Here is a 57,671-nt window from a genome sequence, read left to right on the forward strand (position 1 = left end):
CAAAATGACGCTTCTATGCCTCCTGTCAAGCCATGCGAGTCTTCAGCTCTCGATAGAGGGCTCGGCAGATGTAGCGTTTCAGGCATCGTCGGATCTCTCGTTTGCTCAGCCCTTCGGCTTGTCTTCTGACCACGTACTCCCGAGTGGTGGGGTCGCAGCTCATGCGGGTGCGGGTGACGACATCGATAGCGCGGTTGAGCTGACGATCACCGGATCGTGAGAGTCGATGCCTGGTGGTGTTTCCAGAAGAGGCAGGCAGTGGTGAGATGCCACCGAGTGCCGCGAAGGCAGCTTCTGAACGGATCCGCCCGTGGTGGGAGTAGGCGGCGATGAGGATCGCTCCGGTGACTGGGCCGACCCCTTGAATCTCCTGGAGTCCTGGAGCCAAATGCTCGGTAAGCCGGGCGAGCTCTTGGTGATTTTTCTCCAGTAGATGAGTCTGTCCGAGGATGGCGGAGGCCAATCGTTTCGCTTCACTTCGTAGAGGCTCCACGGCAGGGTCCCTGCTGGTTCGCCATTTGGCGATAGCAGTGATCTGTTCGTCTTTGAGCGGCCGGCGGGCATCAACGCCCAGCTCGAAGCTGCGTAGCAGGGCGGTCAGGGCGTTGCGGTTGGCTGTGCGCTGCTGGTCGATCAATGATCGGGAGGACAGAAGCACACGCAGGGTTGCTCGTTCTCCGCAAGCGCGGGGGCGTGCAAGGGAGTCGACATTGCTGCCCAGTACACATCGTGCGGCGGATTCGGCGTCGATCGCGTCCGATTTTCCGGCGTGGGCATGATCTCGTTTAGGCCCTGGACGGACTTCGGCGACTTCGATTTCGGATGCGCGGAGGGAAGCGGTGATGCCTGCACCGTAGGAAGCGGTGCCTTCGACTGCTGCCAGTATGGTGCCGTTGTTCCCGCGCCGTTGGATCCAGCTGATCGCCCGCGCGTTACCGGGCTTTGAGGTCGGAAACTGAGCACTATCGACGATCGTGCCGGTGCGAGAATGGATCAGACAATAGGTGTGGGTCCGTGCATGGGTGTCGACACCGACGACGTAGTCGAAAGCTTCAACGACTGAAACCATCATCATCCTCCAAGGACATAGAGCGGATAAGGTCAGCCCGGCTCGTGGGGTCGCTCAGAGTCCACATCTGTAATGAGTCACGACCACTGTTTCGTTGGTGGTCGGACAGGCTTCTAATCAAGGCATCTGCGCGCAGAAGCCGAGCCCAGTCCAGCGCGGACACGTCATTTTCAAGACACCCCTTGAGCAGCTCAGGAGGGTCGGAAATACCCGGGGTCACGCACTGAGACTGAACTCAGCATCTCAGCCGGCCACAGGCTGGCCACTACCCATTACAGAAGTACCCGCTCGTACGTGACCTTGCCGCTGCCGGGGTGCCGGTGGCGGTGACCTGCCGGGTTCTGGGCTTCACCAAACAGGCCTTCTACAAATGGGCAGCCGCCCCGGTTTCTCAGCGGGATTGGGAGCAGGCTCACCTGCTCAACGCCGCAATTGATGTTCATGCTGATGACCCGGAGTTCGGGCACAGGTTCATCGCTGATGAGCTCGCCGCCGCCGGTTACCAAGCCTCTGAGCGGCGGGTGTGGCGGCTGTGCTCACAGCAGCAGATCTTCTCCGCCACCCAGCGCAAGGTCCGGAAGAAGCATAAGAAGCCAGGCCCGCCAGTCTGTGATGACCTGCTGGTGAGGGACTTCAGCGCCACCGCAGCCAACCAGAAGTGGTTGGTGGACATCACCGAACACCGCACCGGTGAGGGCAAGCTGTATCTGTGTGCGATTAAGGACGTCTTCAGCAACCGGATCGTGGGCTATGCCATCGATTCCAGGATGAAATCACGGCTGGCTGTGGCGGCCCTGTATGATGCTGTTTCCCGCCGCGGAGGCCCCTCAGAAGTGGCCGGATGCATTGTCCATTCGGATAGAGGGTCGCAATTTCGTTCACGGAAATTCCAGCGGGCACTGAAGGGATACGAGCTGGCCGGATCGATGGGCCGAGTCGGGGCTGCTGGAGACAACGCCGCGATGGAGAGCTTCTTCTCAACGCTGCAGAAAAACGTGCTCAACAGGCAGTCCTGGGCCACCCGCGCTCAGCTGCGAGCCCGGATCATCCACTGGATCGAAGCGACCTACCATCGTCGCCGCAGACAACGGAGGCTGGGTAAGCTGACTCCGGTCGAATACGAGACCGTTCACAAGGATGCCGTCGCCCTGGCGGCATAAACCCCACGGTCAACCAGACCTTCAGCAGACCCCGAGACAGACCGCACCCCGCCGGGCTACCGGTTCCGTGACTGGAACTGCAACGGCATCATCTACACCGAGCCCGAGCCGGTGATCACCTTGGGTGAGAACCAGAGTCTGACCTGCACAGTGACCAATGTGGCCGTGCAGTCCAGCCTCACCCTGGTCAAAGACGTTCAGGGAGGATCAGCCGACCCGTCCCTGTGGACCCTGCGCGCCATGGACGGCCCCACTCAGTTCCAGGGGCCGGCCAACTCTCCGGCGGTGACCAATATCCCGGTGCGCTCGGGCACCTATCGACTGGCGGAGCAGGGCGGCCCGGGGGCCTACGAGGAAGGCGACTGGCAGTGCCGCTACCAGGACCATCAGGGCAATACCGGCACCCTGCCGGTGAATGCTAATGATCAGATCAGCATCACACTGGATCAGCAGGTCACCTGCACGATCACCAACACCGCCGAAGCATCCTCCACCCAGCTCACACTGGTGAAAGAGGTCGACGACGACGTCGCCGGTCCGGTCCACGCCGCCGAGGACTTCACGCTGACTGCCTCCTCAGCGGGGCACACCATCAGCGGCGCCACCGGAGACCTGGAGGTCACCCACGCCGAGGTGGAGCCCGGCGCTGCCTATGAGCTCTCCGAATCCGGGCCCGCCGGCTATGCCGCTGATGGGTGGGACTGCACGGCCGATCAGGGAACGTTCGAGCTGCAGGACGGCGCAGTGACCCTCAGCTCCGGGGCTGATGTGACCTGCACAGTGACCAATGAATACACCGGCGGCTGGCTCACGCTGGTCAAAGAGGTGGAGGACAGCACTCGCCCGCCCGGCGACTGGGTGCTCTCCGCGGCCGGGGAAGGCGTGACCCTGGAGGGGAGCAGCGGCTCACCGGAGGTCACCCAGGTGCGAGTATCGGCTGGGGACTATGACCTGGCTGAGTCCGGCCCCACCGGCGGGGCAGACGCTGCCGACTATCTGACCTCCGGCTTCGTCTGCGACGGCGGTGCGCCCGGCTACAGCGTGAGCGTGGAGCCCGGTGAGGACGTCACCTGTGTGATCACCAATGTGCGTGACGCCTCACTGAGCCAGCTGACGCTGGCCAAAGAGGTGGACAACACCGGAGGCCGGCCGCTGGGCCCGCGCGCCTGGGGCCTGTCCGCCACCAGCGAGGACGGGCCCCGCATCGCGGGTCTGACCGGCTCCAGCACCGGCACCTACCGAATCGTCTCCCCGGGAACATACACCTTGGAGGAGAGCCCGGCGGGAGCCACCGACCCTGAGGTCGCAGCCCGCTATGAGACCGGCGAGTGGCAGTGCACCACAGCGTCCGGGGAGCAGCTGCCGGTCACCGATGACCTGCAGGTGGAGATCCCCGAGGGCGAGCAGGTGCGGTGCGCGGTGGAGAACACCTGGACCGGTTCCATCCTGACCGTCACCAAGAGCATCAGCGGCGACTACGGTTCCACTGACCCGGAGGATTGGGACTTGGCCGTCGACGACGCCGAGGGCGAGCTGGTGGCCGAGGGCAGCGGCGGAGGCGACCCGGATGGCGGCATCGTGGATATCCCTGTCGCTGCAGGCGACTACCAGCTGCGGGAGGTCTCCGGACCCGAGGGCTATGTGCTCGACGGGTTCACCTGTACCGGCGCCGAGGTCACCGAAGCGGGCGTGGTGAGCATCCCGCCCTCCTCCGAGGTGCAGGGCTCGGTGGTGAACACTGCCGTCATGCCGACCCTCACGCTGGTGAAGGACGTCGACAGCACCGGCGGCGGCAGCGCGGCCGCGGAGGACTTCGTCCTCATGGCCCGCGGCCCTGAGGACGCCGCCATCGCCGGGGCCAGCGGAGATCCCGAGGTCACCGAGGTGCCCCTGCCGCCGGGCGAGTACGTCTTCCGCGAGGAGGGCCCAGAAGGGTATGAGGAGTCCTGGTCCTGCAGCGGCGGGCAGTCGTGGGATCCGGATACCGGTACGGCGGTGATGGACTTCGGTGATGAGATGGTCTGCACCGCCACCAACACCTGGGCGGCAGGACCCACCGACCCGCCGAGCGAGCCGGAGCCCACGGACACTGAGACCGCGCCCAGCCCGACGGCGCCGACCCCCACGCCGTCTCCGACGGTGACTCCCACCGAGGAGCCTGAGCCCACGCCGAGCCCCACGGTGCCGACTCCCACCATCACCCATACTCCGACTCCCTCGGCGCCGGAGACCGCTCCGGAGCCGACCGTACCCACGCCGACGCCGACAGTGACTCCGACCGAAGAGCCTGAGCCGACCCCTGAGCCGACCGAACCCACCCCTGCGGTGCCCGGGGCTCCGGAACCCATCGGCACCATCGCGGTCACCAAAGCCGTCCAGGACCCCGACGGCGCGGTGCCGGCCGATGCCGTGTTCAGCTACAGCTGGCAGTGCACCCTGCCCGACGGAAGCGAGACCCCCGAGGAGGGAGAAGGCCACTTCGTCCTGACGCAGGGCGAGGTATGGAACTCCCCGGCACTTCCGGCCGGCACCACCTGCCTGGTGGAGGAGATCGATCCAGACCCGCTGCAGCATTACGGCTGGTTCACCTACAACGCTGTCGACGGCGGCTCCCCGAACCTCTCTGCCGCAGCAGAGCTCACAGTGGCCGCCGGGCAGCTGAGCTCTGCGGCCCACACGAATATCGCCGAGCCCACCGGCAATGACGAGGGTGCCCTGGCGATCACCAAGACCATCCAGGATCCCGACGGCGTCGTCGCAGAGGAGACCGAGTTCCTCTTCGACTGGCGGTGCCAGCTCCCGGACGGGACCATGCTGCCGGCTGAAGGGCGCGGCACCGTCGCACTGACCGCCGGACAGGTGTGGGTCTCTGAGCAGATTCCCCATGGGGCGCAGTGTGAGGTGGAGGAGGCCGAGCCGGCGCCGATCGAAGGGCACGACTGGTTCGTCTGGAACGCCGTGGACGGCGGTGACCCAGCCCTGGAGACCGACGCGTCCCTGGAGATCGTCGGCGGCGAGCTGACCTCGGCTGCCTACATCAATATCGCTGAGCCGGTCGCCCGGGCCGAGGGGCTTCTCACAGTCTCCAAGACCGTCCAGGACCCCGACGGCGTCGTGGATGAGGATGCGACCTTTGACTACGTCAGGGAATGCACCCAGCAGGCGCTGCCCGGGCCGAGCTCGGGAACCTTCTCCCTCAGCGATGGCCAGACGTGGCAGTCCGAGCTGCTGCCTGCCCACGCGGCCTGCACTGTGGAGGAGATCGCTCCGGCGAAGATCGAGGGCTATGACTGGTTCGTCTGGCGCGCCGCCGGCGAGGGCGAGCCGAGCCTGGACCCGACTGTGCAGATGGTGGTGCCGGAGGCGGACGTGGCTTCTGCGGCCTATACGAATATCGCCGCTGAGGTGCACTCGACGGCCCCGCCTCCGGAGCCTGAGCCCACCGAGACCACGCCTACAGTGCCGTCGCCGACCGAGACCACACCCACTGTTCCGGAGCCCACTGTGCCCACGGCCACTGTTCCGGAGCCTACTGAGGCCACACCCACCGTGCCGGGGACGATTGAGCCGACCGCTTCGCCTCCGGGGCAGACCGTGCCGCCGGAGGAGGAGACACCGGACTCACCGGCGGACTCGCCGACCGAGTCTGCAGGTGCTGTCCCGGGTGACGGCGGCGCGGCACCGGGAGACCCTGCGCCCGGAGACCCGGATGCCTCGCCGGGTGCTCCGGGGGCCACGGGTGCCACCGGTGGGGACGGCCTGGCGGTCACCGGCAGCTCGGCGGGTGCGGCGGCAGCTGCCGCACTGCTGGTGCTCGTCGCCGGCGGATTGGCCCTGTGGTCGGTGCGCAGCGCGCGGCCGCGCGGCTGATCGGCTACAGGCCGGCTGCCGACCGGATTCCCATCGCCAGGGAGATCAGCGCACCGGCGAAGGCCAGTGCGATCACGATGCGCCGAGCTGCGGTGTCGCTGACCCAGCGCCGCACGACTGTGCCGCCCCACAGCCCGACCAGGATGGCAAGCGCACAGCCGGCCCAGAACCACAGCGGAAAGGACGGCACCTCGTTGCCGCTGAAGATCAGCTTGGTCAGGAACCCGCCGGCGGACATCACCAGCCACAGCGGCTGAAGTGTGGCGGCGAATCCCCGGACTTCCCAGCGGGAGACCACCGCGTAGACCGTCATCGCCGGCCCTCCCACGCCGGCCAGAACGGTCCCGCCTCCGGTGCCCACCCCAGTGAGCACCCGGGTCCAGGGCCCGTCGACGGCCGCAGAGATTCTGCTGATGATCAGGGAGATGCTCAGCCCCAGCAGCACCAGGGAGGCCACCGCAATATAGAGGGGGCCCTGGGGGGAGGCGGCGGCCATCCAGCCGAACAGCGGCATCACTGCCAGGGAGACCGGCACGATGATCGCCAGCCTGCGCCATTGGATGTCCCTCCACACCATCGGCAGCATGAGGATCGGCGCGACGAGGCTGAGCACATTGGTCAGCATCACTCCGCCGTGGGGACCGATCATCACCACCAGGAAGGGTGCCATCATCATGGCGAAGCCCATGCCGGTCAGCCGCTGGAGGCCCGCTGCCAGGATGACCAGACCAATGATCGTGATCGCCATCAGCAGCTCACCGGACATGCCCACCTCACCATCTGTCAGACTCGGCGGGCGCCCTCGGCTCCGCCCGCAGGAGACCACACTACTCCTGGTCAGCGCCTTCTGCGCGGCGGCCAGCTAGAGCAGCCGGGCGCCGGGTGCCGGTCCGCTGACCGGGATGGCCCAGACGTCGGTGCGCTCCTGCAGGCCCGTGGCCAGCTGGGCGGCCGCGGCGGCGTCGCGGGCCAGGAACATGACGGTGGGTCCGGAGCCGGAGACCATCCCCTGCATCGCGCCTTCTGCCAGGCCGGAGTCCATCATGTCCTCCAGCGCCGGGACCAGCCGCACCGCCGGGGCCTGCAGGTCGTTGACCATCAGCGAGGCGATCGACTCGGCGTCGCCGGCGCTGACGGCGCGCACCAGATCGGGATCCAGCTCCGGCTGCTCGGCGGTCACCTGCAGCTCAGTGCGCATGTGGTCCAAGGTCCGGTAGACCTCCGGGGTGGCGAGCCCTGCGGAGGAGGGCACGATCACCAGGTGCAGCTCTCCGCGGCTGAGCAGCGGCGAGAGGTCTTCGCCGCGGCCCTGCCCCACAGCGGCGCCTCCCAGGATGCTGAACGGCACGTCTGCGCCCAGCTGGGCACCCAGCTCGGCCAGCTGCTCTTTGGTCAGCCCGGCCTCCCACAGGGCCGAGCAGGCCAGCAGCGCGGCCGCGGCGTCGGCCGAACCTCCGCCCATGCCTCCGGCGATGGGCACGTTCTTGGTGATGGTCAGGTCCACCCCGTAGCTGGGCCGCGGTCCGGCGTGCGGGAAGCTCAGTGTGGCGGCGTCGCGGGCCTGCAGGGTGCTGCGCAGCAGGTCTGCGGCCTGGTAGGCCAGATTCCGCTCATCCAGGGGGATCTCGGCGGTCACCCGGCGGCCCGTCTCGGCGTCGGTGTGCTCCACACTGGTGAACGCGGAGCGGTCGGACAGGCTGACGGTGATCGCGCCGTCCTCCCGGGGGGCGGCGGTGATCTCCTCAAACAGCGAGACGGCGAAGTAGAGGGTCGCCACATCGTGGTATCCGTCTGCGCGCAGCGGCCCCACACGCAGGCTCAGATTCACCTTCCCCGGGGCCAGGGCGGTGACGTGGCCGAAGAACTCACTGTCCCGCATAGCAGTCCACGGTAGCCCAGGTGACGGACATGGGGCTCCTCACACGCGGCGGTCTGCGGCCAGCGCGGCCGCGATCCGGGCGAAGGCGGTGACATCCAGGGTTTCCCCACGCGCCGAGGGGTCCACTCCGGCGGCCTCCAGAGCCTGCTGGGCCCGGCCCGGGGAGCCGGCCAAGGACGCCAGGGAGGCCCGCAGGGTCTTCCGTCGCTGCGCGAAGGCGGCGTCCACCACGGCGAACACCTCCTGGCGGGAGACGTTCGAGGCCGCAGGCTCGCGCCGGTGGAAGCGCACCAGACCAGAGGAGATGCGCGGCTCGGGCCAGAACACCTTCCTGCTCACCGTGCCGACCTTCTGCGCATCGGTGTCCCAGGCCAGCTTCACACTGGGCACTCCGTAGATCTTCGAGCCCGGCCGGGCGGCGAGCCGGTCGGCGACCTCCTCCTGGACCATCACCACCCCCCAGCTGAGGCTGGGCAGCGTCTGCAGCAGGTGCAGCACCACCGGCACCGCCACGTTATAGGGCAGGTTGGCCACCAGCACCTGGGCTCCCGGGGCCTGGTCGCCGGTCAGCTTCAGCGCATCCTGCTGCAGCACCTGCAGCGGGGCTGCCTGCGGCGGGCGCATCAGCGCCACCGTGTGCGGCAGCTGCTGCGCCAGGGCAGGGTCGATCTCCACGGCGGTGACCTGACCGGCCTCGTCCAGCAGCCCCAGGGTCAGGGACCCCAGCCCCGGCCCCACCTCCAGCACATGCTCCTCGCCGGTGAGTCCGGCTAGGGAGACGATCCGTCGGATGGTGTTGGGGTCGATCACAAAGTTCTGGCCCCACTGCTTGGTGGGGCGGATGCCCAACCCCTCAGCCAGGTTCCGGATGTGGGCGGCAGAGAGCAGCGGCCTATCCTGGCCGCCGGCGCCGCTGCGGGCTGAGGTGCCGGAGCCGGTCACAGCCACTGCCCGTAGGCCTGGTGCGTGTTGAGCATGACCTGCTGGCACAGCTGCTCCAGCCGGTCCTGCCGCACCTCGGCCATCACCCGCATGGTCTGCGGAATCATATAGGGAGCATTGGGCTGCCCCCGGTAAGGGTGGGGGGTCAAAAACGGCGAGTCGGTCTCCACCAGGATCAGCTGCGGGTCCGCGATGGCCAGCGCCTCCCTCAGCTGGTGGGAGTTCTTGAAGGTCACCGTGCCGGCGAAGCTCATGTACCAACCGTTCTCATTGCAGATCCTGGCCAGGTCCGCGTCTCCGGAGAAGCAGTGGAAGACCACGCTGTCGGGACGCTGCGGCGCGTCGGTGAGCACCTCCACCACATCGGCGTGGGCGTCACGGTCATGGATCTGCAGGGCGGTGCCGGCCTGGACTGCCAGCGCGATGTGGTCGTAGAAGCTGCGGCGCTGGTGGTCCCGGCCCCACTCGCCGGTGCGGAAATAGTCCAGTCCGGTCTCCCCGACGGCGACCACCTGGTCATCGCGGCTCAGCTCTGCGATGCGCGCCAGCGCCTGGTCGTAGCCGCCCTCGGCCAGCAGTCCTGGGGCGTCATTGGGGTGCAGTGCGACTGCGGCTTTGGCCCGGGCATCCTCCCCGGCTGCGCCCACGCAGAATTCGCTGCTGGGCACGTCGTATCCCACCAGCACCGCTCCGGCTACTCCGAGGGCCTCGGCGGCGTCGAGGTGGTCGGCTGTGCTGACCGCCACCAGGCCGTCCCGGAAGTCCAGGTGCGCGTGGTTGTCGATCACCGGGACCGGCAGCGGCTCCGGCGCCGGGGGGTACTGGAGACGGCGCGGCCGGCCGGAGGCCTCCTCGGCCGGGTCGCGGCGCGGTCCGGCAGGCTGCTCGGAGCTGCTGGGCCAACTGGGCAGATAGGCCGGTGGGGTGTGTCCGGGGGTGGCGGCGGCGTCGTTCACAACTGTGCAGTGTAGTGCGGGCCGGTGCTAGGGGGCATAGATTCGCTCCGCGGCGTCTGCGAAGTCCTCCAGCACTGCGTGCCGGATCAGCTTCATCGACGGCGTCAGGTGCCCGGAGCTTTCGGTGAGTTCGGCATCGAGCACTTCGAACGCCCGGATGGACTCGGCGCGGGAGACCTCCGTGTTGGCGGCGTCGACGGCGGCCTGCAGCTCGGCGCGCAGGGCGCGGGCGGCCTCGCGGTCCTGCAGGAGCTCGGTGAGGCTGAGCCGGCCCAGGCCTCTCTCCTGCGCCCAGCCCGCCAGCTGCTCGGCGTCGGGAAAGATCAGCGCGGAGACGAAGGGCCGGTTGTCCCCAAGCACCACCACCTGGCTCACCAGCCGGTGGGAGCGCACTGCCTCCTCCAGCGGCGCGGGTGAGACGTTCTTGCCTCCGGCGGTGACGATCAGCTCCTTCTTCCGGCCGGTGATGCGCAGGAATCCGTCCTCGTCCAGGGATCCGAGGTCGCCTGAGCGGAAGAACCCTTCGGCGTCGAAGACGTCCTGGCTGGCGTCGTCGTTGTGGTGGTATCCGGCGAAGACCACAGGTCCTTTGAGCAGGATCTCGCCGTCGGAGGCGATCCGCACAGTGCAGCCGGGCACCGGGAGTCCCACCGACCCGATGCGGGTGGCGCCGGGGATGTTCAGCGTGATCGGCGCGGTGGTCTCGGTCAGGCCGTATCCCTCTTGAATGGGCAGTCCGGCGCCGGTGAAGAAGTGGCCCAGCTCCGGGTTCAGCGGGGAGGCTCCGGAGACGATGTGGCTGACCTGGCCGCCGAGCTTCTCCCGCAGCGTGGAGTAGACGACGCGGGAGAAGGCGGCGTGCCGGGCGCGCAGCAGCGCCGATGGTCCGCTCCCGGTGCCGGACTGGGCGGCTTCGACGGCCTGTGAGTACTGCACCGCGGTGCGGCGGGCAGCCTCGAAGATCCGCCCGGCGCCCTTGGCCTCCGCGGCGGAGGCGGCCGCTTGATAGACCTTCTCCATCACGCGCGGGACTGCCAGCAGCCAGGTGGGCCGGAAGCTGGCGAGGTCCTGCAGCAGGGTGGAGGTGTCGCTGCTGTGCGCCACCTGGATCCCGCGCTGCAGGCACATCAGCTGTACAGCGCGGGCCAGCACATGCGCCAGCGGAAGGAACAGCAGCGTCCTGGATTCGCCGTCGCCGAGGATGTCCTCTGCGAAGGAGAGAATATTCGCCCCGCCTTCGGCGAGGTTGCGGTGGGTGATCTGCGCGCCCTTGGGCCGTCCGGTCGTGCCGGAGGTGTAGACCAGGGTGGCGACGTCGTCGGCGGCGGCGCTGGTGCGCGCCTGCTCCAGCTGATGGTCGGTGACCTCGGCGCCGCGGGCCGCGAGGCTCTCACGCTCTGCGGCGGATCCGATGGGCAGGATCTGCACGCTGGAGTCTCTGCCGAAGCTCATATTGGCGCCCGCCATGGCCCGGGAGGCCAGCTGCTCATCGCCGGCGAGCACCACCTGCGCGCCCGAGTCGGCCAGCAGATGAGCCACCTGGTGGGAGGAGGAGGTCTCATAGATCGGCACCGAGACCCCGCCGGCGAACCAGATCGCCTGGTCCACCGCCGCCCAGCCGTAGCTGGTCCGCGCCATGACCGCCACCCGATCACCCGGTTCGACTCCCAGGCCGATGAGACCTTTGGCCACAGCCCGGACCTCGGCCAGGAACTGGGTGACGGTGACGTCCACCCAGCCTCCGGCACCGTTGCGCACGGCGTAGACCCGGCAGCTGGGATCCCGCTCGGCCAGGGCGAGCACCCCGTCGGTGATGGTGGCGGAATCCTGGAGGCCGATCAGCTGCTCAGTGTGGCTTTCACGGATATCAGCGGTGGCAGAAGAGGTAGTCACCGGCTCAGTCTACCGGCGGTGACTGGCGGGCGCGGCGGCGCTCCACGGCGGCGTCGAACAGCTCGCTGGCGCTGACGCCGTGGGCGGCCCCGACTGCTTTGGCGGCCGCCTTGAGCCGCTCCCCCGCCTCTGCGCGGTCCACCACCTGCACGGCGAGCTCCTCGACGCTGGGGCCTTCTCCGTGGCCCGGTTCGGCATCGGCTCCTGCCAGCACCAGCACGTACTCTCCCCGGGCGGCAGTGCCGGCCAGCTCCTCGGCCAGTTCGCTGAGGCTGCCGCGGAGGACCTCCTCGTAGCGCTTGGTCAGCTCCCGGGCCACTGCGGCCTGCCGGCGGCCGCCGAGCTGCTGGGCCAGCTCAGCCACAGTGGCGGCGATGCGGTGCGGGGACTCGAACAGCACAATGGTCCACTCCTCACCGCGCAGCCGTTCAATCAGACGCGCGCGCAGGGCGGCTTTGCGGGGGAAGAATCCGGCGAAGGTGAACGCGTCGGTGGGCAGCCCGGACAGCGCCAATGCAGTGGTCACCGCGGAGGCTCCAGGCGCCACGGTGACGCCGACCCCGGCGGAGACCGCTGCGCTGATCAGCCGGTACCCCGGGTCGGAGACGGCGGGCATGCCCGCGTCAGAGACCACCAGCACCCGGGTGCCGGCCGCAGCCGCCTGAACCAGCTCGGCCGCCCGCGAGGCCTCATTGTGCTCATGCAGACTGACCAGCCGGCCGGTGGCTGTGATCTGCAGAGCCTGCAGCAGATGGCGGGTGCGCCGGGTGTCCTCGCAGGCGATGATCTCGGCGGTCTCCAGCAGCCGGCGGAGCCGGTCAGTGGTGTCCCCCAGGTTGCCGATCGGAGTGGCGGCCAGCACGATCGGCGCCTCCCACAGCGGGTCAGGCGCATCATCGGTGGTCATCTCAGTAGGATACCCAGGGTGAGTGCCGCTGCGACCGACACCGGGAACGCCGCAGGCCAGGCTGCGCCCTCGCCTGAGGCGATGCGGCGTCGCGAGCGGCTTCTGGACCGGCTGGGAGCCCGCCCGTACTCCCCAGGGCTGTGGGGCTGGCTGGTTCCGGCGCTGATGGCGGCTCTGGCCGCTGCGCTGCGGTTCACCGGGATCGGCAATCCCCATCAGCTGATCTTCGATGAGACCTACTACGCCAAGGACGCCTACGCGCTGCTGCAGGCCGGCTACGAGCTGGTCTGGCCGGAGGAGGCGGACGAGGACTTCCTGGCCGGCAATCCTCAGCCCAGCCAGGAGGGGGCCTATGTGGTGCATCCGCCGCTGGGCAAGTGGCTGATCGCTGTGGGGATCAGGCTCTTCGGCACGGAGACCGCCCTGGGGTGGCGGTTCTCCTCCGCGGTGGCGGGGACTCTGGGTGTGCTGCTGGTGGCGCTGATCGCCCAGCGCATGTTCCGGTCCGTGTTCCTCGGCGGGGTCGCCGGTGTGCTCACTGCCGTGGAGGGCCACCATCTGGTGATGTCGCGGGTCGCTCTGCTGGACATCTTCCTGATGCTGTGCGTGCTGGGGGCCTTCGGGGCGCTGATGGCAGACAGGTACCAGGGACGACGGCGGCTGGCGGCGTGGGCCGCCGAACAGGACCCGAATCGGGACGCCATGGGGCCGGTGCCGTGGTGGCGGCCTTGGCGCCTGACGGCCGGGGTGCTGCTGGGCTGCGCGGTGGCAGTCAAGCTCTCCGGTCTCGCCTTCCTGGCGGTCTTCGGACTGATGGTCCTGCTCTGGGACGCCCAGGCCCGCCGGCTGGTGGGGGTGCGCCGGTGGGTGAGGGCCGCGCTGGTCCGCGACGCCGTGCCGAGCGCGGTGACTGTGCTGCCGCTGGCGGCTGCTGCCTATGCGGCGTCCTGGAGCGGCTGGTTCGCCGGCTCCGGGGGGTGGGGGCGGACCTGGCATCTGGAGAACCCGGCGCAGGGACTGGCGCAGCTGGTGCCGGGTCCGCTGCGCTCGCTGTGGAACTATCACACCTCAGCTGCAGATTTTCACACCGGCTTGGACGCCGGCCACGAATACGCCTCCCACCCGTGGACCTGGGTGTTCATGGGACGTCCGGTATCCATGCACTACCAGGGCCTCAGCTTCGGTGAGGACTATGAGCACACCGGCGAGGTCTGTCAGGCCGAGTCCTGCTCCTCGGCGATCCTTGATGTGGCCAACCCGGTGATCTGGTGGGCCGGGGTGATCGCCCTGGTGATGGTGCTGCTGCTGTGGTGCGGCCGCAGGGACTGGCGATGGGGAGCGATCCTGACCGGCTTCGCCGCAGGGTGGGCCGTATGGCTGGCCTTCCCCGAACGCACCACGTTCTTCTTCTATACGATCAGCTTCCATCCTTTTGTGATGCTGGCCGTCACGGCTGCGGCCGCGATGGTGCTGCGCGCCGGCACCGCGCCTGCCGATGCGGCAGGGCGGATCCGCAGCGCTGCCGAGATCATCTCGGCCCGACAGCGCAATACAGTGTTGGTGCTGTGCTTCGTACTGCTGTCCGTGGCCGCCTCCGTGTTCTTCTGGCCGCTATGGACCGCAGAGCTGATTCCCTATGACCAGTGGCGACTGAGGATGTGGATGCAATCATGGATCTGAGCAGCACCGGGCCGACGCACTCCAAGGCTGAGCAGCGGCGGTGCGTTCGCCGGACCCGGGCAGCGCTGAGCGAGTACGTTCAGGCCGAGCGGGGCGCCGCCCTGGCCGAGGTTCTCACCGGTGAGATCTCTCCCGACTCGCTGGTGGCCGCCTATTTCCCCATGAGCGGGGAGCCTGATGTGATGCCGTTCCTGCTGGCCCATATCCGCCGCGGCGGCCGGGTCTGGCTGCCGGTGGTGGCCGACGTGGCAGCCCGGCGCCTGCAGTGGGCCGCCTGGGACCCGCAGACCCCGATGACCCGCCGGACCGCGATGCCGCTGCAGGAGCCCGCCGGCCCTCGGAAAGAGACCGCGGAGCTGCTCGACCATGCGCCCCTGGCGCTGCTGATCCCCGCCCTCGCGGTGGACACTGCCGGGGCCCGGCTAGGTCAGGGCGGTGGGTTCTACGACACCATGTTCGCCCAGCACCGGCAGCTGCAGCAGGTGCAGCGCCTGGCCGTGGTGCACCCCGAGGAGATCCTGCCGGCAGGCAGCTTTCCGGTGGAGGACCACGATCTGCGCACCCCGGCGGCGGCCACCTGGGAAGGGATCGTGCCGCTGGACGGAAGCAGGTGCGAGGCATCCGCGAGAGATTCGGTATAGAATTAGCACTCGATTCCGCCGAGTGCTAATCACCTCAGAGGAGCCAGATGCCTACTTACGCCTATGCCTGCAAAGACTGCGGCCACGCTTTCGACATTGTGCAGTCTTTTCACGAGGCTTCACTCACGCAGTGCCCGCAGTGCGAAGGCCGGCTGCGCAAGAAGTTCGGCAATGTGGGGGTGACCTTCAAAGGCTCGGGGTTCTACCGCACCGACTCGCGCAGCAGCTCCAGCGCCTCGGAGAGCAGCAGCTCCTCCAGCTCCTCCAGCTCGGAGACCTCGGCTGCCGCACCTGCCGCCGGCAGCTCCAGCTGATCCACCTGCTCACCGGGAGTCCTCACCCACCAGGCTCAGGTGCAGGCGCCCCTGGTGTCCTGCCTGGGCGATCTGCTCGGCCGTGCTGCTGTCCACTGCGAGTATCACCACATCCCGGGCTGCCGATGCGCCGCCGATCCAGTTCTCCGATTCGTCCTGCGGAATCCACAGGACCGGGGCGGCAGAAGCGATGCGCACCGGTGAGGCGTCAGCCTCGGGCGCCTCGGACGCAGCGGTGACATCCACCCGCTGACCGGGGCTGAGCAGCCCGATCATAGAGGCGTCGGCGGGACGGACCGGCACTGCCACCGTTCCAGGGTCATAACCCTCCAGCAGCCCGGGCCCCACCAGGTGAGAGGTATGCACCACGGCTCCAGCCGGCAGGGCTGCAGCTGCAGTGCGCCCCAGGAAGTCCTCCATACTGCCGGTGTGCTCATCGGGCACAGCCTCAGTATCCACCTGCACCTCCTCCAGCACGGCGGCGGTGAGCTGCTCCCCCACAGCCACCGGCTGGGTGACCCGCACCGCCGGGACCAGCTGGGCCTGACGGGATTCGGCGGCCAACAGAGCCGCCGCAGCTGCGCAGATCCCCAGCAGCAGCGCCACCGGGATGCGGAACCGACGCACCCAGCGGGAGAGGCCGCCAGGCTTGAGGCGTCGTCTGACCCGCGGCGGCCGGGACTGCGGCGGCCCGCCCCGCTCCGCGCCGGGCCCCCGACCGGTCGGCCCCCGCAGGGACTTCTGCCTGCGACGTCGCCGCTGGGTGCCCCCGGGTGCCTCTCCGGGCGATCGGGGCCGTCCGCGCCGCGTGGGCCGGCGGGGCACGAAGGGCACAGACGCGCTGCGGTCAGCCCGGCTGAGGCCCCCGCGCAGGTCCCGGCGCGAGCTGACAGGTGAGAGGATCTGGCTGCTCACCGCTGGCTCCCTTCAGCATCGATGGCTTCAGAGCGATTGAAGCCGCCGATGGCCACCAGGCACTGAGCATGCGCCCGGGCTGAAGACAATCGGGCGCGCCTCGGCTCGTCCGGGACCGTTGGGGAAAACTCGCCGTGGGAGAAAGACTGACGCTCACCAGTGCGGGGGGCGCTGGGACTTCAGCCAGTCGGCGTAGGCGTCCTGCTCGGCCTCAGGCTCCCGGGTCTCGTCCTGGTCCGCGGCAAGCGGATCGTAGACCTCTGCCTCCTGCTCCTCGGGCTGGCCGGAGGTTCCCGGCACGGTCACCCGGCGGTGGCGACGGCGGGCCATCGGCTACTCACTCTTCCACCGGCGCTGCTGCGGCGCCGGCCACTGCTTGTTCCTGCGGTGGGCATCCTCGTCGGCGGCGTCAGCGGCTCCGCCGAAGCGGACCGGCCCGGTGCTGCCGCTGAGCTGACCGCGCCCGCCCTGGGCGAACTCCGGGCCCTCTCCCAGGCCGACCAGCTCTGCGACCCGTTCAGTGGTGCCCCGCGGATCGGTGAACACTTCGATGGTCCACAGCACCAGGAACTGCCAACCCAGCTGAGTGAACCTCTCCGGGCGCAGCCGCGAGCGCTCCCGCACCGACAGCTCGGCGTAGCGGGACGTGCCGTCGGAGACCATGGCCACCGGCTTCACCTGGGACTCTGCGGCAGCTCGGCGCGGACAGGCGGCCAGGTCCAATGTGCCGCGGAAGCCGTCCTCCACGCGACCGCCGCGGGCACGGATCCGGTCCACCAGGTCCAGCACCAGCGGGTCGGTGACCTCGGGCGAGGCGCTGGGATTCGACGACTCCCCCGCCGCCAGGCGCAGCAGATCGCGGACCAGCAGCGCCCCGGACTGCAGCCGTGCCGGGTCCAGGTCCGCGGCCTGCACTGAGCTGACCAGCGTCAGACGGCCGCGAGCCCGGGTCACCGCCTGAGCGAAGTACTCCGTGCCGCGCGGCCCGGAGAGTTCGCCCATCTCATGGGCAGCCTCGCCTTTAACCGAGGTTCCGAAGCCCAAGGAGAAGATGACGTCGTCGCGCACCACCCCATGGGCACGCTCCACCGGGGCGACAACGAACCGCTCCCCGGTGCCGACACCGGCGGCACCGGCGCCGGATCCTCCCGGCACTCCGGCTGCCCCGTGCTCGAAGAACGGAACCGCCCAGGGATGATTGGCCAGGTGGACCCGGATGGCATCGGCCACCCGCTTGGCGTGCCATTCGGAGCCGGTGATCACCGCCAGCGACCGGTTCCGGTGGGACCGGACGTGCTCAAAGACCAGATCCACCACGCGGTTGACCTCAGCGGTCGGGGACTCCACGGGCTCCCGGCCGGAGCCTTCTGTGACGGCCTGCAGACTGAGCCTGCGCCCCTGACCGGTCAGCTGAGCGGCATCCGGCAGGCGCAGCAGCTGACCCTCATAGAGCGCCTCGGAGATCAGCTCGGTCAGCTCCTGGTCCACCCCGCGGTGGATATGACGCAGCCGGTACTCCGGAAGGATGCGCGCCAGCTGGCTGTACACCGATTCGGGGACCTGCGCCTCGGCCTCGCGGGCGATCGGATCGGCAGAGACCGTCATAAGCTTCGGCGCTCCGGAGACCGGATCCCCGAATGCCACCACCTGCTCGGCGCGGGAGACCGCGCCCAGGGCGGCCGGGACGGCCAGGGTCTCGGCGTCGAGCAGCAGCACCGTGTCGAAGCTGGGCGGGGTCTGCGGGCCGGACGGGAACTGGGCCGCCAGACCCAGCGGTGAGGTGGTCCAGATCGGCACCAGCGGCTGGGTGATCTCCCGGGCCACCGACTCCAGCGCCTGCACTGTGGGTGCGGCGTCGCGCAGCAGGCTGCGCAGGTGTGCGGCGGCCTCGGGGTGCTCCTCAATCGCTGATTTCCACCGAACTGCCAGAGTGTGGCTGAGCCGCTGGGCGCCGGATTCAATATGCGCTGCATCCGCGGACCGGAAGGTCTCCTCAATGCTTCGCAGGTTCTCCCCGGTGGTCATCGCCAGATACTCATCACCGGAGATCATCGCCTCCAGTGCCGACTGCCACCAGGCCAGCTCCAGCTCGTCGGCCACCTGCGCGGCCGGGACCTGGCGCCGGGCGAAGTCGTCGAGCAGCTCCCCGAAGCCCTGCTCGCGCAGCTGCTCAGCCAGCAGCGTGCGCTCGGGCAGCGTGTGCAGCGAGCGCTCATCCTCGGCGAGGGTCTCCACCACCTGCATCAGTTCTTCCACCGGCAGGTCATAGAGGGTCCGTCCGTCCTGGAGCGGGCGCAGGACGGCGACCAGTTTGTCCAGGCGGGACTGGACCTCACCGATGTGGTTGACCAGTCGGTCCAGGTTCCGCGGCACCTTCGGCAGCGAGTTCTGGGACTCGCTGGTCCACTTCATCCACTCCTCACGCTCAGACTGGACGTCCAGCAGCGAGGCGTGCAGGTCATTGATGGAGACCCCGGGGCGGATGTATTCCTTGGCCACCCTCCGCAGCCGCGACCGCGCCATGGAGCTCATCTCCACATTGTTCTGGCGCCTCCACCATCCCGGTGCGGTGGCGGCGATCAGGTCGTCGACGTCGCGGGCGTAGACGTCGTGGCTGAACCGTCCCAGCGACTCCTGGACCCGCTGGAACAGCAGCATCTGAGCGTGCCAGTCGGCGAAGGAGCTTCCGGGGGTGACCTCCACCTGCTCGCAGGCGGTGCGGATCTTCTCCCAGCAGTCCGGAAGCTCCTCGCGCAGCCGCTTCACCAGCGCGTGGGCGTCGTTGGTCTCCTGGCGGTTGGACAGCTGCGCTCCGAACCAGGGGCTGCGCCGAGTGGTCTCCGAGAACTCCCCCAGCTCTGCGATCCGCTTCAGCTTCACCGAGACCTGGCTGCGGTCCACAGTGTTGTCCAGCACGGAGCGCTTCAGCCGCACGCTGGTGCCCGGGGCGGGATTCAGGGAGGTCAGGGCTGCCAGGGCCTGCATCGCCTGGTAGGGAGAGCACTTCCACCGCTGCCGGACCTTGTGGAGGCTGGCGACGTGGTCGCGCAGCTGGTGGCGGGCTTCGGTCAGTCGCTTGTGCACGGATCCCAGGCGGGGCGGCTCAGCCCGTTCAGCGCGTTTGATCGCGCGGATGACTTGGCTGCGCAGCTGCTCCGGCGCTGCCTGGGCCGGCACGTGGACGGCCAGCGTGCCGACCTTGGCTGCCGAGAGGCGTGCGCTGAACTCGGCGAGCGTGTCAGCCCGTTCGGCGATGACCAGCACGCGCTTGCCCTGCCAGGCCAGGCCGGCGGCGGCATTGACTGCTGTCTGGGTCTGTCCGGAGCCCGGCGGGGTGGAGACCACGGCGGAGACGCCCGAGAGGATGGCGTCCAGGGCCGCCTGCTGGTCGGTGTCGGCGTCGGTGACCAGCCGCTCCTGCCCCGGTGCCCGCTCGTCCAGCGGCTCCAGCTGGGCGCAGGTGCTCAGCGCCTCGGTCTGGTCCAGCGGCTCGGAGGAGGCCAGGTGCTTCAGTACGGGGTGCTCGGTGTTCAGCGCCTGCGGATTTCCCAGGTCCGCCAGGTCGGCGAAGGTGGAGACGTAGAGCTGCTTCCACACCTGCAGGGAGGCCAGCGGCGAGTCAGCGTCCACCTCGGCCACGCCGGCGGCGATGCGGGTCATCAGCTCCGCAGTGCGTGCCGCGTCGAACCGGGCGGTGGCGTAGCCGGCCTGATGGAACTCCAACGAATCCAGGGTGACGCCGTGATGGGTGCTCAGGTGCCGCTGCAGTGCGGGGTTCAGCCCGGCGGCCGCAGTGAACTGCAGCTCATAGTCGTAAGTGTCGGACCGGGTGCGCAGCGAGATCGGAATGAGCATCAGCGGCGCGGTGTACACCGAGCTGCCGGCGTCGGAGGTCTCGGTCCAGGAGGCGATGCCGGCGGCCAGGTAGCCGACCTCGATGCCGCGCTCCTCGCGCATCTCACGCACTTTGGCTCGGATATTGGCCGCCGCCCGTGCGCCGGCCTCGAATGCTCCGGGCTCGTTGAGCAGGGTGGAGAGCCGGGTGCGGCGTCCGCCCAGCAGCTGCATCAGTCCCGAGGCGTTGGCCTCGGTGAGGTCGATCGCGTTGTGCTGGCTGGGGGTGAAGCGCAGCATGGTGTCGTTCTCAGTCCCGGTGCCCAGCGACTCCACCCAGGAGAGCACCGGAGCGGTGGTGTGCTGCGAGTCCTGCACATCCGCGGTATCCGGATTCTCAGCGGAGTCGGCGGCCGGGGCTGCCGCCGGGCTGGCGGCTGAGCCCGGACTGGATGGGCTGTCGGCCGAGTCTGGGCTGGACGGAGACGGGCTGGAGGCCGATTCGCCGCTGGCCGGCGTTCCTGGACTCGCGGCGGAGTCCGCGCCGGCCCGCGCGGACTCGCTGCGGTCCTGCTCGGCGGGCTCGAAATCCTCGTGCACAGGGCTCTCTGCCGACGCTGCGGACGTTCTGTCAGTCACCGAATCCCTCCACGACACTTACCAGGTCTGAGGGAAGATTACCGTCACTCCCACTCGATCGTCCCGGGGGGTTTCGAGGTCACGTCGAGGGTTACCCGGTTGACCTCCTCCACCTCATTGGTGATGCGGGTGGAGATGGTGGCCAGCAGGTCATAAGGCAGCCGGGACCAGTCGGCCGTCATAGCGTCCTCTGAGGAGACCGGACGCAGCACCACAGGGTGGCCGTAGGTGCGGCCGTCGCCCTGCACCCCTACTGAGCGGACATCTGCCAGCAGCACCACCGGCATCTGCCAGACCTCAGCATCCAGCCCCGAGCGGGTCAGCTCTTCCCGGGCGATGGCGTCGGCCCGGCGCAGAATCTCCAGCCGCTGCTCGGTGATGTCTCCGATGATCCGGATGGCCAGGCCCGGCCCGGGGAAGGGATGGCGCTGCACGATCTCCGGCGGCAGCCCCAGCTCAGCGCCGACGGCGCGCACCTCGTCCTTGAACAGGGCGCGCAGCGGTTCGATGAGTTTGAACTGCATATCCTCAGGCAGCCCGCCCACATTGTGGTGAGATTTGATGTTGGCAGCGCCCTCTCCCCCGCCGGATTCGACGACGTCTGGGTAGAGAGTCCCCTGCACCAGGTACTCCACGCGAGCGCCCTCGGCGGCGGCTTCGGCCAGCACAGCCTGTTCGGCGTCCTCGAAGGCGCGGATGAACTCGCGGCCGATGATCTTCCGCTTCTGCTCCGGGTCGGAGACTCCGGCGAGCGCCTCGAGGAACCTCTCCGCCTCCCGCGCGACGTGCAGCTTCGCTCCGGTGGCGGCCACGAAGTCGCGCTCCACCTGTTCGGCCTCTCCCTCGCGCAGCAGTCCGTGATCGACGAACACGCAGGTCAGCTGGTCACCGATGGCCTTCTGGACCAGGGCCGCGGCGACGGCGGAGTCCACCCCGCCGGAGAGGCCGCAGATCACCCGGGCGTCGCCGACCTGCTCGCGGATGGCGGCAACCTGCTCATCGACGATATTGCCGGTGGTCCATTCCGGCTTCAGGCCCGCCCCTTCGTAGAGGAAGTTCTCAATCAGCCGCTGCCCCTGCGGGGAGTGCTTGACCTCTGGGTGCCACTGCACGCCGTAGAGGCGCCGGGTCTCATCGGCGAAGCAGGCCACCGGCGCGGCGTCGGAGGCGGCGAGCACCTCGAAGCCTTCCGGCGCCGCGGTGACGGCATCCCCATGGCTCATCCACGTGGTCTGGACCGAATCGGTGCCGCCGAGCAGCCCGTGGGGGGCGGTGGTGGCGCGCACCTGGGTCTTGCCGTATTCGCGCTCTCCGGTGCGGGCCACCTCGCCGCCGAGGGCGTAGGCCATCGCCTGGAAGCCGTAGCAGATGCCCAGCACGGGGACTCCGGCTTCGAAGAGCTCAGCATCGACTCGCGGGGCGCCCTCGGCGTAGACGCTGGAGGGGCCGCCGGAGAGAATCACCGCGGCCGGCTTCCGGGCGAGGATCTGCTCAGCGGTGAGAGTGTGCGGCACCACCTCGGAGTACACGCGGGCCTCGCGGACCCGGCGGGCGATCAGCTGGGCGTACTGGGCGCCGTAATCGACCACCAGCACCGTCTGGGCGCTGTGGTCGGGCCGTTCGGCGGCCGGGCTGTGGGAGACGGCGTCGTCTGCTGCGGCAGGCTGAGAAGTCACTGCTCCATCCTAATGGACGCACCTGGTGCAGCAGGGGCGGAGGTTCACCCCGGCAACGCCTCCCAGGCGTCAGCGATGATCTCATCCAGCCCCCGGACCGGGCGCCAGCCCAGCTGCTGGACGGCTTTCTGGCCGGAGGCGACCAGCACGGCGGGGTCGCCCGGGCGGCGGGGCTCCTCACGGACCTTGAGGCTGAGGCCGGTGACCCGCTCGACGGCGGCGATCACCTCCCGGACGCTGGAGCCCACCGAGGTGCCCAGGTTGTAAATCTCGTGCCGTCCGGCCTGGGCGGTCTCCATCGCCAGCAGATGGGCCTGGGCCAGGTCCACCACGTGGATGTAGTCCCGGACCGCAGTGCCGTCGTCGGTGGGATAGTCGGTGCCGAAGAGGCTGGCCTGGCCTCCGCTGCGTGCGGCCTGCAGCAGATTCGGGATCAGGTGGGTCTCCGGATCATGACGCTCCCGCAGACCTCCGCTGGCGCCGCCGACGTTGAAGTAGCGCAGGCTGACTGCGGCCAGGCCGTGGGCGGCCGCCTCGGCGGCGAGCATATGGTCGATCGCCAGTTTGGAGGCCCCGTACGGGTTGATCGGTGCTGTGGGGTGGTCCTCACTGATCAGCGTGGTGACCGGGTTGCCGTAGACCGCCGCGGTGGAGGAGAACACCATCCGCGGCACTCCGGCGGCGCGGACAGCGTCGATGAGTTTCAGCGAGGCCACGATATTCCCATGCCAGTACCGCTCTGGGTGCTGCACTGATTCGCCCACCAGGGATTTGGCGGCCAGATGGATCACGACGTCGAAGCTGGAGTCCAGGATCTCCGCGGCCTCGGCGATATCCCCCTGGTGCCAGTCCGCGCCGTCGAGCACGGCGTCGGCGTGGCCGGTGGCCAGGGAGTCCAGCACCACCGCCTGGTGGCCCTGCTCCAGCAGCTGCTGGGTGATCACCGACCCGATGTATCCGGCGCCGCCGGTCACCAATGCCTTCATGCTTCAGCTCCTCCTGATCCGCGCAGTGTGCACCGATCAGCCTACGCTGACATCCACCTCCAGCACTGCCCAGCTCAGCGGAGGCAGCGTGGCGTGGAGGACCCCGTCCTCTATACCGGCCTGCTGAAGGGGCACCAGGGTCACCGCCTCGGGGTTCTGCTCGGTGTTGGCCGTGTGCCGGTCTCCGCCCTCCGGGACACGCAGCAGCTCTGCGCTGCGCAGTCCGGCGGCGTTCAGTCCGTGCAGCTCCACAGCGAGCTCGGTGGACTCCTGCAGGCCCCGGTTGGCTGCGAACAGCGCCAGCCGTCCGGTCTGCTCGTCCCAGGTGGCCGCTGCGTCCACTGCGTCGACGTCGCCGAACTTCGCGGTGGGCACCTGAGGCGAGTCCACTGCCAGCTGCAGGATCTCGCCGCGGGCCAGCTGGGACATCCGGGCGAAGGGCCAGAAGCTGGCTTGGCGCCACGCCGGGCCGCCCTCCTCGGAGCGGATGGGTGCGATGACGTTGACCAGCTGTGCCTGGTTGGCGATCTTCACCCGGTCGCCGTGCCGCAGCAGGGAGTGCATCAGTGTGCCGACGACCACCGCATCGGTGACCGAGTAGGTGTCCTCGATCAGCCGCGGATGGGTGGTCCATTCCTTGGTGGCCACCTGGTGGGGCTGGTCTTCGGTGTCCAGGCCGCGCTGGTACCAGACGTTCCACTCGTCGAAGGAGATGTCCACCTGCTTGGTGTGCTTGCCGGCGGCCTTGACGGCGTCGATGGTGGCGATCACCCCGTCGATGAAGGCGTCCATATCCACCGCCTCGGCCAGGAAGCTGGCCGCGTCGCCGTCGTGCTCCTGGTAGTAGGCGTGCATGGAGACGTAATCGACTTCCTCGTAGGCGTGGGTGAGCACCGTGTGCTCCCAGCTGCCGAAGGTGGGCATCTGCCGGTTGGAGGAGCCCACGGCGACCAGTTCGATGCTGGGGTCCACCAGTTTCATGGCTTTGGCGGACTCCTGTGCGAGCCGTCCGTACTCCTCAGCGGTTTTGTGTCCGATCTGCCAGGGGCCGTCCAGCTCATTGCCCAGGCACCACAGTTTGATGCCGAAGGGCTCTTCGGCTCCGTGGCTGCGCCGCAGATCCGACCAGTAGGTGCCGCGGGGGTGGTTGGCGTACTCCACCAGCGATCGGGCCGCCTCCACTCCGCGGGTGCCGAGGTTGATCGCCTCCATGACTTCCACATCGGCCAGCCGGGCCCAGTCGATGAACTCGTGGAGGCCGAATTCGTTGGTCTCGACGGTGTGCCACGCCCCGTCCAGGCGGGCGGGCCGGTCCTCCACCGGCCCCACGCCGTCCTCCCAGCGGTAGCCGGAGACGAAGTTGCCGCCCGGGTAGCGGACCACGGTGGGGCCCATCTCCTTGACCAGCTCCAGCACATCGCGGCGGAATCCCTGCTCGTCGGCCTGGGGATGTCCCGGCTCGTAGATGCCGGTGTAGACGCAGCGGCCCATGTGCTCTACAAAGGAGCCGAAGATCCGGTGCGGGACCTTTCCGATGCGGAAGTCGCGGTCGACGGTGATGCGTGCCTGGGACATGAGTCTCCTTCGATGGCTGTGGGTGAACGGGGCAGACAGTGTCGGTCAGTAGCTGATGCATGCAATGGGTGAATGTGCCCGCGGCGGCTGGTGCCGACCCGCGGGCCGGTGATGCTTATTGGCCGCCGAATCCTGTGGTGGCCACCCCCTTGACGATCTGGCGCTGGAAGAACAGGAACACCACGATCAGCGGCAACGCAGCCAGAACGGCCTGGGCCATCACCTGGGCGTACTGGATGCCGTATGCGCTGATGACGGTCTGCAGCCCCACCGGCAATGTCATCAAGAAGGTGTCATTGATGATGAGGAAGGGCCACAGGAAGTTGTTCCAGGCTTGGATGAACACGAAGATCGAGACGGCTCCGAGGATGGGGCGCGAGAGCGGCAGCACTACGGAGAAGAAGACCCGTAATCTGCTGGCACCGTCCACACGGGCGGCATCCTCTAACTCGATAGGTACTGCGTCGAAGAACTTCTTCAGGATGAAGACGATCGGTGCCATGACCACCTGGGGCAGCATGAGTCCCCAGTAGGTGTCCACCAGATTCAGCGCCAGCATCTGGTAGTACAGCGGGATGATCAGCGCCTGGGGCGGAACGATGATGGAGGCGATGATGGCCACGAACAGCCACTTCTTCCCGGTGAAGTCCAGCCGCGAGAACGCGTAGGCCGCCAGCGCGGAGATCGCCACGGTGATGAAGGTGATCACCAGGGAGGTCCAAAAGCTGTTCAGCGCCCAGATGTAGACGTTTCCCTGCGCGAGGATGGAGGAGAACGCCTCGGTGGTGATGCCGCTCTCACCGATCAGGCTCAGCCCCCCGGATGCGGCATCGGTCTCGGTCTTGAATGCGGTGGCCACCGCCCACAGGAAGGGCAGCAGCCAGATGACCGCCATGGTGACCAGAGCAGCGAACGCCAGAATGCGGGCCGGCGAGTAGGGGCTCTCCCCCGGCTTGCGGGAGCGGCCCCGGGATACGGTGACATCAGGCTGGGTCAGGGTGGGGACTGCTGCGCTCATGAGTTCTCCCTCCGTCGGGACAGGATCACCATCTGGAAGATGCCCACGATGACGATCAGGGCGAAGAAAATGTAGGAGATCGCTGAGGCGTAGCCGAAACGATATCCGACGAAGCCGGCTTCGAAGATGTACTGCACAATCGGTCGGGAGGTCTCCGACGATCCGCCGTCCATCATCTGATACGCCTGGTCGAACAGCTTCAGCGAGGCCAGCACCTGGAGGATCACCACCACCACGGTGACCGGTCCCAGCTGCGGCAGAGTGATGGAGAACAGCTTCCGCCACCGGCCGGCGCCGTCGACCTCCGCCGCCTCATACTGCAGATCCGGGATGTTCTGCAGAGCGGCCAGGTACAGCAGGAAGTTGAAGCCCACTGTCCACCACACGGTGGCGATAGTGATGGAGATGATGTCCATATGCGGGGTCTGCAGCCACGCGATGGGCTCCAGGCCCACCCGTTCCAGCAGGGCATTGGCCGCACCGATCTCCGGGTTGAAGATCCACATCCAGATCTGGGAGATCACCGTGGAGGCCAGCAGGAACGGCATGAAGAATGACAGCCGCCAGAGCCACTGGCCGGGAAGACCGGTGTTGACCAGCAGCGCCATCACCAGAGCGAAGAGCACCAGCGGCACGGTGGAGATCAGCGTGAACCACAGGGTGTTGCGGATGGAGGTCCACATCACCGGATCTGACAGCGCCTCGGAATAGTTCGCCGTGCCGACGAACCCCCCGCCGGCGCCGGTGAGCGACTGGTCGGTCAGCGACAGCCAGACCCCGTGGACCAGCGGCCAGATGACGAACATGATGAACGCAACCATGAAGGGCGCCAGGAAGCCCCAGGCGATCAGCTGGCCGCGCATCCGGGCCCGGGATGCGGTGACCACGGGGCGCTCATCCGGCACCACCTGCGGATCAGGGGCGACCGCGCTGCGGTCGGCTGCGGTGTCGGTCATGCTCCACCTTCCTCAGGATTGGCGGGATTGGGGCTGGCCAGAATGGAGTCCACATGGTTCTGGAACCGCTGGGCGGCCTCCTCGTAGCCAGACCCTGACACCACGGCATCGCCGACGATGCTGCCGAAGTCCTGCACAAAGTTGGAGCCCGAACCGGTGAACCAGGCGGTGGGGTCGTAGACGATGTGGTCAGCTGCCTCGGCGTAGTGTGCCTGCGGAATCAGCTCGGCGTAGTCAGGGTCCTCCACCACCGGGAGGTAGGCCGGAATATGTCCGGCACCGGCCCAGGTGAGCGAGTTCTTCAGCAGCTCGGCCACGAACGTGTAGCTCAGCCGCCGGGCCTGCTCATCGGGCTCCATCTGGTGCGGAAGCACCAGCGAGTGAGAGTCGGCGTAGACCGCCTCCTGGCCAAAGACCGGCGGGATCATCGTTGCATCCACGGGGACGCCGGCGTTCTGCATGGTCGGAAGCTCCCAGACGCCGGTGAAGTGGATCCCGGACTGCTGGGCGGCGAACTCGGCGATCGCGAAGTCGATGGTGCCCTGGCGGGCGGCGATCTCCCCATCTGCCAAGGTGTGCATGAATTCCAAGGACGCGGTGAACGCGTCGACGTCGAACTCCGCAGTTCCGCCCTGGGGGAAGTTCATCTGAGCACCGTGCTGGGAGTAGAGCGTATAGAACAGCCGCCACATCTGCGTACCGTCGGCCAGGAACCCGTAGGAGAGGCCGTGATGACCGGTGACCCCGGCGATCTCCCGGCACATCTCGAAGAAGTCCTCCGGATTGTCCGGCCGCAGCAGGGCGCCGTCGCTGTCCAGCACACCGGCCTGCTCACAGATGTCCCGGTTGTACAGGGCGATGAAGGGGTGGGCGTCCAGGGCCACACTGTAGAGCTGACCGTCCACCAGGCTGGACTGCCAAATCGGTTCGGTGAAGGTCGACTCCTCCACTCCCAGTTCGGCCAGCAGTTCGGTGTCCCAGGGGTCCAGCAGGCCTCCGGGCACATAGCCGGGTACTCGGGAAGAGTGCATCACCGCCAATTCGGGGGCCCGCCCTCCGGCCCCTGCCATGGCGAGCTTGGTGTAGTAGGGCGCACCCCAGGCCAGGACGGTGGGGCGGACGAAGAATTCGGGGTGCTGCTGGTTGATCTCATCGATCAGGCCCTGCATGGTGATCCCGTCTCCGCCGGAGAGCAGGTGCCAGAACTGCAGGGTGGTGGCCGAGGCGTCTCCTCCTCCACCAGGTGCACCGGGTGCGCAGCCGGAGAGTCCGAGCACTCCTGCCGCCAGACTTCCGGCCAGGAAGTGCCTGCGGCTCACGTGCGGGGTATCCATTCACGGCCTCCCTTCGGGGACGGGGTTTCTCCGGCGCGGGCCGGTGCGGGCTCGGCGGCCAGCCTCGCCAGAGCGCGGGAGCGCGAGAGGTAGACGGTCAGGCACACACTGAACAGCAGGACGCTGACCAGATTCCGGGCCAGCGGTCCATCGACTCTGGTGCACTCATACCCCCTAGAGCGAGTGATCCACATCACGTTTACATCGTTGTAACGGAACGTTAGGTCAGTGATGTGCATCACGTCAAGGGTGTGTAGGCAGATCCCTCGCGGCGAGCCGCTTCCGCGTACGGGTGCTTCAGAATCCGCAGCTGAGGCCGTGCGGCGGCTCAGCGCCGGGGATCGTGGCCCAATGGGGCGGCCTGCGTGCTCTGTCGCTCCACCAGCTCATGCGGGATCTCCACCGCCCGCGGCGCGAGGGACCGGTCCTCGACCCGGGAGGCCAGCAGGTCCAGGGCTGCGGTGCCGTAGTCGTTGTGGTCGAACCGCACAGTGGTCAGCGGCGGGCAGGTGAAGCCGGCGTGCTCGACGTCGTCGAAACCCGAGACCAGCACATCCTGCGGCACCCGCAGCCCCGCCGTATGCAATGCGTGCAGGGCACCCAGAGCGATGGAGTCGGTGAAGCAGACCACTGCGTCGAAAATGATCTGCCTCTCCAACAGGGCCTGCATGCCCGCCGCTCCCCCGGCGATGCTCCACTCCGGGACGTCCATCTGCAGCTGAGGGTCGGGCTCCAGGCCGGCTTCGGTGATCGCCTCCAGGTATCCCTGGAGCCGCTGGCCGAGTGTGGCCAGCTTCTCGGTCACGTTCGCCGCCGCGCCCCCAAGGGCCGCAATCCTGCGGGCTCCGCGGGAGATCATGTGTTCGGCCGCCGCCCTTCCGGCATGCCGGCTGTCGATGTAGACCCGGTCGGTGCGGTGCTGCTCCACCTCACCGATGAGCACCACCGGCGGCAGATGCTGCACATGCTCCACCACACTGTCCTGCAGCCGGACCGGGTTGAGGATCAGCCCATCGATCTGGTGGGTGCGCGCCCGGTAGACCAGGTCATACTCCCGCTGGGGCTCGGCGGCGGTCTCCTCCAGCTGCACCACCAGCCCGCGGTCGTGGGCGGCCTCGACCACGGCGTGGGTGATGCTGGCGGAGAAAGCGGTGGCCAGGTCCGGCAGGGCGAAGCCGATCACACCGGTGCGGCCGTTGCGCAGCCCGCGAGCGCTGAGGTTCGGCACAAAGTCCAGCTCGCCCATGGCGGCTTCGACCCTGCGGCGGGTCTCCTCGCGCACCGATGCGGCACCGGTGAGGACATTGGACACTGTCTTGGGCGAGACCCCGGCCAGGACAGCCACATCCTTCATAGTGGGTCGAGCGGTGCGCGGTGCCATTTCTTCACTCTACGAGACTGGACGCTCCCTGAGCAGAGTCCTGCGGAGGAAATCGTTGTGGAAGACCCCTTCGGGATCCAGCCGCTCCGCCAGTGACCGGAAGTCGTCGAATCGCGGATAGAGCGCGGCCAGATTCGTGGCGGAGAACAGTTTGCCCCAATGCGGCCGGGCCTGAAGGTCTCCCAGCTGCTCCTCCAGAACCGGCAGCAGGGCGGTGACCTCTTCGGTGTGCTGGCGCCAGGTGAAGTGGAAGCCCACCGTCTGCCGGCCGTAGGCGGGGCTGAGCCACTGGTCATCAGCGGCCATGGTGCGGATCTCGCTGACCATCAGGTGCGGCTGGATCCGGTCCCCCAGGGCGCGCAGGCGCCGCATGGCCTCCACCGCATGCTCGCGGGGCAGCAGGTACTCCGACTGCAGCTCGGTCCCGTTGCTGGGGGTGAAGTTCATGCGGAAGTGAGGCAGGCGGGCGTCCCAGCTGCCCCAAACACCGGTCTGTTCGGTGGCGGCCTCAGCAGGGCCCTCGGCCAAGCCGATGTTGTAGTCCAGGGCGGGCCGGCCGAGCAGCTCTGCCGGGGCCTCTGCGCCGTCGGCACGTGCCGTCTTCAGCCACGCGTGGCCGAAGGTCTCCCCCGTCCAGCGGGTGAAGAGACTGACGCTGTACGCAGCGGAGGTCAGCTGCTCGAAACTCTCCAGCACGCCGTCCCAGCTGATGCCGTCATAGACGTCCTGGCGCAGCTCGAACGAGGGCACGACGTCGAGCGTCACCCGGGTGACCACCCCCAGGGCGCCCAGGTTCACCACGGCACCGGCAAAGTCCTCCTCGCCGCGGACGAAGGTGCGCAGGCTCCCGTCGGCCAGGACTATCTCAACCTCGCGGACCGCGTGGGACAGCGGCGGATTGCGGTCCCCTGAGCCGTGGGTGCCGGTGGCCACCGAGCCGACAACGGTGATGTGCGGCAGGGAGGCCATGTTCTGCAGAGCGAAGCCGCGGGCCTGCAGCGCCTCGGCAAGCTCTCCGTAGCGGGTGCCTGCATCGATGGTCACCGTGCGGGCGGACTCGTCCAGCTCAAAGACCCGCGGAAGGCCCGCCAGGCTCACCAGGTCGCCGTCGGTGTCGGCGATGGTGTTGAAGCTGTGGCGGCTGCCGACGGCGCGCAGCCGCGGCGAGGCGGCTACCTCCCCCTGCAGCTCCTCCACGCTGCGCGGCTGCAGGAGCCGTCCTGCCGAATACTGCAGGTTCCGCGCCCAGTTGAAGCCGACCTCGGTCATTGTGCTCCTCTGCTGTTGCTTCCGCTGACGTTCCTGGGACCACCCTATGTGGTCGGGACCACCGCCGCCGGTGATCGGCCCTCACCGCAGGCGGCGAGCGCCGGCCGCCGGTGCCGCGACGAATGCCGCCGGTGCCGCGAAGCCCGCCTCGGCATAGGCGCTCTCCACCGCACGGACCAGAGCAGGCACGTCCTGCTCGCGGGCCAGCGCGATCACACAGCCCCCGAAGCCGCCGCCGGTGATCCGCGCCCCGTAGGCGCCGGCGCGCACAAGAGTCTCCTGGGCGAGGTCGACCTGCCGCACCGAGACCTCGTAGTCGTCGCGAAGTGAGGCGTGGGAGGCGCTCATCAACTCGCCTGCGCGCGGCAGGTCTCCCTGGGCGAGCGCCTCCACGGTCTCCAGCACCCGCTGGTTCTCGGTCATCACATGCCGCACCCTGCGCCGCAGCACCTCGTCATCGAGCTGCTGAAGCGCCTGGTGAAGCGCGGGGGCGCCGTCGTCGTTGAGCTCACGCAGCTGCCCCACCCCCAGAAGCTCGGCGGCCTGGGCGCACTGGCGGTGCCGCTGGGCGTATTCGCCGTCCACCAGCTGGTGCGGGGTCTTGGTGTCGACCACCAGCACCGTTGCGCCGGGAAGATTGAACGGTACGACGTCGGCGTCCAGGCTGCGGGTGTCGAACCGGACCACGTGGCCTACGCGCCCGAGCATGGAGACCATCTGGTCCATCAGTCCGCAGGGCATGCCCACGAACTCGTTCTCCGCGCGCTGGGCGATCTTGGCCAGCTCCAGGGGGTCGACCTGGTGGCCGTAGAGCTGCGCGGCCGCCAGGGCTGCAGCGCATTCCAGGGCCGCCGAGGAGGACAGTCCGGCGCCCTGCGGCACGTCGGTGTGCAGCACCATATCCGCGCCGCCGACCTGATAGCCGGCACTGCGCAGCGCCCAGATGACTCCCGCTGCGTAGGCGGCCCAGCCCTGGACTGACCCCGGCTCCAGCCCGGCGACCTCGGCCTCGACGGTCTGGGCGTTGTTCAGCGAATGCACTCGCAGCACGCCGTCGTCACGCCGCGCGGCGGCCAGTACCGTGGCGTGGGGCAGGGCGAAGGGCAGCACGAACCCTCCGCTGTAGTCGGTGTGCTCCCCGATCAGGTTCACTCGTCCCGGGGCGGCCCAGACGCCCTCGGGTCGCCGGCCGGTGAGAGCCTCGAAGGCGCGGGACACCTCCGCGGCCCGCTCGGCGTCGCTGCGCACTTCGGGTGAGCTGGGTGTGGGAGGTTGGCTGCTGCTCATCCGGCGTCCTCCTTCGGTGTGGCGGCGGTGGCCGCAGAGCCGGCCTCCCGCAGCCGCCGGGCCATCTGCTCCGGCGGGATGTCGTTGATGAACACCCCCATGCCGGACTCAGAGCCGGCCAGGTACTTCAGCTTGTTGTCCGCCCTGCGGATGGAGAACAGCTGCAGGTGTAGCCGGAAGTCCTCGGCGGCGGAGAGCGGGGCCTGCTGCCACCCGGAGATATAGGGCAGCGGCGTGGCGAAGAGCCGGTCGCCGCGGCGGAGCACGTCCGAGTAGAGAGCGGCGAAGTCGTCCCGCTCAGCTTCGGTGAGCTCCGGCAGGGTCCGCACGGGGCGGTGCGGGTAGATGTGGACCTCCACGGGCCACCGCGCCCAGGCCGGCACGAAGACCGTCCAGTGCTCGGTGCGCGCCACGATGCGGCCGCCGCCGGCGCTCTGGACGTCCCGGGTCTCCGCGGCCAGCGTGTCGGCGAAGAGGTCACCGCCGGTGCGCGACCGGTAGGCACGGGCCGAGTCTAGCATCCGGCGGGTGCGCGGAGTGGGGAATGGATAGCCGTAGATCTGCCCGTGCGGGTGGTGCAGGGTCACCCCGATCTCTTCGCCCCGGTTCTCAAAGCAGTAGACCTGGTCCACCTGCCCGGTCTCCAGCAGGGCGGCGGTCCGGTCGGCCCAGGCGTCCACCACCGTGCGGAGCCGCCGCACCGGCAGCTGCGCCAGGGATGCGGTGTGGTCCGGGGTGAAGCAGACCACCTCGCAGCGCCCAGAGCCGGCGTGGCGGATGCTGGTCAGTTCTGCTTCGCCGCGTCCCACGGCGTCCAGAGCCCGCGGGGCGAGGCCGGGATCCAGGGCCTCACCGCCGGAGAAGGAGGGGAAGCGGTTCTCGAAGACGACGACGTCGTAATCCTGCTGGGGAATCTCGGTGGCGCGTTCGGCGGTGGAGGGGCAGAGCGGGCACTGGTCGGTGGAGGGCAGGTGCGTGCGGTGCTGGCGGGCTGCGGCGACGGCGACCCATTCGTCGAGGAAGGGGTCGTAGCGCAGTTCGGAACCGCCGTCAGGACGGGTGATCTCGCGGGGGTCCTCCACTGTGCGGCGGGTGGGCTCGTCGTCGTAGAAGAAGATCTCGCGTCCGTCGGCGAGCCTGGCTTGAGTGCGGTTCACGGCTGGTCTGCCTCCTGCGGCGCGGTGGGGTGTGGGCTCTGGCCCGGACTCTGGTCGGCGCGGGCGGGACCGGTCTCGGCGAGCCGGAGATCTCCGATGTGCTCGCTCAGCGCGGCGACGGCTGCGGGGTGGAGGTTCTGGTCGCTGATCAGCGTGTCCGCCGCTGTAAGCGCAGCGAAGGTCATCACGCCGATGACGCCCCATTTGCTGTGGTCAGCAAGCACTGCGGTGCGGCGGGCCGAGGCGATCAGCGCAGCATTGGTGTCGGCCTCCAGGTAGTTGGGCGTGGTGAAGCCTGCCTCTTCAGAGATCCCGTGCGCCCCGAGGAAGGCGAGGTCCACATGGGTGTGACGCAGCGCGGCCACGGCGGTGGGGCCCACCAGCGCATCGGAGCGGGTCCGGATGCCGCCGGTGAGAATCACCGTGCGGTCAGCGCGCGGGGCTTGGTGGAAGACATCGGAGATGCGCGTGGAGTTGGTGATGACGGTCAGTTCGGGCACATCGGTGAGCCGGCGCGCCAGTGCGCGGGTGGTGGTGCCGGCCGAGAGCGCAATCGACATGCCGGGCTCGACCAGCTGCGCCGCCTCGGCTGCGATCGCGTCCTTCTCGCGCTCCATGCGGGTGGCCTTGGCGGCGAAACCCGGCTCCTCGCTCCTCCGAGCGGCGGGCACCGCCCCGCCGTGGACCTTGCTGAGCACACCCTGGGAGGCGAGGACGTCCAGGTCCCGCCGGACGGTCATATCCGAAACGCCGAACTCCTCGACCAGGTCGGCCACGCGCACAGAACCGCGCTCGGCTACCCGCTCGGTGATGCGGGCCTGTCTCTCTGCGGCGAGCATGGCCGCCTCCCCTCCTCTTGGATTCCAACATGATCCAACAATGAGGCTCACTCTACAAACACCAGGAGCCGCGAGCGACCTCGCAGGGAAGTTCGGAACGTTAATGGCTACAGCGGCATTGAGCCATGGATATGTGATCCTTGACACACATCTTATCGGCGTCGATAGTTGATGCGAGTTGTTGGAAACCGTTTGTTCTGCTCGTCAGAACGTAGGAGGGTGGGACGGATGAGACGCGTCTCCCGACGGCAGTTCCTCTACGGAGGCTTTGGAGCAGGCACACTCGCCCTAGCCGGGTGCTCCACCCCGGGCACCTCTGCGGTGAACACCCAGCCGACTATCCCGCCCGCCGCCCAGGGCGAGACTGTCCGACTCACGTACTGGGCCTGGATCACCGACCTCCAGGTAGTCGCGGATATCTGGAACGAGCAGAACCCGCATATCCAGGTCGACGTTTCGTGGATTCCCGGTGCGACCGACGGCGGATACCAGAAGCTCTACAGCTCTCTGGCCGCGGGCGCAGGTCCGGACCTGGCCCAGGTGGAGCTGCGGGCTCTGCCGGAGTTCATGCTGGTCAACGGGCTCGTGGACCTTACCCGCTACGGGGTGGAGCAGTACGAGAACCGGTTCGACGAAACCCTGTGGGGCCAGGTCAGCTTCGCCGACGGCGTCTATGGGATCCCGCAGGACTCTGGGCCGGTGGGGATGTACTACCGTCCCGACCTCTTCGAGGAGGCGGGGGCGGAGATCCCCACCAGCTGGGTACAGTGGCGTGAGGCGGGTCGGGCGCTGAAGGAGAAAGGGATCTTCCTCGACTCCTTCCCCCTGACCGACGGTTCGGTTTTCACCGCCCACGCCATGCAGGCCGGAGCCACCTGGTTCCAGGCTGAAGAGGACAGCTGGGTGATCAACATGTCCGATGAGGCGACCCTCGATGTGGCCCGATTCTTCGACGAAGTCGTCGACGAGGGCCTGGTCACCACTCAGCACGAGCCGTACTCACCCGGTTGGTTTGCTGCCGCAAGCAACGACCAAATCGCCTCCCTGGTAAGCGCCAGCTGGGGCGATGCGCTCCTCTCCGGCGTCTCTGGCGCCGAGGGCCTATGGCGGGTGGCCCCTGCGCCCCGCTGGGAGCACGGATACGGCTCCTCCACGATAGGCGGCTCCACCTCGGCCGTTATGGCCAACTGCCAGCACCCGGCCGAGGCGCTTGAGTTCGCAGTCTGGCTTAACTCCCACCCTGAGGGGATCGACGGACTGATCGAGCACAGCGGTATCGGCTGGTCGGCCAACCCCGAGCACATCGGCACCCCGCGGCAGGGACCCAGTGAGTTCTTCGGCGGGCAGGAGTACAACACCGAGGTGTTTGAACCCGCCGCTTATGACCAGAATCCCGACTGGCAGTGGTGGCCGATCGTACAGCAAACCTTCAGCATTCTGGGAGACGAGTTCCGCCGCAAGGCGCAGGGCCTCTCATTGGTCGATGCAGTCATCGCCGCCGAGGAAGCCACCATCGAGGTTTTCAAGAATAAGGGGCTGAGCATCCGAAGGGCCGACCGATGAAAGCATCTGCTGAGAAACGTGCACCCTGGATCCTCCTGGCACCATTTCTGATCCTCTTCCTTTTCACCTTCGTTATGCCGATCCTTATGGCGATCAGTCAGAGCTTCACCATGATCGAGCGCGAAGGGCTCTTCGGAGAGGAGGGTATCTCCACGTCCTTCGCCTGGTTCGAGAACTACAGGCTCGCTCTGGCCGACGGCGCCTTCGTGGCCTCGATCGGACGCATGTTCCTCTTCGGCATTGTTCAGGTGCCTATCATGATCACCCTAGCCACTGTGCTGGCACTCATGCTGGAATCGGCGTCCGCGCGCTGGCCCGGCTTCTTTCGCGCCGCCTACTTCATGCCCTACGGCGTCCCGGGGGTGCTTGCCACGATCCTCTGGTCTTTCCTCTACGTGCCAGGGCTGAGTCCCATCGTCGACACTGCCCACTCGTGGTTCGGTCTTGAGCTGGACTTCCTGAGCTCGGGCACCGTCCTGTGGTCCATCGCGAACATTGTGACCTGGAGCTACACGGGCTACAACATGCTGATCATCATTGCCCAACTGAAATCCATCCCGGGCGACCTCTACGAGGCGGCCCGGGTCGACGGCGCCGGGCCTCTGCGCACGGCGCTGACCATCCAGCTGCCGCTGATCCGGCCGGCCCTGGTACTGACCACGGTGTTCTCGATCATCGGCACCCTGCAGCTGTTCGCCGAGCCGCAGCTTCTTCAGCAGGTCTCCCCAGCGATCGACTCCCAGTACACGCCCAACCTCTCGGCCTACACCACCGCCTTCCAGTACAACGACTACACGGTGGCCGCGGCCCAGGCTGTCCTGATCGCCTTGGTGGCATTCCTGCTGTCATTCACTTTCCTCCGTCTGACGAACAGGAGCTCCCGATGAGCGGCACCGCCGAACAGGCGCAGCCTACGGTCCATCGCACCGCCGAAGAAGTCTCCCGTCGCGGCTCCGCACAGACGATTATCGTCACCGGAATCCTGGTCATCGTCACCCTGTACTTCCTGGTGCCGGTGTACTGGGTTGTGGTGGCCGCCTCGAAGTCCACCGACGACCTCTTCAGCACCCACGGCTTCCTCTTCTCCGCGTCCTTCCAACTGTTCGAGAACATCACCCAGGTCCTCAGCTTCGACAACGGGATCTTTATCCGTTGGCTGCTGAACTCGGTGCTCTACGCGGGAGTCGGCTCGTTGATCGCCACCTACTTCGCAGCGGCAGCGGGATACGCTCTATCGACCTACGCGTTCAGGGGGCGAAATGTCATCTTCGGCATTGTGTTGGGCGGCGTGCTGGTGCCGGGAACCGCGACCGCGCTGCCCCTGTTCCTACTCTTCAGCCAGATCGGAATGGTCAACACCTACTGGAGTGTGCTGATCCCCTCATTAGTCTCGCCCTTTGGCCTGTTCCTCTGCCGGATCTACGCCGACGCCACCGTGGACAAGTCGCTAGTAGAAGCAGCTAGGATCGACGGCGTCGGCGAGATCAAGATCTTCCACACGGTGGGGTTACGCATCATGACCCCGGCTCTGGTCACCGTCTTCCTCTTCCAGCTGGTCGGGATCTGGAACAACTACTTCCTGCCCCTGGTGATGCTCACCGACGAAGGCCTGTTCCCCATCACCCTGGGGCTAAACCACTGGAGAAGCCAGACCGACCGGCTCCCCGAGTTCTACGAGCTGACCACCGGGGGCGTGCTGCTCTCGGTAATCCCCCTGGCCATCGCAATGATCGTGCTGCAGCGCTTCTGGCGCGGCGGCCTGACCGAAGGTGCTGTGAAGTAATTGACCCCTCGCGTGCCCGATTCCGCCCACCTCGTCCTTGAGCCTCATATCTCCTACGAGCCTTTCGCCGGGAAGCTGGTGCCGCCCCGGTCCTGGCTGGTGGAGGCCAGTAACGCCGAGTCGCAGCGGCTCGACGGTCCCTGGGCCTTCCGCCTGCTTCCCGGCGTCCCCGGGACCCCGGGCGCCCACGGCGTGCTGCCCGAAGGTGAGGATCCGGACAGCTTCGCCGCAGGTGAGTACGACGACAGCGGCTGGGACACCATCGAGCTGCCCTGCCACTGGGTGCTGGACCGCCGCGGCGGAACCGGCCCCGACGGCGAGGAGGTGCCCGCCGGAGCACCGGGCCGCTTCGGCCGCCCCATCTACACCAATGTGCAGTACCCCTTCCCTGTGGATCCGCCGCATGTGCCCGATGCCAACCCCACCGGGGATCACCGCCGCCGGTTCGAGGTCTCCCAGCAGTGGCTGGACACCGGACGGGTTCTGCTGCGCTTCGACGGCGCGGAGTCCTTCCTGCAGGTCTGGGTCAACGGCGTCTGGATCGGGCAGGCCTTCGGCTCCCGGCTGGCCCACGAGTTCGACGTCACCGAGGCGGTGACCGCCGGGCAGAACACGGTGGCGGTGCGGGTGATCCAGTGGTCGGCCGGCAGCTATCTGGAGGACCAGGACCAGTGGTGGCTGCCCGGGATCTTCCGCGAGGTGACCCTGCTGCACCGGCCGGAGGGCGGCATCGAGGATCTCTGGCTGAACCCGGACTACGACGCCGCCAGCGGCATCGGCGCCCTTCACCCAGAAGTGCGGGCGGCAGATTCTGCCTATCCGCTGCGCCTGCAGATCCCGGAGCTGGACGTCGATCTGACCTGGGAGGACGCCTCCGCAGTGGGTGAGGTCGTCGTGGGTGCCGAGGGCGTACCCGCCCCGGAGCCCTGGTCGCCGGAGAGTCCGCGGCTCTATGACGTCGTCGTCAGGTCATCTGCGGAGACCCTGCGGCTGCGCACCGGGTTCCGGCGTGTGGAGATCCGCGGGGACCGGCTTCTGGCCAACGGCCGCCCGCTGGTCTTCTCCGGGATGAACCGGCATGAGACCCACCCGGACCGCGGCCGGGTCTTCGACGAGGACCACGCCCGTGAGGATCTGGCGCTGATGAAGCGCCACAATGTCAACGCGATCCGCACCAGCCACTATCCGCCGCATCCCAGACTGCTGGACCTGGCCGACGAGCTGGGCCTGTGGGTGGTGCTGGAGTGCGATCTGGAGACCCACGGCTTCGAGGCCGGCGGTTGGGTGGACAACCCCAGCGACGATCCGCGGTGGCGGGCGGCGTATCTGGACCGGATCGAGCGCACGGTGGAGCGGGACAAGAACCATCCCAGCATCGTGCTGTGGTCCCTGGGCAATGAGTCCGGCACCGGGCAGAATCTTGCCGCCATGGCCGAATGGGTGCACCGCCGCGACCCCAGCCGCCCGGTGCACTACGAGGGCGACTACACCGGGGCCTACACCGATGTGTATTCCCGCATGTACGCCCAGGTCCTGGAGACCGAGTCCATTGCGCGCGACGACGACTTCCAACCGCTGCTGGGCTGCAGTGTGGCCGAGAGTGCGCGGCAGCGCTCCAAGCCGTTCGTGCACTGCGAGTACGCCCACGCGATGGGCAACGGCCCCGGGGCCCTGGATAGATACCGGGAGATGGTGGACCGCTGCGGCCGGCTGCACGGCGGGTTCATCTGGGAGTGGCGGGACCATGGGATCCGCACTGTGGACCCGGCAACCGGCACCGAGTTCTTCGGCTATGGCGGAGACTTCGGCGAGGTGGTCCATGACGGAAACTTCGTGATGGACGGGATGGTCCTCTCCGACGGCACTCCCTCCCCCGGTCTGAAGGAATTCGCCGCCGTGGAGGCCCCCGTGGTGATCCGCCGTGCCGGACTCGGGGCGGTGCAGGTGCGCAGCCGGCGCTGCGCCGCCGACACCTCCGACCTGCTGCTGCACTGGCGGCTGGAGGCCGACGGCTATGAGGTGGCCGCCGGGACCGCGCAGCTGCAGGACGAATCAGGACAGGCGATCCCCGCCGGGGAGCAGGCCTCTGTGCGGGTGGTGGCCGAGGATGAGCTTGCGGGCCATCTGAAACGGCTGGAGCCGGGGCAGGAGGCGCACCTGCGCGTGGAGGCTGCCCTGCGTGCGGGGACGCCCTGGGCCCCGGCCGGGCACGTGGTGGCTCGAGCGCAGTGGGAGGAGTCTGTCGCCGGTGCCGCTGCCGCGGTGAGACGTTCCTCGCCGACGACCGCGGAGCCGCTGACCCTGGCCGAGACGGGACTGGCCGAATTCGCCGGCGCTGCGCTTCAGCGACTGGCCGGGGCTCCGGTGCTCGGGCCCACAGTCGAGCTCTTCAGGGCCCCGACTGACAATGACGAGGGCGCCTCCCGCCCCGACTATGACAGATTCGACCCCGCGGACTTCAATGCTCATGAGGAACACCCAGTCTCCTCGGCCGAGCGCTGGCGCCGCGCCGGTCTGCACCGGCTGGCCCATCGGGTGATCTCGGTGGAGCGGGACGAACGACAGCTCACCGTGCGCCGCCGCACCGCTGCGGCGCAGAGCCGGGCGGCAGTGGACGTCACCGAGCGCTGGACCGCTGTGGCCGGGCCTGAAGGGCCGGAGCTGCGCTGCGAAGTGACCATGGTGCCGAATGCGGTGTGGGACCACGTCTGGCCGCGGCTGGGGATTCATCTGGTGCTGCCCGATGTAGGTGACACCCGGTTGGACGGTGCCTCATGGTTCGGCCTCGGGCCGCACGACGCGTATCCGGACACGGCGCATTCGGTGCATCTGGGACGGTTCTCCGCCGATATCGAGGAGCTGACGGTGGACTACGCCCGGCCTCAGGAGTCCGGGCACCGGCCCGGGCTGCGGGAGCTCACCCTGCGCCGCGGCGGCACCGACTGGCTGGAGATCCTCTCCGAGCCGGACGCCGCAAGCCGCCGTCCCGGGTTCACGCTCAGCAGGCACTCGGCCCAGGAGCTGGCTGCTGCCGCTCATCGGCATGAGTTGCCGGAGTCCTCGGCCACGCATCTGTACCTGGACGTGGCTCAGCACGGCCTGGGCTCGCGGGCCTGCGGCCCGGATGTCTGGCCGACGGCGATGCTGCGTCCGGAGGCGCGCACGCTCGCCCTTCGGTTCCGCAGAGCCTGACTGGCGCGCTGGACTAGCCCCGGAAGCGGTCGGCGGGGCGGCCCGGCACGCGGACTTCGGCGGTGATGACCCGGCCGTCGTGCTCGGCCGGCTCCTCGAGCCCGATGGTGGCAGAGGTGACCAGCACACGGTAGGGGGCCTCGGCGCTCAGCGCCACTGAGGTGGGCTGCCTCACGGGCACGGGAATCCTCTCCAGCAGCTCGCCGCTCGGCGAGTACCGGTGCAGGCAGGAGGCGCCCCAGACCGCCTGCCACAGGCAGCCCTCGGCGTCGACTGTCATACCGTCCGGCCCTCCCTCACTGATCTTCACGAACTTCTGCGGCTCGGAGAGCGTCCCGGTGGCGGGGTCGACGTCGTAGGTGCTGATCCATCCGGTGGGGGTGTCAGCCAGGTACATGGTGCGGCCGTCGACGCTGAAGGCCGGCCCATTGGGGATGGACATCTCCTCCAGGACGACTGAGACGCTCCCGTCCGGGTCGAGGCGGGCCAGGAAGCCCCGCCCCTGGTCGCCGCCATAGGCCATGGCCCCGACCCAGAAGCGGCCGTGAGGGTCGGCGACGGCGTCGTTGACGCGCAGCTCCGGCTCCTCTCGGCGGTCCGCCGGTGAGGCGATCAGCTCGGTCTCGTGCAGAAGGCCGTCCTCGGCGCGCAGCAGCGAGAGCCCCTTGCCGAGCGCGGCCACCCAGGTGCCCGTCTCCCATCCGGCCTCTGCCGCGGCCGGCGCCACGGCACCTAGGGGGCGGTCCATCTCAGCGCGCAGTCTCAGCTGGGATCCGGGCTCTCCGGGGGTGCTGAACAGCCGTCCCTGCAGCAGGTCCACGCAGACAAAACCCCCGGCCCCGCCGGACTCCCCGGCGCCACCGGTCTTCTCTGAACCCAGGTATCTGGCGCCCTCGCCCAGCTGCCAGCGCCGCTGATCCACCGGCTCCCAGGGTCCGGTCACCGCAGACTCCCCGGAGTGCCGGGGCTCGGCTGCTGCGTGATGGTCCCTCATATGCTGATTCATCGGATGCTCTCTCCTTCGTCGACGTTGAGCAGGGTCAGCTCCTCCCGTCTCGGCAGGCCTTCCCAGTCCCCTGCGCTGGCCACGGCGAACGCTCCGAGCGTCGCACCGCGGCCGAGCCGCTGCGGCACGGCCAGTCCGTCCAGCACCCCGGAGAGGTAGCCCGCGCTGAACGCGTCCCCGGCCCCGATGGTGTCCACCACCTGCACCTTCCGGGAGGGGACGGACACTTCGCCTTCCGGGGTCACCGCCGAGGCACCCTCCGCGCCGCGCTTGATCACCACCTCAGCCACACCGGCCTCCAGCAGCTCCTCCGGCTCGGCGGCCACCAGCTCCAGCTCATCGGCGGAGGCGACGACGACGTCGGCCCGCCGGGCGAGGTCGCGCAGCACCGGGCGGGCCTGCTCGCGGGTCCAGAGCCTGCCGCGGAAGTTCACGTCCACGCTGACCAGCGCTCCCTGGCCGCGCGCCCCGGCCACCAGGTCGCTCAGCGCCTGCCGCGTCGAGCCTGAGAGGGCCGCGGTGATGCCCGTGACGTGCAGGATGCGCGGCCGCAGCGAGAGGGCGGCCTCGACGTCCTCGGTGCTCCACCGTGAGCCCGCGGAGCCGGCCCGGTGGTACTCCACCCGGGTGAGGTCCGGCAGGCGCCGCTCGAACAGCAGCAGCCCGGTTCCGGCCTCCGGGTCCCGCACCACGGTGCTGGTGTCCACGCCCTCGGCCCGCAGGGTGCGCAGGATGAGCTCGGCGGACTCGTCGGCCCCCAGCCGGCCCGACCATGCGGCGCGGTGGCCCAGCCGTGCCAGACCGATGGCGAGGTTGCTCTCCGCACCGGCCACGGTGATCCGGGCCTGTCCGCCCAGCTGGAGGGGCCCTGCGCAGCGGACCGCGGTCATCGTCTCGCCCACGGTGAGGACGTCCACCCCCGCACTCACTGCCGCACCGCCTCGAGGAACTGCCCGGCGCGCGAGCGGAGGTCCTCCAGGCTGCCGCCGTCGGGCGCATCCCCGCAGAGCGGAGTGGCCACACCGACGGCGAGCGCGCCCTGCCCCAGGTAGGCGGGCACGTCCTCGACGCCTACTCCGCCCACCGGGACCAGCGGGACCTCCGGAAAGGGGCCGCGCAGGTCCTTCAGATAGCCGGGGCCGAAGCGCCCGGCGGGGAAGATCTTCACCGCATCCGCCCCCTGGTCCACGGCGCTGAGCACCTCGGTGGGGGTCATCGCCCCGGCCAGGACGGGGACTCCGGCCGAGACGGCGTGGGCGACCGAGGGTGCCAGCGCAGGGGTGACGATGTAGCCGGCGCCGTGCTCCAGGGCGGCATCGGCATCCGCGGGCGTCAGCACCGTGCCCGCGCCGACCTCCACGTGCCCGCCGGCCTGACGGGTGACCTCACGGAGCACATGCAGGGCGTCCGCACTGGTCAGGGAGATCTCGAAGAAGCGCGCCCCCGCCTCGGCAAGGGTCAGCGCCGAGGCGATGCTGGCCTGGGGATCACCGCCCCGGATGATGCCGAGCAGCCGGTGCTCCCCCAGCCGCTCGATGAAGCTCTGCTCTGCCATGGTCATCTCCTCACTCTCGCTGCCGTCCTCGTCGCTCTCTCTGATCGCTCCGCGGCTGTCCCTCACCACTCCGCGAAGGAGCCGTCGGGGTGCTCCCAGACCGGGTTCCGCCAGCTGCCCCCGCGGGCGTCGGCAGCCCGGACCGCCTCCTCGTCCACCTCCACGCCCAGGCCCGGGGCGTCCCAGCGGCGGATCCACCCGTCGGGGAACTGCAGGGGGGCGGTGTCGAGGACATAGTCCAGGGGCTGGGCGGCGCCGTCGTTGTAGTGGATGCCGATGGACTGCTCCTGGATGAGGAAGTTCGGGGTGGCGAAGTCCACCTGGAGGCAGGAGGCCAGCGCCAGCGGCCCCAGCGGGCAGTGCGGGGCGAAGAGTGCGCCGTGCATCTCCGCGAGCGCGGCGATCCTGCGGGACTCGGAGATCCCGCCCGCATGGGAGAGGTCAGGCTGGACGACGGCGACGCCGGCCACGAGCACCGGCTGGAAGCTCACCCGGTCATAGAGCCGCTCGCCGGTGGCCAGCGGAATGGTGGTGGAGGCTGTCAGGGCGGGCAGCCGGGAGCCGAGCTCCGGCAGCACCGGCTCCTCCACGAAGAGCGGGGAGACCGGCTCCAGGGCGTGCAGCAGCCGCCGCGCATCGGCGGGGCCGACCCGGCCGTGGAAGTCCAGGGCGATGCCGAAGTCCTCGCCCACCGCCTCCCGCACCGCCTCCGCACGGGCGACCACCTCACGGATGCTGGGAGCCGCGGCGATCCGGTCCCACCGGCCGGTGGCGTTCATCTTCACCGCGGTGAGGCCGGCCTCGGCCTGCTGCCTGGCAGAGTCGGCCACGTCGTCCGGGTCGTCCCCGCCGATCCAGCCGTACATGCGGACCTTGTCCCGCACCGGCCCGCCGAGCAGCACATGCACGGGCACTCCCAGCGACTTGCCCAGGATGTCCCAGAGCGCCTGATCCAGCCCGGAGACCGCACTGGAGAGGATCGGCCCGCCCCGGTAGAAGCCGGCCTTGGTCATCTTCTGCCAGTGCCGTTCGATCTGGCGGGGGTCCTGGCCGATGAGCATCTCGGAGAGCTCCCTGACGGCAGCCCGCACGGTCTCGGAGCGGCCCTCGACGACCGGCTCGCCCCAGCCGACGATGCCCTCGTCGGTCTCCACGCGGCAGAAGACCCACCGCGGCGGCACGGCGAAGGTCTCGATCCTGGTGATCTTCATGGGTTCTCTCCTCGCTCGTCGCCCAGCACACGGGTGACGTCTTCGACGCTCTGTTCCAGCAGGGACATCGCCGCATCGGCGGCCTGCACGGGTTCCCGGGCCACGACGGCCTCGACCACCCGCTGGTGGGAGGGGACCGGATCGGCCACCTGATGGTCGTGGACGAGCTGGTCGCGCACCATCAGGGCCGGTTCCACGAACACGCTCATCTGGGCGAAGAGCTCGTTGCCGGTGGCACGCAGCAGCACCTGGTGGAAGACCAGGTCGGTCCGCGCGGCCTGGTCCGCGGTGCCCCCGCGGGCGTCCTTCATACCCTCCAGCGCCTCCTGGAGGGCAGACACGTCTTCCTCGGTCCGGCGTTCGGCGGCCAGGGCGGCGGCCCGCGGTTCGATGGCGGTACGCACCTCGGCGAGGTCGCGCAGGACCGCCTCGGAGTCGCCGACGGTCTGCCGCCAGCGCAGCACGTCGCTGTCCAGGGCGTTCCACTCGGAGCGGGGACGCACGAAGGTCCCGCGCTTCTGCCGGGCGTCGAGGAGGCCCTTGGCCATGAGGACCTTGATGGCCTCGCGCAGCGAAGTCAGCGAGAGGTCGAGCTCCTCACCGATCTGCTGCAGGTCCAGGACCTCTCCGGGTGCGATGCTCCCGTTGACGATCCTGGCGCCCAGCAGCTCCACCGTGCTGCCGTGCACGCCGCGTCCCCTGTAACCGCCTACCACTGCGCCTTCAGCTCCTCACACACATCTCGTCCTCTCATGCCGCCGTGCCCGGCTGCCTGCCCTGCGTCCCCGCCGTCTGCTCACGTCGAGTCCTTGGTGATGCTCCATCCCCCGTCGACGGCGACCGTGGCCCCGGTCATGTAGGAGGCCCTCTCGGAGAGGAGGAAGGCGATCACCTGCGCGACCTCTTCAGGCTCCCCGAGCCTGTCCAGGGCGGTCTGGGCCGCGCTCCGCCGCCGCCTCTCCTCGTCCACCCTGTCCCACTGCGCGGTGCGGATGGGGCCGGGCGTCACGCAGTTCACGCGCACCTGCGGGCCGTACTGCGCGGCCAGCTGCCGGGCGAGTCCGGCCTGGCCGGCCTTGGAGGCTGCGTAGCCGGGCACATCGGGCAGCCCGAAGTGCGCGTGCACCGAGGAGACGATGACGACACCGCCGGGACGGGCGGCCCCAGGCCCTTCTGCACGCCGCAGGTCCGGCAGGCAGGCGCGCACGCCGTGGAAGGCCCCCGTGAGGTTGACCTCGAGCTGGCGCTGCCAGGACTCGGGGGTCATCTCATGCAAGGGTGTGATGTCGGTGGCCAGGGCATTGAGGACAAGGCCGCCGACCGGGCCCAGCGCCTCGCGCGCCTCGGCCACGACCCGCTCCCAGTCCGGGGCCGAGGCGACGTCGGCCTCCCAGCCCTGTGCACCCTGGCCCAGGGCTGCGGCCCGCTCTTCGACGAGGGGGTCCACGTCGGTGAGCGCCACCCGCCAGCCTGCGGAGTACAGGGTCTGGGCGGTGGCCAGCCCGATCCCCCGGGCCGCACCGGTCACGACTGCCGTAGGCATGGACCATCTCCTTCCTGGACGTCCTCCTCTGTAGACATATTTAATGGTTTATGCGTTCCGGGGCAGGAGCACGGCGTCACAGTCGCCCCACCGCCAGCGGATCTCCACCGGGGGCTCGTCCTCGAACTCCGGACCCGCCAGCCGGAACTCCGACGGCCCTGAGGCGCCCGGGCGGCGGTAGGCCAGCAGGAACACCGCATCCTTACCAGTGTGCTGCACTGCGTAGAAGTCCCCGGCAGGGTCACCGTGCCGGTGGACCCGGGAGGTGAAGACCGTGCTGCGGGCCTCCTGGTACAGCGCCACGAGCTCCCTGGCCCGGGACAGTGCGTCCCCGTCCCAGGCCAGCAGGTCCGCACCGATGCCGAGCACGCCGGCCATCGCGACGGCGAACCTGAACTCCAGGCTCGCCGGATCCGGGTCGAGCACATCGGGCTCATCGGTGACCCAGGAGCTCATCGCCCAGCTGGGGAAGGCCTCCAGGAAGCCGTGCTGGACGGCCAGCCTGTCCCGCGGGCCGGTCTCGTCGCTGGGCCAGACCACATCCGTGCGCGCGAGCACCTCATGGTCGATCCTCCCTCCGCCCCCTGCGCAGCCCTCTACGGTGACGTGGGGGAACTCCGCGCGGATCATCTCCAGGAGCCGGTAGTAGGCCCGGGTGTGCCGCCAGGACCAGTCGTCCGCCCCGGGGACCGGGCATCCGCCGTCCTCAATGGACCGGTTCATATCCCACTTCAGGTAGGTGATGTCATAGCGGCTGAGCAGCCTGCGCAGCATCCCGGCGGCCCACTCCTCGACCTCCGGACGGCCCAGATCCAGCATGTACTGATTCCTCAGCGTGCGCAGAGGACGGCCCTGGACGTGATGCACCCACTCGGGATGCGCCCGGTACAGGTCGCTGTCAGGGTTCACCGCCTCCGGCTCCACCCAGATGCCGAACCGCATCCCACGGGCCCGCACGCCGTCGATGAGCTCCTCGAGCCCGCGGGGGAACTTCTGCGGGTCCACATCCCAGTCGCCCAGGCCGGACCGGTCGGAGACCCTGCCCCGGAACCAGCCGTCGTCGACCACGAAGACCTCAGCGCCGATCTCCGCCGCGGCCTCAGTCAGCCGCAGCTGATGGTCCACGCGCACGTCGAAGCCGGTGGCATACCAGGCGTTATAGACCACAGGGCGGTGCTCGGGGCCGGTGGTCCTGGTTAGCGTCTGCTGATAGCGGTGCCACTGGCGGGCCACCGCATCGGCGTCGCCGCGCACCCTCAGCCCCGTGAGTACCGGGGTGGTGAGCTGCCCTCCCGGGGCCAGCGTGAGGATGCCCGACTCGTCGTCGGGCCCTCCGGCCAGCCGGATCCGGCCGGTGAACGGCGGGGCGTCTGCGCTCATCCTCCAGGAGCCGCTCCAGGCCAGGGCGGCCGAGTGGGCCAGCTCCGGGTCCTCCCCGCCGCGGACGGTCATGACCGGCGCGTAGGTGTGGGACGTGATGCCCTGCCTGCTGCCGATGCTCAGCGTGCCGGCGCCCAGCCGGGTCCGGGCGCGGGTGTACTCCCGGGACCAGGCACCGTGGAGCAGCTCGACGACGGCGCCCTCACCCCCGGGGACCTCGAAGGCCCCGCCCCAGGCGCGCAGCAGCTCGAGGTCCTCCGAGGCCGTGCTGCGCAGGACCGCCCACTTCTCCACCACCTCGTGCCGGGGCGAGGTGCGCACGTGCAGCTCCACCTCCAGCCCCAGGCCGGGATCGGCCAGCGGGCACACCATGTGGTCGCCGTCCTCCCGCTGCTCCAGGACCACCTCGCCGTGGATCTCCAGGCGCGCACCGCGCACGCCGTCGGCCCGGCGGACGACGATCTCGGCGCTGTGGACCGACCGGGTCCCCAAGGCAGTCGCCTCCAGGGGCAGCAGGTCCAGGGGATCCTCGAAGGAGGTGCTGCGCCGAGGCAGCCCGATCTCCGGAAGACCCCCGCCCGGCTCGCCCCAGCGCACCAGCACCAGGCCTCTGCGCCCCGGCGCCAGCCCGACGGCGTACTCCCCGGAGCCGGTGCGCAGCCGCCAGGTCTTCGTGCCCTCCCCTGCGGGGGCTGTCGTGGGGGCGCTCACTTGTCCGTCCCCACGAGCAGCCCGGAGACGAACTGCTTCTGGAAGATGAAGAAGACCACAGCCGTGGGGATGGCCGCGACCAGGGCCCCGGCCGCGATCACGTTCCATGAGCTGCCGAAGCCGCCCATCATGTTCAGCAGCTGCGCGGTGATGGGGAACTTGTCCTCGGTGCGCAGCACCGTCATGGCCCAGATCAGGTCGTTGAAGATCCAGGTGGTGGACAGCGCCCCCAGCGCCGCCATCGAGGGCCGGGAGAGGGGGAGCACGATCGCCCAGAAGATCTTCCCCGCGCCCGCCCCGTCGATCCGGGCGGCCTCGAAGACCTCATCCGGCAGGTTCCGCATGAAGCCGTAGAGCACGAAGGTGTAGAACCCGATGCCGAAGCCGACCTGCACGATGGTCAGGGCGAACAGCGTGTCGTAGATCCCCAGGCTGTCGGTGATCGCCGAGACCGGCACCAGCAGGATCTGCGGGGGCAGCAGGTTCCCGGCGAGCATCGTCAGCAGGATGGTCTTGCGGAGCGGGATCTCGAACCTGCTCAGCGCATAGGCGGCGACGGCCGAGAGCGCCAGCGAGAGGAAGACCCCTCCCGCGGTCACGGCGATGCTGTTGCCCAGCGCCCGCCACAGGCCGCCTCCTTCGAAGGCGGTGATGAACCCCTCGAAGGAGATCGAGGTGGGCAGCGCGCCGATGCCGCGGGCGGCGATGTCGTCGAAGGAGCGGATCGAGACGAACCCCACGAAGACGATCGGGCTGATCCACAGCAGCGACAGGGGCACCATCGCCACGTGCAGCCAGGGCGAACGGGCCGGCCGGCGGCGCCTGCGCACCTGCGGCGCACGGGCGGGCCGGGACGACGTCGTCGTTGTTGTCATGGTGAGTCCTCCTCCTCAGTCCTCGTTGCGGGACTGGCGGACCAGGTAGGTGATGATGAATCCGATGGCCAGGGCGAAGATCACCACGGAGATCGCCGAGGCGTAGCCCAGGTTCCCGGTGGTGAACGCCTGCTGGAACATATAGGTGCTCAGCAGCTGGGTCTCGTTGTACGGACCGCCCCGGGTCATGGCCCAGACGATGTCGAAGGTGCGCAGCGAGTCGATCACGGTCACCGCGAAGACCACCGTGTGCACCCCCTTGAGCTGGGGCATCACGATCCGCCAGAACCGCGTCCAGGCATTGGCCCCGTCGACTGCGGCGGCCTCCTCCAGGGACTCGTCGCAGCTCTTCAGCCCGGCCAGGTAGAGGACCATGATGTAGCCGACCTGCCGCCAGACCGCGGCGATGAGCACCGCGTAGAGGGCCAGGTCCGGATCGGCCAGCCACTGCCGCTGCAGAGACTCCAGCCCCACCAGACCGAGGGAGGCGTTCATCGGCCCGTCCGGGGCGTACATCACCCGCCAGAACAGGCCGGTGACCGCCAGCGAGACCACCATCGGCAGGAAGATCGCACTGCGGTAGAGCCCCACCATCGGGCCCGGCTTGTTCAGTGCCACGGCGAGCGCCAGTCCGATCACCACCGAGAGGCCCCCGAAGCCGATGATCCAGATGATGTTGTTCTCCAGGGCCGTCCGGAAGATCGGATCGTCCCAGAGGTCCACGAAGTTCTGGAGGCCCACCGGCTCGGCAGGGGTGATGCCGTCCCAGCGGGTCACCGACAGCGAGAAGGAGTTCAGCGCCGGCCAGAACACCCAGAAGACCTCGAAGACCACCGGGACCAGCAGGAACAGCCAGATCAGCATCGGCACACGGCGCAGCCGGGAGAGGACCCGGGCACCGAACCCGGGGGCCCGCTGCGGGGCCTGCGGGGAGGCGGTCCGGGTCTCCTCGGTGCGGGAGGGTGCTTCCACCGCCATCAGTCGAACGTCCCTTCAGCGGCGCGCTGCCAGTCCTCCAGGATCTGGGTCAGCGACTCAGGCTCGGCGAGGAACCGGGTCAGCGCGTCGTCGGCCGTGGCCTGCAGTGCGTCCGAGCCGTCCCTGTTGAAGAACTGGGTGATCTCCTCGGTCTCCTCGAGCAGCTGGATGCCCTTCTGCACCAGCGGGCTGAAGTCGGAGGTGTCGACGTCGGGCGAGGTCGGCAGGTACCCGCTGTCAGACATCTCGATGAAGGTCTCCTGGCTCTCGGCGGAGGCCATGTAGTCCAGGAAGGCCAGGGTCTCCTCGTGGTTGTTGCCCCGGGCGGCGGCGAAGTAGCCGTCGGTGGGCGCCTCCTCGGCGGTGGGCACCGAGTCGTTGATCACCGGCACCGAGAAGAAGTCCAGGTCGTCTCGCTGGTCCTCGGGGAAGTACTCGGTCACGAAGGCTCCCACCAGGTACATGGCCGCCTCGTTGTTGGCCATCGGGGTCACCGCCTCCTGGTTGTCGTAGGAGGTCATATTGGGGTCGAAGTAGGGGATGAGGCGCCCGTACTCCTCCATGACGTCGACGACCTCCTGGTCGGTGAACGAGTGCTCCCCGGCCAGCAGCTCCCGGTGGTACTCAGGCCCGTTGATGCGCAGGTTCAGGTAGTCGAACCAGCCCGACGCCATCCAGGGGGTGGGGCCGATGCCGTTGGCCAGCGGGATGACCCCCTGGCCGCTGAGGTCCTCGCAGAGCGCATGGAACTCGTCCCAGGTGCTCGGCGGCTCCACGCCCCATTCCTCGAAGGCGGACTTCTTGTAGAAGACCGACCACCAGTAGTACTGGGTGGGCACGAAGATCTGGTTGCCGTCGTCGTCGCTGGAGAGGCTGCGCAGCGCGTCCGAGAAGTTCGCGCAGGCGCCGTCACCCTCCCACAGGGAGGAGACGTCCAGCAACAGGCCCTCACGGGCGTAGTTGCGGGCGACCGACCCTGCATACCAGGTCAGCACGTCCGGCGGGTTGTTCGAGCGCAGGTAGTTGGTCAGCTGGGCACGGAACTGCTCGGTGGCCACCGAGTTCATGGTGACGTCGCCGTCGTCGTACTCACTGACCAGGTGCTCCAGCGCCGCACGTGGGCTGGTGTCCTGGATGGAGTTCTGGAAGGTGATCCCTCCCCCTCCGCCGCCGTTCTGCGAGCCGCCGCCGCTGCCGCCGCCCACGCATCCGGCCAGGATGCCGCTGAGGCCTAGTGCTCCGGTGCCGAGCAGAAGGTTCCTGCGCGACACCGTTGTCTGCGAGTGATTCATGATTCCTCCTTGTTTAGGACTTGTTTCTGGGCAGGCCTCAACCCAGGACGCCGGCCACCTGGTCGGCATCGAGGGTGGTCTGCGGATCGAAGTCGGGACTGGCCATGTAGGCCAGCAGGCTGCGCCGGAACTGCCGGGCGGCGAGACGCTCCTGAGAGGCGGAGAGGTTCATCAGGGCTCGGGGCCGGTGCCGACACCCTCCCTGCAGCCGGACGGCGCCGCGCTCCTCGGGGGCGAAGAGGTTCAGGGAGCTCACCATGAGGCGGCCCCGCCCGACCTTAGCCTCGAAGAGGGCCCCGAGCCGGCGGGCCTCGAACCAGGTGTCGATGGGTTGCACCAGGGGGCGCAGGGACTGCGGCAGCCCCTCCATCCGCATCGCCCGCGCGCCGTGGAGCAGCTCCCACCACTGCCAGTCGGTGGAGCCTCTGGTGGGGAACCGGCTGAAGACGGGATGGTCCGGGTCATGGAGGATGCCCAGGGTGTGCGGCGCCTGCCCTCCGGTCCATGCGGTGTTCCAGAAGGCGGGGGTGAAGCCCAGGGCGACGTCGTTCTGCACCTCCTCCGGGGGGACCTCCAGCAACACGCGCTCACCGGCTCCGGCCCGGTCCAGGGCCTCCTGCAGGTCCTCGGTGACGTGCACGTCCTCGGGGGCGGGCTCGTCCTGCTCCGGATAGACCCAGACGCGCCAGTCGTTCTGGTGGCGTGCGCCGTCCTCGGACTCGACGGTGACCACGAGGTCCAGCTGCTCGGGGCCGCCGATCTGCTCCAGGGACACCGCCACGGGACCGAGGCGGGTGCCGTTGCCGACCGGGATGTCCGCCCCCCGGGCCACCTCACCCCGGAGACGCTCCTCCCCCTGGGGTGTCCGCAGGCTCCATGTGATGTCGCCATGCAGAGGGGCCGGGCCGAAGTGGGCCAGCTGCACCTCGAAGACCACCGACTCCCCCTGGGAGAAGACCCGGCGGGGCAGCCTGGCCAGCGGCACGGTGGGGCCGCAGAAGCGCGCGAACTCCTCGGGTGCGCAGTACCCCTTGGACTCCCAGAAGGCATTGAGCACTCCCACCAGGGCGGTGCCCTGGCCGGGGAAGTCGGTGAGGCCGAGCAGGTGGAATCCGCCGAACCCCTCGGTGCGCAGGGCGGTCTCGATGTCCTCCTTGTAGCAGAGGGTCTGCAGCTCCCCCGAGACGCGCAGGAAGTCTGCGGCCTGGTCGGCCATGCCGGCCTGGGCGAGGAAGTCGGCGAAGATGTCGAAGTTCCGGGCCCGCATCAGGCCGGTGTACTCGGCACGCTCCGAGAGGTCCGGGTACGCGCACCATTGCCCGATCTCATGGCTGATGATGGGGCGGGGCCGCGAGGAGACCCAGTCGCTGTAGTCGGTGAGGGTCTCCGGCGGGGAGGCGTTGAGGCGGGACTCGAGCCCTTCACCCCAGCGGTGGGCCCGCGGCTGAGGGATGTTGTCGAAGTCGTTCTGCTCCACCGCCGGCCACCCGGCGCCGGTGGTGTAGAGCCGCCGGGGGTCCTGCTGGCGCCACCCCTGGACCCACGCGCTGAGGAACTCGGCGTCCCTGCCGCCGGGCTCGTTGCCATGGGCCATCATGATGAACGAGGGGTGGTTGCCGTACTCCCGCAGGATCTTGCGGGTCTCCTCGTGGACGAACGCATCCACGGGCCTGCCCTCGCCGACCGCTGCCCCCTGATTGGCCCAGACCGGCCCTTCGACCTGCAGGTACATGCCCACTTCATCGGCGGCGAGGAAGGCAGCCTCGGGCGGACACCAGGAGTGGAAGCGCAGCAGGTTCAGCCCGGCGGCCCGGGCGGTCTCCATGATCTTCCGCCAGGAGCCGACGTCGGTGGGCGGGTAGCCGGTCAGGGGGAAGACGCAGGACTCCAGGGTGCCGCGGATGAAGGTCCGCCTCCCGTTGACGGTCACCTGGGTGCCCTCCACACCCACTTCGCGCAGGCCGAAGACCGTGCTGTGCCGGTCACGGTGCTCAATGCCGTTGGTCTCGGCCACGAGCTCGACGTCGAGGTCGTAGAGGGCCGGATCAAACTCGTCCCATGTCGCCGCGTCCGGGCCGAGGGGCAGCTCGAGGTCCAGATGCTCGCCGCCGGCGGTCAGGCCGCGCTCGGCGAGATCGCGCCCGTAGTCCACGGCGAAGGGCACGCACACCGGACCGGCCGCAGGGGCCCCCTCGAGGCCCCGCCGTCGGGCGGAGACCCTGACCTCACCGGCGGGGACCCGGGCGGTGCCGGCGGCGATGTCGATCTTCACCAGTGCGGAGGACCGGGCCAGGTCGGGGAAGACCCGCACGCGGGAGAGCCGCACCGCCGGGAGCGCCGTCAGGGTGAGCTCGCCGATGATGCCGTTCCAGTTGCCCTGGGTGTGGTCGGAGACGCTGTGGGCGTTGGGCCCGACGTCGACGACGGCGCGGTTGTCCACCCGGATGGTGAGCAGGTGGCGGCCCGGGGAGAGGCGGCCGAGGGGGTGACGGTGGGCGGTGCTCAGGCTGCGCTCGGTACCGACGCGGTGCTCGTCGATCCAGACGGTGGACTCCCAGTGGACGCGCTCCAGGTTCAGGAGGACCTCTCGGCCCTCCCACTCCGGCGGCACCTCGATCTCGCGCTGGAACCACGCTGCGCCCTGGTAGTAGACCTCGGGCTGGAGCCAGAAGGGCACGCTGATGTTCCCCGCCTCGCGGTACGGGGCGTACCTCTCATCGGTGAAGAAGGAGCGGTCCACGACCAGACCGGTCCAGGGGGTCTCCAAGCTGATCTCGTCACCGATGCCCTGCTGCTGCAGCGAGCCGGGGAGAGACACCTCGAGAGTCCCCTCGGCCAGCGGGGAGCGGAACCACTCCTCCCGCTCTCCCCGGGAGTCGGGGTCCAGGCGGCATGTCCAACGGCCGGCGATGTCCACGGTATGCGTACTGATGGCGGCGTTCCTCTCCTCAGCGGGAGCCCAAAGGGGGCGAGACCCCTCCAGGGTGATACACGTCACCCCATCTGTCAACATATTTTAGTAATTAATACGGCGGCGGGGCGCCACGAGACCTCCGAGCGTCAGGACGGGGACCAGCGGTGGAACCATCGGGCCGCAACGGGCAGCGCCTCGGCCAGCGGCGGGATCTGCCGGTGCCAGGCCCGCTCCCACTCCAAGCTGATCCAGCCGGAGAAGCCCTGCAGCAGCCGGCCCTGCTCCTCCAGGGGGACCTCACCCTCCCCCGGGAGCACCGGCACCCAGTGCATGGAACCGTCATCGCCCGTGCTCGGCACCGCGTCCTTGACCTGGAAGTAGCCGAAGTGCTCGCCGAGCACCTGCAGCGTACGGGCGGGTGCCTCTCCGCTGCGCCAGGGGTGCAGACCGTCCCACAGCACGGCAGCGGTCTGCGGATCATCCAGGTCCTGGACCAGCTGCAGACACTGGGCGCCGGTGGGGTGGGAGTCGTGGGTCTCCACCAGCAGCCGCACACCAGCCTCCCGGGCCTCGGGCAGCACCTGCTGCAGCCGACGCAGCGCCCGATCCCGATGTTCGGCGGCCTCGGAGGCGTCGTCGCCCCCGGGGAAGAGGCGGACTCCCTCAGCGCCGGTGAGCTGCGCCAGGCGCAGCAGGCTGCGGATCTCCTCCACTATCGCGGCGTCGGGGGCCGGGGAACAGACCTTCGCGTAGCCGGCCAGTGCGGCGATCTCCAGCCCTGCCTCACGGACCTGCTCCGCCACCGCCTGCGCGCCGGAGTCGCTCAGCTCCAGGTGTGTGAACTCTTGGTCGTGCACGCGCAGCTCCAGGCCGTCGCAACCGTGGTGGCGGGCCAGGCGCAGCACCTCCTCCAGCGGCGCTCCGGGCACGCCCAAAGTGCTGAACGCAAACTTCCAGGGCATCGTCCCTCCTGTGCCGCGGGGCCTTGTCAGTCAGGCTCTTGTCACGCTGACCGGATCCAGCGCCACGCGCGTAGTCTCTGAGTCCCCGGCCCAGCGGAAGCTGAGCTCGCCGTCGCCGATCTGCAGATTCTGGAGCACATCGCCCAGCTCCGGGCCCACAATGGGCTCTGCCGACTCCCCACCGCCCTGCAGGGCGGCGACGGCGACGAAGATCTGGCTCTCCCCCGGCTCCAACGGCCCCCGGAGCCGCTCCACCCGGGCCGCCGGGGTGAATGCGGTCCCAGCAGGTGCGGCCGAGGAGTCCTGTGATTCCCAACTGGACAGCCCGTGCAGCCCGGCGCGCACCGCAGCCGCGGTTCCCAGCCGCGGATCAGGCACCGCCCAGCCGGTGGTCTCCGCCCAGGCCCGGTCGGGAGCCCCGGTCACCGCGTGGATCCGCAGCTCGTAGGCGCCGCGCACCACCGTCACCGAGCGCACCTGCAGTCCGGGCACCACCGGGGCCCCGTCGGTGAACACCGGACGGTGCCAGGAGGCGATCCAGCCCCAGCCCTCCCCCGCTCCTGCTCCCAGGGTGTGGGCGCGTCGGCGCTGGCCTCGGCGGCCGCGCCAGATCACGGTGAACTCGTTGTCCTCCACATTGTGCGTATCTGTGGGGCCGGTGGCGCTTGAGTAGGCACACCGGTTGTACAGCGGGTCGCGTCCCGCACCGACGTCGCCGGTCTCGGCGCGGAAGTGGTCCGAGCCGTGGTTGTGCAGCCGCACCAGTCCGTCGGCGCTGGTGGTCTGCAGCAGCAGACCGGCTGGTTCGACAGCGACCACACGATCGGTCTCCTCCACCGGTGCCGGCTCCTCGGCCGAGGCCCACAGGGGGTGGTCGGCCGGGGCCAGCAGCGCCACGAACGCTTTGGAGGCCCAGTACGGCGAAGCCGGCCCCGAGTAGCTCTGACAGGTGGGCTCATGGGCGCGGTACCACCCCAGGCTCAGCAGCCCGTACTCATTAAGGCAGCCGTGTTCGAAGAAGTGCCGCATAGTGCCGCTGATGATCCGCCGGGAGGCCCCCGGACTCAGCGGCGTGGCCCCGACTGCGGCCCCCAGCCCGATGGCAGCACCGGCGGCGAAACGGTAGGTCATAGAGCGGCCGAAGTGCACGGGGGCGCCGTCGGCGGCAAAGAAGTGCCGGAAGCTCTCCAGGTGCTCGGCGAGACGGCGCGACCAGACCGACCCGGCCAGGCCAGCCAGGGCGGGAGACCCCGCGGCGCGCGCCTCCCGCGCGACCATCAGCTCGTCCAGCACCGGGTACAGGTGCAAGGCCCAGCCGTTGTAATAGTCGAAGCCGCCGCCCTCGCCGTCGGCATACCAGCCCTGCCCGGCGTACCAGCTGTCGAGCAGGTCCAGTCCGCGGCGCCGGGTGCGGGCGGTGAGCTCGTCCCCGCGGCCCACCGACTCCAGGAACCCGGCTACGGCGTAGGGAAACAAGTACCAGTTGTTCGACGCCGGCACCGAGACCAGAGCCCCGCGCAGCCAGGCCTCAGCGCGGTCCTGCTGAGCCGACGTCAGGGAGTCCCACAGCCAGGGGCGAGTCAGCCGCAGACCCAGGGCGACGGAGGCCGCTTCGACCATGGGCTGGCCGAAGACGTCGTGATCGCGGATCTGCGGCCAGCTCTCCTCATCGTCGCGGTCTGGGTTCTCAGTGCCTGCCGCCAGTCCCTCGGCGTAGCGGGGAAGCCAGCCATGCGGGTCCGCTCCGTCGGCCCCGGCCACACGGAAGGCTGCGGCCAGGAAGGTGCGCGCATATCCCTCCAACCCGTCGGAGCGGACCCCGCTGCGGGAGCTGCGGCCGGGCATATCGATGCGACCTCCGCGCGGCGAGGCCCAGCGCCAGGCCCGGGCAAGCAGCCCGTCGGCCACAGCCTCCCAGTGATCCCGGGTGTAGCCGGTGAAGGGGCTGATCCTGCGGTCCTCAGCAGGAAGCCCCAGCAGTGCCGCGGCGCGTGCGTGTTCCGCGGCGAGGCTCTCTCGGCTGCTCAATCGGTCAGCTCCAGCCTGTCCCAATGGGGCGCCATCACGCGCCGACGGCGTCCTCCGCCTCGCTCACCGCGGCCTCGGCAGCCTCCGCCGGCGTCATGCGCTCGAAGTAGACCTCCTCGGAATAACGGTTGAGGATGTCCTGCAGGGCGCTGGCACCCATGGCCGGCACCGGCTCGGGCTCCTGAGCCTCCACCTCGGATTCGATGCTCTCCATGAACTCGGCGACAGCCAGGTCATTGCCCTCCAGGTCCTCCAGGACCGCTTCCCGCACGTCCTGGTTGGAGGGCAGTCCCCGGTCCATGCCCTGGGCCGCTCCGGCCTCCACGTTATTGACCAGGCAGTCGATGAACGCCTGAGCCTGCTCCGGGTGCTCGGTGGATGCGCTGGCCGACCAGAGCATGGTGGACTTGTACCACAGGCCATGCTCCTCCGTGCTGCCGCTCTGCGAGGGGAATCGCAGCATGACCATGTCCGTGCCAGCCTGGTCCGAGACCCCGGGCA

The 57,671-nt window shown here is 69.0% G+C and carries 43 protein-coding genes and 2 pseudogenes (1 of these 45 running past the window's edge); 9 read left to right on the top strand and 36 right to left on the bottom strand.

The window, feature by feature from the left end; translation table 11 throughout:
- Positions 1–25: 25 nt before the first annotated feature.
- Complete coding sequence (locus tag Q1K09_RS00005) at positions 26–1,069, bottom strand: IS110 family transposase (protein ID WP_300342394.1); 1,044 nt, start codon at positions 1,067–1,069, stop codon at positions 26–28.
- Positions 1,070–1,350: 281 nt separating this feature from the next.
- On the opposite strand from Q1K09_RS00005, the pseudogene Q1K09_RS00010 reads away from it, so the two are divergent.
- Positions 1,351–2,229: pseudogene (locus tag Q1K09_RS00010) on the top strand (IS3 family transposase); the annotation flags it as partial.
- A 111-nt stretch (positions 2,230–2,340) separates the two neighbouring features.
- Positions 2,341–6,099, top strand: a complete 3,759-nt coding sequence (locus Q1K09_RS00015; RefSeq protein ID WP_300342114.1) for a DUF5979 domain-containing protein — start codon at positions 2,341–2,343, stop codon at positions 6,097–6,099.
- Between the two features lie 4 nt (positions 6,100–6,103).
- Here Q1K09_RS00015 and Q1K09_RS00020 read toward each other — a convergent pair whose 3' ends face one another.
- The 6 genes from Q1K09_RS00020 to rsmI form a co-directional block, all read right to left on the bottom strand.
- Positions 6,104–6,865, bottom strand: coding sequence for a TSUP family transporter (locus Q1K09_RS00020; protein WP_300342116.1), 762 nt, complete (start codon positions 6,863–6,865; stop codon positions 6,104–6,106).
- 96 nt (positions 6,866–6,961) lie between these two features.
- Complete coding sequence (locus Q1K09_RS00025) at positions 6,962–7,978, bottom strand: 4-(cytidine 5'-diphospho)-2-C-methyl-D-erythritol kinase (protein ID WP_300342119.1); 1,017 nt, start codon at positions 7,976–7,978, stop codon at positions 6,962–6,964.
- Between the two features lie 39 nt (positions 7,979–8,017).
- A complete protein-coding gene (gene rsmA / locus Q1K09_RS00030) occupies positions 8,018–8,926 on the bottom strand; it encodes a 16S rRNA (adenine(1518)-N(6)/adenine(1519)-N(6))-dimethyltransferase RsmA (RefSeq protein ID WP_300342121.1) in 909 nt (302 codons plus the stop codon).
- A complete protein-coding gene (locus tag Q1K09_RS00035; protein ID WP_300342124.1) occupies positions 8,917–9,876 on the bottom strand; it encodes a TatD family hydrolase in 960 nt (319 codons plus the stop codon). The genes rsmA and Q1K09_RS00035 overlap by 10 nt, the downstream gene beginning before the upstream one ends.
- 27 nt (positions 9,877–9,903) lie before the next feature.
- Positions 9,904–11,769, bottom strand: coding sequence for a long-chain fatty acid--CoA ligase (locus Q1K09_RS00040; protein ID WP_300342127.1), 1,866 nt, complete (start codon positions 11,767–11,769; stop codon positions 9,904–9,906).
- Between the two features lie 4 nt (positions 11,770–11,773).
- Positions 11,774–12,676, bottom strand: coding sequence for a 16S rRNA (cytidine(1402)-2'-O)-methyltransferase (rsmI, locus tag Q1K09_RS00045; protein WP_300342130.1), 903 nt, complete (start codon positions 12,674–12,676; stop codon positions 11,774–11,776).
- An 18-nt stretch (positions 12,677–12,694) separates the two neighbouring features.
- Here rsmI and Q1K09_RS00050 point away from each other — a divergent pair, with 18 nt between their 5' ends.
- From Q1K09_RS00050 to Q1K09_RS13030, 3 genes and pseudogenes are all read left to right on the top strand, one after another.
- Positions 12,695–14,356: a phospholipid carrier-dependent glycosyltransferase gene (locus Q1K09_RS00050; RefSeq protein WP_300342132.1), complete on the top strand. Its 1,662-nt coding sequence runs from the start codon at positions 12,695–12,697 to the stop codon at positions 14,354–14,356.
- Positions 14,347–14,997 carry a 5-formyltetrahydrofolate cyclo-ligase gene (locus Q1K09_RS00055; RefSeq protein ID WP_300342135.1) on the top strand — a complete coding sequence of 217 codons (651 nt, stop codon included), beginning with the start codon at positions 14,347–14,349 and terminating at the stop codon, positions 14,995–14,997. Before Q1K09_RS00050 ends, Q1K09_RS00055 begins: the two co-directional genes overlap by 10 nt.
- Positions 14,998–15,044: 47 nt before the next feature.
- Positions 15,045–15,185 (top strand): annotated as a pseudogene (locus Q1K09_RS13030) (FmdB family zinc ribbon protein); the annotation flags it as partial.
- A gap of 14 nt (positions 15,186–15,199) precedes the next feature.
- Here Q1K09_RS13030 and Q1K09_RS13035 read toward each other — a convergent pair.
- From Q1K09_RS13035 to Q1K09_RS00130, 15 genes are all read right to left on the bottom strand, one after another.
- Positions 15,200–15,337, bottom strand: a complete 138-nt coding sequence (locus tag Q1K09_RS13035) for a hypothetical protein (protein ID WP_366908802.1) — start codon at positions 15,335–15,337, stop codon at positions 15,200–15,202.
- A complete protein-coding gene (cpaB, locus tag Q1K09_RS00065) occupies positions 15,321–16,226 on the bottom strand; it encodes a Flp pilus assembly protein CpaB (protein ID WP_300342139.1) in 906 nt (301 codons plus the stop codon). The genes Q1K09_RS13035 and cpaB overlap by 17 nt, the downstream gene beginning before the upstream one ends.
- A 153-nt stretch (positions 16,227–16,379) precedes the next feature.
- Positions 16,380–16,556, bottom strand: coding sequence for a hypothetical protein (locus Q1K09_RS00070; protein WP_300342141.1), 177 nt, complete (start codon positions 16,554–16,556; stop codon positions 16,380–16,382).
- Between the two features lie 3 nt (positions 16,557–16,559).
- On the bottom strand, positions 16,560–20,699 hold the full coding sequence (locus tag Q1K09_RS00075; RefSeq protein ID WP_300342143.1) for a DUF4011 domain-containing protein: 4,140 nt from the start codon (positions 20,697–20,699) through the stop codon (positions 16,560–16,562).
- A gap of 44 nt (positions 20,700–20,743) precedes the next feature.
- Positions 20,744–22,294: a glutamine-hydrolyzing GMP synthase gene (guaA, locus tag Q1K09_RS00080; RefSeq protein ID WP_300342396.1), complete on the bottom strand. Its 1,551-nt coding sequence runs from the start codon at positions 22,292–22,294 to the stop codon at positions 20,744–20,746.
- 125 nt (positions 22,295–22,419) lie between these two features.
- Positions 22,420–23,361 (bottom strand): UDP-glucose 4-epimerase GalE, encoded by a 942-nt coding sequence (galE, locus tag Q1K09_RS00085; protein WP_300342145.1) that lies wholly within the window; start codon positions 23,359–23,361, stop codon positions 22,420–22,422.
- A gap of 36 nt (positions 23,362–23,397) precedes the next feature.
- The gene (locus Q1K09_RS00090; RefSeq protein WP_300342146.1) at positions 23,398–24,936 is read right to left on the bottom strand and encodes an alpha-N-arabinofuranosidase; all 1,539 of its coding nucleotides are present in this window, start codon (positions 24,934–24,936) and stop codon (positions 23,398–23,400) included.
- A gap of 115 nt (positions 24,937–25,051) precedes the next feature.
- A complete protein-coding gene (locus tag Q1K09_RS00095; protein ID WP_300342148.1) occupies positions 25,052–25,954 on the bottom strand; it encodes a carbohydrate ABC transporter permease in 903 nt (300 codons plus the stop codon).
- Positions 25,951–26,910, bottom strand: coding sequence for a sugar ABC transporter permease (locus tag Q1K09_RS00100; RefSeq protein WP_300342150.1), 960 nt, complete (start codon positions 26,908–26,910; stop codon positions 25,951–25,953). The genes Q1K09_RS00095 and Q1K09_RS00100 overlap by 4 nt, the downstream gene beginning before the upstream one ends.
- On the bottom strand, positions 26,907–28,244 hold the full coding sequence (locus Q1K09_RS00105) for an extracellular solute-binding protein (protein WP_300342152.1): 1,338 nt from the start codon (positions 28,242–28,244) through the stop codon (positions 26,907–26,909). The genes Q1K09_RS00100 and Q1K09_RS00105 overlap by 4 nt, the downstream gene beginning before the upstream one ends.
- A 328-nt stretch (positions 28,245–28,572) precedes the next feature.
- The gene (locus Q1K09_RS00110; RefSeq protein ID WP_300342154.1) at positions 28,573–29,625 is read right to left on the bottom strand and encodes a LacI family DNA-binding transcriptional regulator; all 1,053 of its coding nucleotides are present in this window, start codon (positions 29,623–29,625) and stop codon (positions 28,573–28,575) included.
- A gap of 9 nt (positions 29,626–29,634) precedes the next feature.
- Positions 29,635–30,894: a D-arabinono-1,4-lactone oxidase gene (locus Q1K09_RS00115; RefSeq protein ID WP_300342156.1), complete on the bottom strand. Its 1,260-nt coding sequence runs from the start codon at positions 30,892–30,894 to the stop codon at positions 29,635–29,637.
- A gap of 81 nt (positions 30,895–30,975) precedes the next feature.
- A complete protein-coding gene (galK, locus tag Q1K09_RS00120) occupies positions 30,976–32,181 on the bottom strand; it encodes a galactokinase (RefSeq protein WP_300342158.1) in 1,206 nt (401 codons plus the stop codon).
- On the bottom strand, positions 32,178–33,338 hold the full coding sequence (galT, locus tag Q1K09_RS00125; RefSeq protein WP_300342160.1) for a galactose-1-phosphate uridylyltransferase: 1,161 nt from the start codon (positions 33,336–33,338) through the stop codon (positions 32,178–32,180). The genes galK and galT overlap by 4 nt, the downstream gene beginning before the upstream one ends.
- Positions 33,335–34,177: a DeoR/GlpR family DNA-binding transcription regulator gene (locus Q1K09_RS00130; RefSeq protein WP_300342162.1), complete on the bottom strand. Its 843-nt coding sequence runs from the start codon at positions 34,175–34,177 to the stop codon at positions 33,335–33,337. The genes galT and Q1K09_RS00130 overlap by 4 nt, the downstream gene beginning before the upstream one ends.
- Positions 34,178–34,405: 228 nt before the next feature.
- Here Q1K09_RS00130 and Q1K09_RS00135 point away from each other — a divergent pair, with 228 nt between their 5' ends.
- From Q1K09_RS00135 to Q1K09_RS00150, 4 genes are read left to right on the top strand one after another with little or no spacing between them, the layout of a single operon-like run.
- The gene (locus Q1K09_RS00135) at positions 34,406–35,740 is read left to right on the top strand and encodes an extracellular solute-binding protein (protein ID WP_300342164.1); all 1,335 of its coding nucleotides are present in this window, start codon (positions 34,406–34,408) and stop codon (positions 35,738–35,740) included.
- Positions 35,737–36,627 (top strand): sugar ABC transporter permease, encoded by an 891-nt coding sequence (locus Q1K09_RS00140; protein WP_300342166.1) that lies wholly within the window; start codon positions 35,737–35,739, stop codon positions 36,625–36,627. Before Q1K09_RS00135 ends, Q1K09_RS00140 begins: the two co-directional genes overlap by 4 nt.
- Positions 36,624–37,523, top strand: a complete 900-nt coding sequence (locus Q1K09_RS00145; RefSeq protein WP_300342168.1) for a carbohydrate ABC transporter permease — start codon at positions 36,624–36,626, stop codon at positions 37,521–37,523. The genes Q1K09_RS00140 and Q1K09_RS00145 overlap by 4 nt, the downstream gene beginning before the upstream one ends.
- Before the next feature lie 12 nt (positions 37,524–37,535).
- On the top strand, positions 37,536–40,715 hold the full coding sequence (locus Q1K09_RS00150; RefSeq protein ID WP_300342169.1) for a glycoside hydrolase family 2 TIM barrel-domain containing protein: 3,180 nt from the start codon (positions 37,536–37,538) through the stop codon (positions 40,713–40,715).
- A gap of 13 nt (positions 40,716–40,728) precedes the next feature.
- Here the strand turns inward: Q1K09_RS00150 and Q1K09_RS00155 are convergent, their stop codons facing one another.
- The 14 genes from Q1K09_RS00155 to Q1K09_RS00220 form a co-directional block, all read right to left on the bottom strand.
- Positions 40,729–41,721 carry an SMP-30/gluconolactonase/LRE family protein gene (locus tag Q1K09_RS00155; protein WP_300342171.1) on the bottom strand — a complete coding sequence of 331 codons (993 nt, stop codon included), beginning with the start codon at positions 41,719–41,721 and terminating at the stop codon, positions 40,729–40,731.
- Entirely contained in the window at positions 41,718–42,650 is a 933-nt protein-coding gene (locus Q1K09_RS00160; protein WP_300342173.1) for a sugar kinase, read from the bottom strand. The genes Q1K09_RS00155 and Q1K09_RS00160 overlap by 4 nt, the downstream gene beginning before the upstream one ends.
- Positions 42,647–43,276: a bifunctional 4-hydroxy-2-oxoglutarate aldolase/2-dehydro-3-deoxy-phosphogluconate aldolase gene (locus Q1K09_RS00165; RefSeq protein ID WP_300342175.1), complete on the bottom strand. Its 630-nt coding sequence runs from the start codon at positions 43,274–43,276 to the stop codon at positions 42,647–42,649. The genes Q1K09_RS00160 and Q1K09_RS00165 overlap by 4 nt, the downstream gene beginning before the upstream one ends.
- Before the next feature lie 62 nt (positions 43,277–43,338).
- The gene (gene dgoD, locus Q1K09_RS00170) at positions 43,339–44,487 is read right to left on the bottom strand and encodes a galactonate dehydratase (RefSeq protein WP_300342176.1); all 1,149 of its coding nucleotides are present in this window, start codon (positions 44,485–44,487) and stop codon (positions 43,339–43,341) included.
- Complete coding sequence (locus tag Q1K09_RS00175; RefSeq protein WP_300342178.1) at positions 44,484–45,176, bottom strand: FCD domain-containing protein; 693 nt, start codon at positions 45,174–45,176, stop codon at positions 44,484–44,486. Before Q1K09_RS00175 ends, dgoD begins: the two co-directional genes overlap by 4 nt.
- A 107-nt stretch (positions 45,177–45,283) precedes the next feature.
- Entirely contained in the window at positions 45,284–46,030 is a 747-nt protein-coding gene (locus Q1K09_RS00180; protein ID WP_300342180.1) for an SDR family oxidoreductase, read from the bottom strand.
- Positions 46,031–46,078: 48 nt separating this feature from the next.
- A complete protein-coding gene (locus Q1K09_RS00185) occupies positions 46,079–48,121 on the bottom strand; it encodes an alpha-galactosidase (protein ID WP_300342182.1) in 2,043 nt (680 codons plus the stop codon).
- Positions 48,118–48,996, bottom strand: a complete 879-nt coding sequence (locus Q1K09_RS00190) for a carbohydrate ABC transporter permease (protein WP_300342184.1) — start codon at positions 48,994–48,996, stop codon at positions 48,118–48,120. The genes Q1K09_RS00185 and Q1K09_RS00190 overlap by 4 nt, the downstream gene beginning before the upstream one ends.
- A 15-nt stretch (positions 48,997–49,011) precedes the next feature.
- Entirely contained in the window at positions 49,012–49,968 is a 957-nt protein-coding gene (locus Q1K09_RS00195; RefSeq protein WP_300342185.1) for a sugar ABC transporter permease, read from the bottom strand.
- Between the two features lie 5 nt (positions 49,969–49,973).
- Complete coding sequence (locus Q1K09_RS00200; protein ID WP_300342187.1) at positions 49,974–51,266, bottom strand: ABC transporter substrate-binding protein; 1,293 nt, start codon at positions 51,264–51,266, stop codon at positions 49,974–49,976.
- A 37-nt stretch (positions 51,267–51,303) separates the two neighbouring features.
- The gene (locus Q1K09_RS00205; protein ID WP_300342189.1) at positions 51,304–54,264 is read right to left on the bottom strand and encodes a sugar-binding domain-containing protein; all 2,961 of its coding nucleotides are present in this window, start codon (positions 54,262–54,264) and stop codon (positions 51,304–51,306) included.
- A 62-nt stretch (positions 54,265–54,326) separates the two neighbouring features.
- Positions 54,327–55,142, bottom strand: a complete 816-nt coding sequence (locus tag Q1K09_RS00210) for a sugar phosphate isomerase/epimerase family protein (RefSeq protein WP_300342191.1) — start codon at positions 55,140–55,142, stop codon at positions 54,327–54,329.
- A gap of 30 nt (positions 55,143–55,172) precedes the next feature.
- Positions 55,173–57,170: a DUF2264 domain-containing protein gene (locus Q1K09_RS00215; RefSeq protein ID WP_300342193.1), complete on the bottom strand. Its 1,998-nt coding sequence runs from the start codon at positions 57,168–57,170 to the stop codon at positions 55,173–55,175.
- Positions 57,171–57,204: 34 nt separating this feature from the next.
- A protein-coding gene (locus Q1K09_RS00220; RefSeq protein ID WP_300342194.1) for an extracellular solute-binding protein crosses the window boundary here: on the bottom strand, positions 57,205–57,671 show its 3' end. 835 nt of this gene lie beyond the right edge of the window; 467 of the gene's 1,302 nt are visible here — the last part of the coding sequence; its start codon lies off the right edge, out of view; its stop codon occupies positions 57,205–57,207.

It is taken from the genome of Nesterenkonia sp. (assembly GCF_029265375.1).
Taxonomy (GTDB): domain Bacteria; phylum Actinomycetota; class Actinomycetes; order Actinomycetales; family Micrococcaceae; genus Nesterenkonia.

Coding starts and splice junctions, on each gene's coding strand:
- dgoD (WP_300342176.1), bottom strand. CDS start 44,487: ATGAAGATCACCAGGATCGAGACCTTCGCCGTGCCGCCGCGGTGGGTC.
- Q1K09_RS00095 (WP_300342148.1), bottom strand. CDS start 25,954: ATGAGCGCAGCAGTCCCCACCCTGACCCAGCCTGATGTCACCGTATCC.
- Q1K09_RS00135 (WP_300342164.1), top strand. CDS start 34,406: ATGAGACGCGTCTCCCGACGGCAGTTCCTCTACGGAGGCTTTGGAGCA.
- Q1K09_RS00190 (WP_300342184.1), bottom strand. CDS start 48,996: ATGACAACAACGACGACGTCGTCCCGGCCCGCCCGTGCGCCGCAGGTG.
- Q1K09_RS00115 (WP_300342156.1), bottom strand. CDS start 30,894: ATGACCGAGGTCGGCTTCAACTGGGCGCGGAACCTGCAGTATTCGGCA.
- galK (WP_300342158.1), bottom strand. CDS start 32,181: ATGAGCAGCAGCCAACCTCCCACACCCAGCTCACCCGAAGTGCGCAGC.
- Q1K09_RS00155 (WP_300342171.1), bottom strand. CDS start 41,721: ATGAATCAGCATATGAGGGACCATCACGCAGCAGCCGAGCCCCGGCAC.
- Q1K09_RS00100 (WP_300342150.1), bottom strand. CDS start 26,910: ATGACCGACACCGCAGCCGACCGCAGCGCGGTCGCCCCTGATCCGCAG.
- Q1K09_RS00020 (WP_300342116.1), bottom strand. CDS start 6,865: ATGTCCGGTGAGCTGCTGATGGCGATCACGATCATTGGTCTGGTCATC.
- Q1K09_RS00200 (WP_300342187.1), bottom strand. CDS start 51,266: ATGAATCACTCGCAGACAACGGTGTCGCGCAGGAACCTTCTGCTCGGC.
- Q1K09_RS00210 (WP_300342191.1), bottom strand. CDS start 55,142: ATGCCCTGGAAGTTTGCGTTCAGCACTTTGGGCGTGCCCGGAGCGCCG.
- rsmI (WP_300342130.1), bottom strand. CDS start 12,676: ATGACCACCGATGATGCGCCTGACCCGCTGTGGGAGGCGCCGATCGTG.
- galE (WP_300342145.1), bottom strand. CDS start 23,361: ATGAAGGCATTGGTGACCGGCGGCGCCGGATACATCGGGTCGGTGATC.
- Q1K09_RS00105 (WP_300342152.1), bottom strand. CDS start 28,244: ATGGATACCCCGCACGTGAGCCGCAGGCACTTCCTGGCCGGAAGTCTG.
- Q1K09_RS00005 (WP_300342394.1), bottom strand. CDS start 1,069: ATGGTTTCAGTCGTTGAAGCTTTCGACTACGTCGTCGGTGTCGACACC.
- Q1K09_RS00090 (WP_300342146.1), bottom strand. CDS start 24,936: ATGTCCCAGGCACGCATCACCGTCGACCGCGACTTCCGCATCGGAAAG.
- Q1K09_RS00025 (WP_300342119.1), bottom strand. CDS start 7,978: ATGCGGGACAGTGAGTTCTTCGGCCACGTCACCGCCCTGGCCCCGGGG.
- Q1K09_RS00110 (WP_300342154.1), bottom strand. CDS start 29,625: ATGGCACCGCGCACCGCTCGACCCACTATGAAGGATGTGGCTGTCCTG.
- Q1K09_RS00070 (WP_300342141.1), bottom strand. CDS start 16,556: ATGGCCCGCCGTCGCCACCGCCGGGTGACCGTGCCGGGAACCTCCGGC.
- Q1K09_RS00140 (WP_300342166.1), top strand. CDS start 35,737: ATGAAAGCATCTGCTGAGAAACGTGCACCCTGGATCCTCCTGGCACCA.
- Q1K09_RS00145 (WP_300342168.1), top strand. CDS start 36,624: ATGAGCGGCACCGCCGAACAGGCGCAGCCTACGGTCCATCGCACCGCC.
- Q1K09_RS00165 (WP_300342175.1), bottom strand. CDS start 43,276: ATGGCAGAGCAGAGCTTCATCGAGCGGCTGGGGGAGCACCGGCTGCTC.
- Q1K09_RS00180 (WP_300342180.1), bottom strand. CDS start 46,030: ATGCCTACGGCAGTCGTGACCGGTGCGGCCCGGGGGATCGGGCTGGCC.
- Q1K09_RS00055 (WP_300342135.1), top strand. CDS start 14,347: ATGGATCTGAGCAGCACCGGGCCGACGCACTCCAAGGCTGAGCAGCGG.
- Q1K09_RS00130 (WP_300342162.1), bottom strand. CDS start 34,177: ATGCTCGCCGCAGAGAGACAGGCCCGCATCACCGAGCGGGTAGCCGAG.